Source organism: Streptomyces sp. NPDC050549 (assembly GCF_040655035.1).
Lineage (GTDB): Bacteria > Actinomycetota > Actinomycetes > Streptomycetales > Streptomycetaceae > Streptomyces.
Genome location: NZ_JBFAJD010000027.1, coordinates 1 through 57,257, shown reverse-complemented (window position 1 = coordinate 57,257; position 57,257 = coordinate 1). Strand labels below are relative to the sequence as shown.

Genomic DNA, 57,257 nt, shown 5'->3' with positions numbered 1-57,257 from the left:
GCCGTGCCGAAGGTGTCGAGCATCACGGCGACTGGTTACCCCGCGGCGAAGCCGTACGACGGTTCGACGCTGTACCAGTGCGCGGACAAGCCGGGGCGGCTGTCGATCAACGCCTCGGACCCGACGATGTACCGCATCGGCTGCAGCATGACCGGCGGTTCGTCCGGTGGCGGCTGGGTGGAGACGGGCTCCGACGGCAAGCCGTCGCTGGTGTCCAACACCTCGATCGGCCCGGTGACTTCGGGTTGGCTGGCGGGTCCGCGGCTGGGCGATGTGGCCAAGGGTGTGTACGACTCGGTCAGCAAGAAGTTCGCCGGGCAGTAGACACGGCCGAGGCTCGCCCCAGGTAGGTGATTCCGGGGCGAGCCTCAGGACGTGCTGTGCTACGGCCGTCAGGCCAGCGGTGCCGGTACGTACGGCGCGAGCTCCGCCGCCAGTTCCTCGTGCACCCGCAGCTTGAGCTGGGTGCCCTCCGGGGTGTGCTCCTCGGAGATCACCTCGCCCTCGGAGTGGGCGCGGGCGACCAGCTTGCCGTGGGTGTACGGCACGAGCGCCTCGATCTCGACCGAGGGGCGCGGCAGTTCGGCGTCGATGAGCGCGAGCAGTTCGTCCATGCCCTGGCCGGTGCGGGCCGAGACGGCGATGGACCGCTTCTCGTTCCGCATCAGCCGCTGCAGCGTCAACGGGTCCGCCGCGTCCGCCTTGTTGATCACGACGATCTCGGGCACCTTGGTGGCGCCGACATCCCGGATCACCTCGCGTACGGCGGCCAGCTGCTCCTCCGGGACCGGGTGCGAACCGTCCACCACGTGCAGGATCAGATCGGCGTCGCCGACCTCCTCCATCGTGGAGCGGAAGGCCTCGACCAGGTGGTGCGGCAGGTGCCGGACGAATCCGACCGTGTCGACCAGCGTGTAGAGCCGTCCGCCCGGGGTCTCGGCCCGGCGTACGGTCGGGTCGAGGGTCGCGAACAGCGCGTTCTCGACCAGGACGCCCGCGCCCGTGAGGCGGTTGAGCAGGGACGACTTGCCGGCGTTGGTGTAGCCGGCGATCGCGACCGAGGGCACCTTGTGGCGACGGCGCTCCTGGCGCTTGATGTCGCGGCCCGTCTTCATGTCCGCGATCTCCCGGCGCATCTTCGCCATCTTCTCGCGGATACGACGCCGGTCCGTCTCGATCTTGGTCTCACCGGGACCACGGGTGGCGAGGCCGCCGCCCGAGCCGCCGCCCATCTGACGGGACAGCGACTGACCCCAGCCGCGGAGCCTCGGCAGCATGTACTGCATCTGCGCGAGCGCGACCTGTGCCTTGCCCTCCCGGGACTTGGCGTGCTGGGCGAAGATGTCGAGGATCAGGGCCGTACGGTCGATGACCTTGACCTTGACGACGTCTTCGAGGTGGATCAGCTGGCCCGGGCTCAGCTCACCGTCGCAGATGACGGTGTCGGCACCGGTCTCCAGCACGATGTCCCGCAGTTCGTTGGCCTTGCCCGAACCGATGTACGTGGCCGCGTCCGGCTTGTCGCGACGCTGGACTACACCGTCGAGCACGAGCGCGCCCGCGGTCTCCGCGAGGGCGGCCAGCTCGGCGAGGGAGTTGTCCGCGTCCTGCGCCGTTCCCGTGGTCCAGACGCCGACGAGTACAACGCGCTCCAGGCGCAGCTGCCGATACTCGACCTCGGTGACGTCCTCAAGCTCTGTGGAGAGGCCCGCGACACGACGCAGGGCCGCGCGCTCGGAGCGGTCGAACTGGTCGCCGTCCCGGTCTCCGTCGATCTCGTGGCTCCAGGCGACGTCCTCTTCCATCAGGGCATCGGCCCGAAGACCTTCGGGGTAGGTGTGCGCGAAGCGCTCAGTGTCCTGGGAAGGGGAAGAAGAGGAGGTCATTGGGTCCTTACGTCGATGGGAGTCCTGCAACTGTCTCAACGTGCGAGTGCCCCCGGAGATTCCCGGTGAACCGCGCCGCCGACGCGATGATGGTCGCACGGCACGGATCGCCCCGTCACGGCCTTATTTCACGGGTGCCTGCGACACCCAGTCCGGGTGACCGGGCATCGGCGGGGTCTTCGCGCCGTAGAGCCAGGCCTTGAAGAAGTCGCTCAGGTCGCGGCCGGAGATCGCGGAGGCGAGGTCCTCGAAGTCGGCGGTGGTGGCCGTGCCGTCCCGGTGGACGCTCACCCAGGTGCGCTCCAGGCGCTCGAAGGCGGGACGGCCGATCTCCTGGCGCAGGGCGTAGAGGACCAGGGCGGCGCCGTCGTAGACGTTGGGGCGGAAGATGCTGATCTTGTGGCCGGGCGCGGGTGCCTTGGGGAGCGCGGGCGGTCCGCCGGCCGCTCGCCAGCCGTCGGAGGCGCCATAGGCGGCCTTCATCCGCGTCTCCATGGGCCTGTCGGCCTTCTCCTCCGCATACAGCTCCTCGTACCAGGTGGCGTGGCCCTCGTTGAGCCACAGGTCGGACCAGGCGCGGGGGCTGACGCTGTCGCCGAACCACTGGTGCGACAGCTCGTGCACCATGATCGACTCGACGTACCACTTGGGGTAGGCGGGTTCGGTGAAGAGATCTCTCTCGAAGAGAGAGATCGTCTGGGTCTCGAGTTCGAAGCCGGTGGACGCGTCCGCCATGAGCAGCCCGTACGTCTCGAAGGGGTAGCGGCCGACCTTGCTCTCCATCCAGGCGATCTGGTCGGGGGTCTTCTTGAGCCACGGTTCGAGCTGCTTGGCGTCCGCGGCGGGCACGACGTCGCGCATCGGCAGGTCGTGCGGCCCGGTGCGGTGCAGTACGGCGGAGCGGCCGACGGACACCTGGGCGAGTTCGGTGGCCATGGGGTGCTGGGTGCGGTACGTCCAGGTGGTGTTCGCGCCGTCCTTGTCGACGCCGGCCGGCAGTCCGTTGGCGACGGCCGTGTAGGCGTTGGGCGCGGTGACCCGGATGGTGAACATCGCCTTGTCCGAGGGATGGTCGTTGCACGGGAACACCAGGTGCGCGGCATCGGCCTGGTTGGCCATCGCGAGGCCGTCCTTGGTGCGCACCCATCCGCCGTCCTGGCCCTTGACGGAGACGGGGTCGCTGGTGTGCCGCACGGTGATCCGTGTCCAACTGCCCTGGGCCAGCGGCTCCTCGGGCGTCACCACGAGATCCTCGCCGGCACTGGCGAAGGCGGCCGGCCGCCCGTCGACCTCGACCGAGTCCACGGTGCCGTGCGCGAAGTCGAGGTTGATCCGGTCCAGGGACTCCGTGGTCCACGCGTCGATGGTGGTGACGGCCTGGAGCGGCTTGCTGTTGGTGCCGGGATAGGTGAAGGAGAGGTCGTACGACGCCACGTCGTAGCCCGGGTTGCCCAGGTCCGGGAAGAGGCGGTCCCCGACGCCCAGGGGCGTGGGCGGAGCGCTCGCGGCGACGAGGCAGACGGACACGGCGGAGGCGAACAGGGCCGCCTTCAGCCGTCGGGGAGCCCTGGTACCGGCCCCAGGGGTGGCGGTGCGGGGGGTGAGCAGCATGGACCACCGCTACCAGCGCGCGCGTACCGCACGTCGACGACTCGCGCCCGTCCCACTCGAACGAGGTCTTCCGGGGGCCCACGGAGCGCCGGGCACGCCGGAGCGCGCAAGCGGGCGCGTGCCCCGAGAGGCCGCGGGCGCGCGGTCCTGAACCGGGCTCAGAAGGCCGTCGTGTGGTGCTGCGCCCGGCTCACGTCGTAGACGCCCGGCACATTGCGCATCGCCCGCATGAGGGCCGGGAGGTGGGCGGCGTCCGGAAGTTGGAGGGTGTAGGTGTGGCGGACGCGCTGCTGGCTCGGGGGTTCGACCGTCGCCGAGACGATCTCGGCGCCCTCCAGGGCCATGGCCTCGGTGAGGTCGGCCAGCAGATGGGGGCGGCCGAACGATTCGGCTACCAGCGTGACCCGGCACTCGGTGGTGTCGCCCCAGCGCACACCGACCTCCGCGCGCCCCACGCTCTTCATGTGCGCCACCGCGCTGCACTCGACGCGGTGGACGGTCACGACCCCGCCGCGCACCGAGAATCCGGTGACCTCGTCGGGCGGTACGGGCGTGCAGCAGCCGGCGAGCCGTACGGTCGCGCCGGGCTGGTCGACGACAGGGGTGGCGGGGTTGCTGGTGGGGGCGTCTTCGGCGGCGGGGGGCGCCGATCGCACGGTCTGCGTGCCCCGGTCCGCCGCGTTCGCCTCGGCGCCCTCTCCGTCCCCGCTGCCCGGGTGCGCCGCGAGCCACCGCTGGATGGCGATCCGGGCGGCGGGCGTGTGCGCGTGCTCCAGCCACTCCCTGGAGGGCTCGGAGGCCGGGTCCTGGCCCATGAGGGGCTGGACGGTGTCGCCGTCCCGCAGAACGGTGCTGAGGGTCGCCAGGCGGCCGTTGACGCGGGCGCCGATGCAGGCGTGGGCGTCCTCGCCGTACTGCGCGTACGCGGCGTCCACACAGGTCGCGCCGTCGGGCAGGCCCAGCGTGCCGCCGTCGGGCCGGAACACGGTGATCTCGCGGTCCTGGGCGAGGTCCTCGCGGAGCGTCGACCAGAAGGTGTCGGGGTCGGGCGCGCCCTCCTGCCAGTCCAGGAGACGGGAGAGCCAGCCGGGCCGGGTGGGGTCGGCGCGCTCCCCGTCGGCTGCGGCCTGCTGCTCCTCCGAAGGAGGAGCGTAGGGATTGCCGAGCGCGATGACGCCGGCCTCGGCGACCTTGTGCATCTGGTGGGTGCGGATGAGGACTTCGACGACCTGGCCGTCCGTGTGGGCGACTGCGGTGTGCAGCGACTGGTACAGGTTGAACTTCGGTACGGCGATGAAGTCCTTGAACTCCGAGACGACGGGCTTCAGGCAGGTGTGCAGTTCGCCGAGGACGCCGTAACAGTCCGCGTCCTCGTTGACGAGCACCAGGAGGCGGCCGAAGTCGGCGCCGCGCAGCCTGCCGCGCTTGCGGGCGACGCGGTGCACGGAGACGAAGTGCCGTGGCCTGATGAGGACTTCGGCCTGGATGTCGGCGTCACGCAGGACGGTGCGCACCTCGTCGGTGACCTCGGCGAGCGGGTCGTCCGCGCGGGAGGCGTTGTCGACGATCAACTCGCGTGTGTGGTCGTACTCCTCGGGGTGGAGGATCGCGAAGACGAGGTCTTCCAGTTCGGTCTTGAGAGCCTGGACGCCGAGCCGTTCGGCGAGCGGGATGAGGACGTCCCGGGTGACCTTGGCGATACGGGCCTGCTTCTCGGGGCGCATCACACCCAGGGTGCGCATGTTGTGCAGGCGGTCGGCGAGTTTGATCGACATCACGCGGACGTCGCTGCCGGTGGCGACGAGCATCTTGCGGAAGGTCTCGGGCTCGGCCGCGGCGCCGTAGTCGACCTTCTCCAACTTCGTTACGCCGTCGACGAGATAGCGCACCTCGGCGCCGAACTCCTCGCCGACCTGATCAAGCGTCACCTCCGTGTCCTCGACGGTGTCGTGGAGCAGAGAGGCCGTCAACGTCGTGGTCTCGGCGCCGAGTTCGGCGAGGATCAGGGTCACGGCGAGGGGGTGCGTGATGTACGGCTCGCCGCTCTTGCGCATCTGGCCGCGGTGCGAGGACTCGGCCAGGACCCAGGCGCGGCGCAGCGGTTCGAGGTCGGCGTCGGGGTGGTGGGCGCGATGCGCCTCGGCGACATGGCCGATCGCGTCGGGCAGCCGGTCGCGGGCGGTGGGACCGAGCAGGGCGGCCCGGCCGAGCCGACGCAGGTCGATCCGGGGGCGGGCCTTCCTGCGGGGCGCTGTGTTGGTCACAGGGCCTGGGCTCGCAGGGTTCGTTGCCTCCGCACTCATGGGCACCTCCGGCTGCTTGACCGGCGGACGGGTGCCCCATGGCGTACTCGGCTCAGGGGATCTTCGATCCCCCGTCCGGGCCGGTGCTTGATGCTACCGAGCCCACCACGTGCGACTGACCGCCTCTCGCCGAGCGTGAAACGGATCACCCATTCGAGCGAAGGTCGGGAGGTTTACGGTTTTGCGCCACACGCTCCCGGGTCGGCCGTGCTTTCCGGCCGACCCGGCCGCCGGAGACTTCGGATCAGTGCCTCAGGGGCGGCCGGGGCTGCGAATCACCCGTTCAGCGGATGGCGTTTTCCAGCCACTCGGCATCGATCTCGCCCTCGGCGACGATCACCGCGGGACCGGTCATCTCGATCCTGCCGTCGGGCCACTCGGTGATCACCAGCGTTCCCCCGGGTACGTCGACGGTGTAGGTCGCCCGCGTTCCGGTGACCGCGGGGTCGGCGCCGTCGCGCCGGGCGGCGGCCACGGCGACCGCGCACGCGCCCGTGCCGCACGACCGGGTCTCGCCCGCGCCGCGCTCGTGCACCCGCATGGCCACATGGCCGGGGCCCCGGTCGACCACGAACTCGACGTTCACGCCCTCCGGGTAGGCGCCGGCCGGGCTGAAGGGGGGCGGGGAGTACAGGTCACCCGCGTGCGCGAGGTCGTCGACGAAGGCGACCGCGTGCGGGTTGCCCATGTTCACGTTCCGCGCGGGCCAGCTGCGCTCGCCGACGCTCACCGTGACGTCCCCTTCGGGGAGAAGCGCCTTGCCCATGCCGACCGTGACGTCACCGTCCTTGGCGAGGTGAACGGTTTTGACTCCCCCGCGCGTGGCGACCGTGATGTCCCCTGCGGCCACATGTCCGGCGCGCTGGAGATAGCGCGCGAACACACGCACTCCGTTGCCGCACATCTCGGAGACCGAGCCGTCGCCGTTGCGGTAGTCCATGAACCACTCCGCCTCGGCCGCCATGTCCCGTGCCTCGGGGTGCGCGGCGGACCGCACGACATGCAGCAGTCCGTCGCCGCCGATGCCCGCGCGGCGGTCGCACAGGGCGGCCACGGCGGCCGGGGACAGGTCGATGACGTTCTCGGGGTCCGGGACGATCACGAAGTCGTTCTCGGTGCCGTGCCCCTTGAGGAAGGCGATCCGCGTGCTCATTCCTCGATCGTACGGGGTGGCTACGACATCCCGGCGACCAGTTGTGACCGACCTCGACGGCCGACGCGACCGACCTCCCCGACTGCTGCGACCGACGTCGGCGGCTAGCGGAGCCTGGCCACGCGCCACACGGCGAGCACCACGACCACGGCCACCAGCAGGGCGTAGGCGATGACGACCCGCCAGTCCAGGCGGCGACCCGAGCCGCGCTGCGGGAAGCCGGGCCAGGTGTGGCCGACGCGGCGGGCCGCGGTCATGCCCCAGCCGGCCGCACAGGAGCAGATGAGCAGGCCCAGCATGGCGATCACGGCCCCGCTGTCGCCGAAGTCGAAGGCGAGCGGGAAGGCGAACATCAGGGAGCCGACGGCGGCCAGGGCCACGATGGGGGCGAGCTGCCAGATGCGCAGGCGACGCTGCGGGCGCAGCTCGACCTCGACCTCGGGTCCCGCGTACATCTCGTCGGGCCCGGGACCGTCGGCGGTCACGCCGCCCTGGATCTCGTCCGGGCCGTCCGGGCTCAGTCGGCCGTCGACCTCTTCCGGTTCACCACGGTCCGCGGTGACCTGCTCAGCGCCTTCTGCGGTGTCGCGAGGGCCGGCCTCCATCGCCACGCGCCCTCCCAACTCGGACTCCACTTGGTCGATCGAAGCTCGATGATGGCACGCCCCCGGAGGCCGCAACGGCGGCCGGAGCGTCCCGATGCCATGACGTGATCAGGCTGTGACCGGTCGTTCGACCAACGCCAGTGCCAGGTGCGGAAGTTCTGTGAGATCGGCCGCAGCCCCACTCAACCAGTGCACCCGGGGATCGCGTCTGAACCACGAATCCTGGCGGCGCGCGAAGCGCTTGGTGGCCCGCACGGTCTCCGCGCGCGCCTCCTGTTCCGTGCACTCCCCCGCGAGCGCCGCGAGCACCTGCTGATAGCCGAGCGCGCGGGACGCGGTGACCCCCTCGCGCAGGCCCCGCGCCTCCAGCTCCCGCACTTCGTCGACGAGCCCCGCGCCCCACATCCGGTCGACCCGACGCGCGATGCGCTCGTCGAGTTCGGGGCGGGCCACGTCGACGCCGATCTGGACGGTGTCGTAGACCGAGTCGTGGCCCGGGAGGTTGGCCGTGAAGGGTTTGCCGGTGATCTCGATGACCTCCAGGGCGCGGACGATACGGCGGCCGTTGCTGGGCAGGATCGCGTGCGCGGCCTCGGGGTCGGCGGCGGCCAGGCGGGCGTGCAGGGCTCCGGAGCCGCGCAGTGCGAGGTCCTCCTCCAGGCGGGCCCGGACCTCGGGGTCGGTGCCGGGGAACTCCAGGTTGTCGACGGCCCCGCGCACGTACAGCCCGGAGCCGCCGACCAGGATCGGCCAGCGGCCCGCGGCGAGCAGGGCGTCGATGTGCTCGCGGGCGAGGCGCTGGTACTCGGCGACGGACGCCGTGACGGTCACGTCCCAGATGTCCAGGAGGTGGTGCGGGATGCCGCCGCGCTCCTCGGGCGTCAGCTTGGCGGTGCCGATGTCCATCCCTCGGTAGAGCTGCATGGAGTCGGCGTTGACGACCTCGCCACCTAGACGCTGGGCCAGGAAGACGCCCAGATCGGACTTTCCGGCCGCAGTCGGTCCGACGACGGCGATGACTCGGGGGGCGGGGGGTGCGCTGCTCACGTTCACAGTCTCCCAAACACCGGACCCCGCCTCGAACGAGTTACGTGACGGCACTCGTGCGGAGTCGTTGCCCGTTGCGAGATGTCCCGCCGCCGGTTTCTGGAGGCGGCGCCCCGGGTGACGCAAACGGACGCACCGGGCTACGCGGGATTTCGCCCGCACGAGTAACGTATGGAGTTGATATGGGCGTTTTTGACCGACTTCTTCGGAGGTCGAAGGCCACGGAGGACGCGTCGACCGCCGACACGCAGGCCGGCGCGGAGACGGCCGAGGACCTCACGGCCGAAGTGGCGGACGAGGTGTCGGAGACCGAGGCGGGGGCAGACGCCCAGGAAGCGGTGGAGACGACGGCGACGGAGGCCGTCGGGGCCGCGGACGGAGTCGAGATCCCCAAGCAGCAGTCCGCCGAAGTGGCCGCCGACAACGGGGCCGGTGAAGGCGCCCGCACGTAACCACCCCGCGTGGAAGGTGAACCATGGGTCTGATGGACAGTTTCAAGGCCAAACTCGCCCCGGCGAAGGACAAGGTCTCGGGCCTCGCACAGCAGCACGGAGGCAAGATCGGGAGCGGCCTCGACAAGGCCGCGAAGATGGTCGACGAGAAGACCAAGGGCAAGTACAGCGACAAGATCCAGACGGGCACGGGCAAGGCCAAGGACGCCATGGACCGACTCGCGCACAAGGACGACACGGGGAGCGCGGGAAGCACGGGGACGGAGCGCGGCGGCACGACCACACCGCCGGACTCGCCCCCGCCAGCCACCTGACCGGCACCCGCACACCGATCGGCGGACGGCCGCGGAGCGCTGGCTCCCCGGCCGTCCGCCGTTTCGCGGCTGCACCACGTTCAGGGCCGCACCGCGCCTACGACCAGGTCGCGACCACGTATCCGACGCCGTACGGTGCGTCCTCGTACAGCAGCGCGCCGTCGAGGTCCGCGCCCTCCGCCGCGCCCGCGAGGACCTGCCAGGGGGCACGGCCGGAGGCCTTCAGCTCGTACGCCAGCTCGGCGTCCAGCGCCTTGAGGGCGGACACGTCCGCCGCTCCCAGCGCACGCGCGATCTCGGCGTCGAAGGGTGCCGCGCGCTCGTCGAGATAGCCCGGCGCCTTCAGCGTCCGGCACGCGCTCGCGTCGCCCATCACCAGCAGGGCCACCCGCTCGGCCCGCGCGACGATGTCCCTCCCGGCTTGGATACACCGCTCGGCCGCGAGAGGTTCCCCCACACCGAGCCCCTCGATCGGGGCGTCGGACCACCCGGTCCGCTCCAGCAGCCACGCGGCGACGGCGAGCGAGGGGGGAAGCGACCGCTCCGACACGGCGGCCCCGTCCCTCCCGAGCCGTACGTCGAGGTCCACTCCGAAACCGCGGAACGACCCCCGGGTGCCTTCGGGATGCGGCCCGCGCCCGCTCTGCCCGGCGGGCCCGACGACCACCAGACGGTCCGGCCGGGCGGCGGCGAGCACCCCGAGCGCATCGGTGCACGCGGCACGCGCGGCGTCCATCTCGGAGGCGGCACCGGCGGCGACATCGGGGACGAGAAGCGGGGGGCAGGGGCAGACGGCGGCGGCTACGAGCATGGCCGGAACACTAACAAGGAGCACCGGCGGTCCAGCCGGCCACGCCGTCCGGCACCGGGACGCGAGTCCCACCCGCACGCCTCAGCCTCGCCCCCGGCCTCTCACCATCGCTGGACAGCCGCCCCGTCAGTCGCAGCCGCAGCCGCTCCCCGTGGCGACCGGCAGCGGCGCGGGGGCGCCGATCTTCGGGAGGCCCAGCATCACGCCGGCCGGCTTGGCGGCCTCGGCCGCGTTCCGCTTCTCCCAGGCGTCGCCCGCGCGCGTGGAACGCACGTTCAGGGTGGGGCCCTCGGCGAGGAGGTGGTGCGGGGCGGCGTAGGTGATCTCGACCGTCACCACGTCACCGGGGCGGACCTCCTGGTCCGGCTCGGTGAAGTGGACGAGGCGGTTGTCGGGGGCACGTCCGGAGAGGCGGTGGGTGGCGCCGTCCTTGCGGCCCTCGCCCTCGGCGACCATCAGCTCCAGGGTGCGGCCGACCTGCTTCTTGTTCTCGTCCCAGGAGATCTCCTCCTGGAGGGCGACCAGACGCATGTAGCGCTCCTGGACGACCTCCTTGGGGATCTGGTTCTCCATGGTCGCGGCCGGAGTGCCGGGCCGCTTGGAGTACTGGAACGTAAACGCTTGCGCGAAGCGGGCCTCGCGGACCGCGTGCATCGTCTGCTCGAAGTCCTCCTCGGTCTCCCCGGGGAAGCCCACGATGATGTCCGTGGTGATGGCGGCGTGCGGGATGGCCGCGCGGACCTTGTCGATGATCCCCAGGTAGCGCTCCTGACGGTAGGAGCGCCGCATGGCCTTGAGGATCACGTCCGAGCCGGACTGCATGGGCATGTGCAGCTGCGGCATCACGTTCGGCGTCTCGGCCATCGCGGCGATGACGTCGTCGGTGAAGTCACGCGGGTGCGGGGACGTGAAGCGAACCCGCTCCAGGCCGTCGATGGTCCCGCAGGCACGCAGCAGCTTGCTGAAGGCCTCGCGGTCGCCGATGTCGGAGCCGTACGCGTTGACGTTCTGGCCGAGCAGGGTGATCTCGGAGACGCCCTCGGCGACCAGGGCGTCGATCTCGGCGAGGATGTCGCCGGTGCGGCGGTCCTTCTCCTTGCCGCGCAGCGCCGGGACGATGCAGAAGGTGCACGTGTTGTTGCAGCCGACGGAGATCGACACCCAGGCCGCGTAGGCACTCTCGCGCCGGGTCGGCAGCGTCGAGGGGAATGCCTCCAGGGACTCCGCGATCTCGACCTGCGCCTCTTCCTGGACGCGTGCGCGTTCCAGCAGGACGGGCAGCTTGCCGATGTTGTGCGTGCCGAAGACGACGTCCACCCAGGGCGCCTTCTTCACGATGGTGTCGCGGTCCTTCTGGGCGAGGCAGCCGCCGACGGCGATCTGCATCCCGGGGCGCTTGGTCTTCATCGGGGCGAGGCGGCCGAGGTTGCCGTAGAGCCGGTTGTCGGCGTTCTCGCGCACCGCGCAGGTGTTGAAGACGACGACGTCGGCGTCGCCGTCCGACCCTTCGGGTGCGCGGACGTAACCGGCGCCCTCCAGGAGCCCGGAGAGCCGCTCGGAATCATGGACGTTCATCTGGCACCCGTAGGTGCGCACTTCGTACGTTTTGACGTCCACTGCCTCGCTCCGGTCACCGCTGCTCATGCGACAAGGGTAGGCGGTGCCGGGAGTGACTCTTTCTGCGGCTGAGAACCGCCGTGGCTCAGGTCACTCGGAGCTACGGCCGGAATCCGGAGTTCCGGCGGGCCGACCGCCGCTCCACCCCTGTCTGCGCAGCACCCCCGGCACATCCGGCGTCTCGTAGTGCTCGCCCTTGAGGACCTTGCCGTCGGCCCGGCGGGCGATCTCGCCGTCCGGGCCGATCTTGGTCATGTTGGAGCGGTGGACCTCGGCGATCACCGCGTCGAGGTCTATGCCGTGGACGAGGGCCGTGCCGTACGCGACATAGACGACGTCGGCCAGTTCGTGCGCCAGTCGGTCGAGGGGGCCGTTCACCGAGACCTCGGCGACCTCCGCGGCCTCCTCGGCGAGCAGCTCGCCGCGGTGGGCGGCGAGGTCGGGGGCGACCTCGGTGGGTGTGCTGCGGGCGTCGAGCCCGAAGGCGAGGTGGAATTCGCGGACCAGGTCGGCGGGCGAAGAACTCATGCCACGACCCTAACGGCCGCCACTGACACCACCGGCCCGCGAGCCCGGCCCTGGTCAGTACCGCTCAAGGGCTGGCAGGATCGCGCGCATGCTCAAGGTGTTCTCCCGTATCAGCAGGCGCCGGGCCCTGACGGGCGCGGCGGCCGGCTTCGTCGTGTTCGGGCTGCTGCTGTGGTGGCTGCTGCCACTGGGGGACGAGCCGCCGACCGGGACGATCACCTTCAGCACCGGGACACCGCTCGGGGTCTACCAGGAGTACGGCAAGCTGCTGCGCGCCGAGCTCGACAAGGACATGCCGGGCCTCACGGTGAAGCTGGTGAACAGCGCCGGGTCGCAGGAGAACGTCGCGCGTGTGGCGACCGGTCACGCCGACTTCACCATCGCCGCGGCCGACGCGGTGGAGACGTACGAGGAGGACGGCAAGCCGGGTGCCGCCGGGCTGCGTGGGATCGCGCGGCTCTACGACGACTACGTCCAGCTCATCGTCCCGCGCGACTCGGACATCAACTCGGTCGCCGATCTGCGGAACAAGCGGGTGGCCATAGGGCCGGACCGCTCGGGTGTGCGCCTGATCGCGAACCGGGTGCTCACGGCGGCCGGCATCGACCCGGAGAAGGGCGTCAAGCCGGTGGCTGCCGGCATCGACACCGGACCGGACCTGCTCAAGCGGGGCAAGCTCGACGCCTTCTTCTGGTCCGGCGGGCTCCCGACGGACGGCCTGAAGGACCTGGCCGCCCACTACGCGTTCCGGTTCGTGCCGATAGAGGCCACCCTCGTGGCGAAGATGCACGAGCAGGGCGACGCCACCCGCTACTACCGCGCCACCAACATGCCGGAGTCGGCCTACCCCGACATCCAGCGGGGATCCACGGTGCCCACCATCGCCGTCTCCAACCTGCTGATGACCCGCAAGGACCTGAACCCCAGACTCACCGAGTGGATCACCAAGACCGTGATCAAGAGCCGGGACGGCATCGGCGCGCATGTGCATTCCGCTCAGCTGGTGGACCTGCGCACGGCGATCTACACCGACCCCCTGGTCCTGCACGAGGGCGCCCGGCGCTACTACCGCTCCGTCAAACCGTAGGCGCAGAGGGGCCGTTGGCGCCCGCTCAGGCCGTCGGCCCGCTCCTGGGCACCGACACGGTCACCTTGAGCCCGTGCGGCTCGTGGTGGTCGTACGTCAGGGAGCCACCGCCCGCGGCCAGCAGGACCTGGGAGATGGACAGGCCGAGGCCGGAGCCCTTGATGTTCTGGTGCCGGCCGCTGCGCCAGAAGCGGTCGCCGACGCGGGCGAGTTCTTCGTCGGTGAGGCCCGGGCCCTGGTCCGTGACGACGACGGTGGAGGTCTCGCCGTTCGACGCGACCGTCACCTCGACGCACTGGTCCTCGGGCGTGAACTTCACCGCGTTGTCGATCACCGCGTCCAGGGCGCTGGAGAGCGTGACCGGGTCGGCCCAGGCGGTGGTGGGCGGACAACTGCCCACCAGGCGCACGCCCTTGGCCTCGGCGGTCGGGGACCAGGAGGCGACGCGCTCGGCGGTCAGCGCCCCGATGTCGGTGATCCTGAGGTCCGCTTCCGCGTGTTCGGCCAGGGCCAGGTCGAGCAGGTCGTCCAGGACCTGGGTCAGGCGTTTGCCCTCGGTGCGGACCGAGGCGATCTCGTCGTTGTCCTCCGGCAGTTCGAGCGCGAGCAGTTCGATGCGCAGCAGCAGCGCCGAGAGCGGGTTGCGCAACTGGTGCGAGGCGTCGGCGACGAAGGCGCGCTGCTGCTCCAGCACGTCCTCGACGTTGTCCGCCATCTCGTTGAACGAACGGGCCAGGCGCTGGAGTTCCGGCGGCCCGCCGGCCGCGGCGACCCGGGACTTGAGGCGTCCGGTGGCGATGTCGTGGGTGGTGGCGTCGAGCACACGCACGGGCCGCAGGACCCAACCGGTCAGCCGTAGAGCCGCGCCGACGGCCAGCAGCATGGCGCCGATCTCCCCCGCGCCGATCGTCAGCCAGCCGCGCAGGGTCCGTGAACGCATCGGCCCGGTGGGCGAGTCGGTGACGACGACCGCGATGACGTCGCCGTCCCGGATGACCGGCGAGGCGACGACCAGGCGGTGGCGCTGCCAGGGCCAGACCTGTTCCGGGTCGTGGCTGCGGCGGCTGAGCAGGGCCTCGTCGAAGGCGTCACGGACCTCGCCGGTCTTGGGGAGCAGGAAGTCGTCCGGTGCGTTCGCCATGGAGGTGTCGGTGCGGTAGAAGACGCCCGCGCGGATGCCGTAGACCTCGTAGTAGCTGGCGAGTTCGCGGTCCAGGGTCTGCTGGCGTTCGTCCGGGACCATGTCTGCGGGGCGGCTGCCCGTGGGCGTGTCGGTGACGAACTGGGCGAGCGCGGCGAACCGCGCGGTGTCGTCGATACGGTCGACGATCACCTTCTGCTGCTGGGCCGCGGCGACGCTGATGGCAAGCGGAACGCCGAGGGCGAGCAGAACGGCCGCCATCAGGACGATGAGCAGCGGGAGGAGACGTGTGCGCACCCGGGCCCGCTACGCGGCCGGGGCGACGAGCCGGTAGCCGACGCCTCGTACGGTCTCGATCAGCGCGGGCATCCGCAGCTTGGCGCGCAGGGACGCGACATGTACCTCCAGGGTGCGTCCCGTGCCCTCCCAACTGGTGCGCCACACCTCGCTGATGATCTGCTCCCGCCGGAAGACCACCCCGGGACGCTGTGCCAGCAGTGCCAGCAGGTCGAACTCCTTGCGGGTCAGTTGGACGACCGAACCGTCCACGCTGACCTGGCGGGTGGGCAGTTCGATGCGCACCGGGCCGAGCCGCAGCGCGGTGTCGCCGCCCCCGGTCACGTCCTCGTGGACGCTGCGCCGGCTGACGGCGTGGATGCGGGCCAGCAGCTCCCCGGTGTCGTACGGCTTCACCACGTAGTCGTCGGCTCCGAGGTTGAGGCCGTGGATGCGGGAACGCACGTCGGACCGCGCGGTCACCATGATCACCGGAGTGCTGGTGCGCTTGCGGATCTTGCCGCAGACCTCGTAGCCGTCCTGATCGGGCAGACCGAGGTCGAGGAGAACGACGCCGAAGACATCGCCCTCGGGGACGAGCGCCTGGAGGGCCTCCTCGCCGCTGCGGGCATGGGTGACGTCGAAGCCGTGCCGCGCCAGGACCGCGGACAGAGCGGCGGCGACATGGTTGTCGTCCTCGACGAGGAGCAGTCTCATCCCGGCCCCCTCCGGTTCATCGTTCGTATGGTCTCGGCCTGTACGAAAGCACGTCTCACGCGCGCGTGCACCCAGGCAGTCACGCTGATGGACGAAGACGCCGTCAAGGGGGTTCCGGTTGCGCGCGGTTTTCCGTTACGCAGCCGGTACACCTCCTCGCGACAAGTGCTACGGCACGTGTCCCGATTGCTATCCGATCGTGATGCTCAGATCTCGCTCAGATGTGATGACGCTGTTCGTAAGGCCTCACTACTGTCCTCCGCAACCGACGAGGACGGAGCCAGCAAGCGATGACCAAGGTATCGGTGGCCAAGGAAGACGCGGTCCCGACGGGCGAACTGGTCGTCCTGAAGAGCGTCAACAAGCACTTCGGCGCGTTGCACGTACTCCAGGACATCGATCTGTCGATCGCCCGCGGTGAGGTCGTCGTGGTGATCGGCCCCTCCGGGTCCGGAAAGTCCACGCTGTGCCGCACCATCAACCGCCTGGAGACGATCGACTCGGGTGCCATCGCGATCGACGGCAAGCCGTTGCCCCAGGAGGGCAGGGAGCTGGCCCGGCTGCGTGCCGACGTCGGGATGGTCTTCCAGTCCTTCAACCTCTTCGCGCACAAGACGGTGCTCGAGAACGTGATGCTGGGCCAGGTCAAGGTCCGCAGGGCCGACAAGAAGCAGGCCGAGGAGAAGGCCCGGGCACTCCTCGACAGGGTCGGCGTGGCCACCCAGGCGGACAAGTACCCGGCGCAGCTGTCCGGCGGTCAGCAACAGCGGGTCGCCATCGCGCGGGCGCTGGCCATGGACCCCAAGGTGATGCTCTTCGACGAGCCCACCTCGGCACTCGACCCGGAGATGATCAACGAGGTCCTGGAGGTCATGCAGCAGCTGGCCCGGGACGGGATGACGATGATCGTCGTCACCCATGAGATGGGCTTCGCGCGTTCGGCGGCCAACCGCGTGGTGTTCATGGCCGACGGCCGCATCGTCGAAGAGGCCGTGCCCGACCAGTTCTTCAGCAACCCGCGCAGCGACCGGGCCAAGGACTTCCTGTCGAAGATCCTGCACCACTGACGACCACCCGAGAACGCCCAAGAGCACCGAAGAACAACGGCAGAACCCAAGAGCACCGAAGAAGGCCGACAGCCGGCCGCTGACGGCCCGTCGACGACGGGCGGCCGCCGACTGCCGCTGCGATCCCGCACGCCCTCAGAGCCACCGTCCCGCGCCCTGACGGGCCCTCATCTCCCCACCAGCCAAAGGATGTTCATCATGAAGCTTCGCAAGGTCACCGCCGTCGCAGCCACCGCGCTCGTCCTCTCGCTCGCCGCGACGGCCTGCGGGAGCAGCGACAAGGACGACTCCGGTTCGGGTTCCGGGGGCGGCGGCAAGATCAAGGTCGGCATCAAGTTCGATCAGCCGGGCCTCGGCCTGAAGCAGCCGGACGGGAGCTTCGCCGGTTTCGACGTGGACGTGGCGACCTATGTGGCCGGGCAGCTCGGCTACAAGCCCACCCAGATCGAGTGGGTCGAGACCAAGAGCGCCGACCGCGAGAACGCCCTGGCGCGCGGTGACGTCAAGTTCATCGCGGCCTCGTACTCCATCAACGACGAGCGCAAGCAGAAGGTCGACTTCGCCGGCCCCTACCTGCTGGCCCACCAGGACCTGCTGGTCAAGAAGGACTCGACGATCGCCAAGGGCACGGACCTCAACGGCAAGAAGCTGTGTTCCGTGACCGGTTCGACCTCGGCGCAGAACATCCACGACACGATCGCCCCTAAGGCCAACCTCCGTGAGTACAGCGGCTACTCGGAGTGCATCGCGGGCCTGCAGAGCGGCGCCGTGGACGCGGTGACCACCGACGACTCGATCCTCGCGGGCTTCGCCTCGCAGGACAAGTACAAGGGTCAGTTCAAGCTCGCCGGCCTCAAGCTCAGCAACGAGAACTACGGCATCGGCGTCAAGAAGGGCGACTCTGCGACCGTCACCAAGATCAACACCGCGCTGGAGAAGATGGTCAGCAGCGGCGCCTGGCAGACGGCGGTCACCAAGAACTTCGGCCCGGCCGGGTACAAGAACGAGCCCGCCCCGAAGATCGGCGACATCGTCAAGTAACCCTGGAAATCGCCCGTAAGGCAGGCCCCATACCCGGAAGCGCGGGAGATCGTGTTCGACTTTCTTCAAGGTTATGACGTCCTAGGGGCGTTCTGGATGACGGTGAAACTCACCGTCATCTCCGCCCTCGGCTCCCTGGTCTGGGGCACACTGCTGGCCGGAATGCGGGTCAGCCCGGTCCCCCTGATGCGTGGCTTCGCCACCTTCTACGTCAACACCGTCCGGAACATCCCCCTGACGGTCATCATCGTCTTCACCTCACTCGGCCTCGCCGACATCTTCGGCGTGACGATGGGCGCGTCCGACGACTTCAAGGTGCAGGGTTTCCGACTCGCACTGCTGGGTCTCATCGCCTACCACGCGGCCTTCGTCTGCGAGGCGGTGCGCTCCGGCATCAACACCGTGCCTGTCGGACAGGCCGAGGCGGCCCGCGCCATCGGACTGAGCTTCAGTCAGGTACTGCGGATCGTCATCCTTCCGCAGGCGTTCCGCGCGGTCATCACACCGCTGGCCAACGTACTGATCGCCCTCACCAAGAACACGACCGTGGCGGCGGCGATCGGTGTCGCCGAGGCGGCCGCCCTGATGAAGTCGATGATCGAGAACGAGGCCCAGACGGTCGCCATCGGTGCGGTCTTCGCGTTCGGCTTCGTGGTACTGACCCTGCCCACCGGCCTCTTCCTCGGCTGGCTGGGCAAGCGACTGGCGGTGAAGCGATGACCTCCGTCCTCTACGACGCGCCCGGCCCCCGCGCCAAGCGGCGCAACGTGCTCCTGACCGTCGTCTTCGTCGTCCTGCTCGCCGCGTTCCTGTGGTGGATCTGGCGGACGATGGACGACAAGGGCCAGCTGAAGTGGGCCCTGTGGCAGCCGTTCACCACGTCGGACGCCTGGACGACGTATCTGCTGCCCGGCCTGGGCACCACCCTGAAGGCCGCCGCGCTCTCCATGCTGATCGCCCTCCCCCTGGGCGCGGTGTTCGGCATCGCCCGGATGTCCGACCACCGATGGGTGCGCATACCGGCCGGCGTGGTGGTCGAGTTCTTCCGGTCGATCCCGGTCCTGCTGATGATGCTGTTCGCGAACGAGTTCTATGTCCGCTCCACGAACATCGGCAGCGAGGATCGGCCTCTGTACGCGGTCGTCACCGGCCTGGTGCTCTACAACGCCTCGGTGCTCGCCGAGATCGTCCGGGCGGGCATCCTGTCCCTCCCCAAGGGGCAGACGGAGGCCGCGTACGCGGTCGGGCTGCGCAAGGGCCAGACGATGACGAGCATCCTGCTCCCGCAGTCCGTCACGGTCATGCTGCCGGCGATCGTCAGCCAGCTCGTGGTGATCGTGAAGGACACCGCGCTGGGCGGCGTGATGCTGGGCCTCACCGAGCTGCTCAACTCGCGCAGCACCCTCGCGGCCAACTACGCCAACGTGGTGGCGAGTTTCATCGTCGTCGGGTTCATCTACATCCTGCTGAACCTCGTTCTCACGACCTTCGCGAGCTGGCTGGAGCGCAGGCTGCGGCGCAGCAAGAAGAGCACGGGCGCGACCGTCGCCCTCGAAGACGCCACCGGGCTCAACCCCTCGCAGGTGGGGGGCGGCTTCGGGACCGGCGCAGGCGGCACGATCTGATGATCGGTCATATGGCATGAACGACACGGAGGCAGTGGCATGATCGCCACTGCCTCCGTCACTTGACGCAAGCACCGGCAATGGGTTGCATACGTTCTGTGATCGTGCACCCTGCTCCAACTTCCTGTTCACATGCGTCCCCGAGGACACCGTCACGGGCAGGGGGCGCCGCACCGTGGACCCGGTGATCATCGTCGGAGCGGGGCCCGTGGGGCTCACGCTCGCCCTGGCGCTGGCGCGGCAGGAGGTGCCCTCCGTCGTCCTCGACGAGGGACCCGGCAAGGACGAACCGCGCCCCGCGCGGACCGTCGTCCTGCGCGAGGACACCGCGGCGCTGCTGGAGCGGCTGACCGGTGTCCCGCTCGCCAAGGCCGGTTTGCACTGGGCCGGATGGCGGTCGATGCGGCGCAAGCAGGTGATGCGCGAGATCACGTTCGACGACACCGAGCCCGCCCCCCTGCACATCGCCCAGCACGTACTGACCGGCGCCCTGCGCCAGGCACTCGCGGGCGAGCGGCTGGTGAAACTCGCCGTGGACAACCGCCTCGACGCGGTCGAACAGGAACCCTCGGGCGTCACCGCCCACACCCGCGGCCCCCAGGGCACCTGGTGGCGCGGCAGTTACCTGGTGGGCTGCGACGGCCCGCGCTCCACCGTGCGCAAGCTCCTGGACATCCGCTTCCCCGGCCGTACGGCGGTGGAGCGACACGCCGTGGCCGCGCTGCGCACGGAACTTCCGTGGCCCGACGAGGCGTTGTTGCACCGGGTGCCGCCGTGGCGGACATCCGGGCCCTCGGCCGGGGAGGTCACCGGGCGCCCCCTCCCGGACGGTGTGTGGCGCCTGGACTGGCTGCTGCCGCCGGGCAAGGACCTGGTCACGCCCGAGCTGCTGCTCACCCGTATCCGGGAGACCCTCGCGGGCTGGACCGAGGGCCCGACACCGCCGTACGAGCTGCTCGACACCGGCGTGCACACCGTGCACCACCGGCTGGCGCGCCGGTGGCGGGTGGGGCGGGTGTTTCTCGCCGGGGACGCGGCGCATCTGCTGGGAGCTCTCGGTACGCAGGGGCTGGACGAGGGGCTGCGGGATGCCGACAACCTCGCCTGGAAGCTGGCGCCGGCCTGGCACCACGGGCCGCACGAGGCGCTGCTCGACAGCTATCAGGCGGAGCGGCGGGCGGTGGTCGCGGCCCGGCTGCGCGCCGCGGACCAGGCGCTGCCGTTGGTGCGCGGCGGTGCCGGGCTGCGCGCGGTCGTGCCCGGCTCGGCCCGCGGCCACGACTCGCTGCTCACGGACGGTCACTTGGGGCGCGGCGCGCTCGGTGCGCCGGGGGCGTACGCCGACTCGCCGCTCGCGCCCCGGCACATCGAGGGCGAGGTTCCCGTCGACACCCCGCCCGGGGCGCCGGTCACCGATGTCCGGGTCACCGCGGAGGACGGCTCCTCCGTACGGCTGCGGGACCGCCTCGGGCGGGGTGCCCTGCTGGTCGTACTGGTCGCACCGGGCACGGGCGTGTGGGAGCGCAAACACTGGGTGACCGCCGGGGTCATGCCACGCCTGGCAGCGGCGGTCACGGCGCTGCCGCACCCGGCCGAGCTGCTGGTCGCCGAGAGCTACCCGGGCGCCGCCGCCCACACGGTCCTGCTCGTACGGCCCGACGGACACCTGGTCACCGCGCTGAGCGGGGTGCGGCCGGCCGATCTGTACGCGGCGGCCGAGGCGACCCTTGGCGGCCCGGCGAGGACGGAGGCCACGGCCGGCTCGCGCTGAGACCTCCGTGCGCCAACTGTCCACATAGTGACTCTGAGTTGACCCGCATGCACCGCCGTGCTGTACTCCGGATCATGACCGACACCTCTGTCCACCTCTGGCGGAAGGTCCATCTGGACCTCCTCCGCTACGTGGGCTGCGTCTGTCACGTCTCCTGCTGAATTCGCATCTCTCTCACTCGCGCGCGCCCTTTCTGTGGGCCCGCGCGCGCCTTCGCGAACACTCATCAGGACGGTGCACGTGTCTGTATCCCCCTCTGCCTCCGTGTCCCCCGCCGCGCCCGCCCATGCTCCGACGCAGGCGGACCTGCTCGACTTCGTACGGAGTACGGCCGCCGACGCCGAACTCATCGCCTCGCTCCCCCTCGATCCCGAGGGCCGCACGTGGGTGCGGCTCAAGGGGCCCGGCGGCAGCGAGGCCTGGCTGATCGGCTGGCCGCCCGGCAGCGGGACGGGCTGGCACGACCACGCCGACTCGGTGGGCGCGTTCCTCACCGCCGCCGGCAAACTCAAGGAGAACTCGCTCGCCGCCCGGCTCCCGAGCCACGGCTGGAAGACCCTCGAACTGGAGGAGGGCGTGGACCGCGAGCGGCGGCTGCCGGCCGGCAAGGGCCGCGCCTTCGGCCACCACCACGTCCACGAGGTGCTCAACGAGTCCACCGAAGAGCACGCGATCTCCGTCCACGCCTACTACCCGCCGCTGCCGCAAATCCGCCGCTACAGCCGCACCGGCCCGGTGCTGCGCCTGGAGCAGGTCGAGCGCCCGGAGGACTGGCAGTGAGTGCCCTGCGCGAACAGCCGCCCGGTACAGACGAGTTGCTGGAGCGGGTCCGCGCGGACTATCGGCGGATCGAGGCCAGGGAGGCATACGACGCCGCCCGCGACGGCACGGCTCTTCTGGTCGACATCCGTTACGCGGCACTGCGCGACGGGGACGGGCTCATCCCCGGCGCGCTGGTCGTCGAGCGCAACGAACTGGAGTGGCGCCTCGACCCCCGGGGCAGCCACCGCGTCCCCGAGGCCACCGGCCACGACCTGCGCGTCGTGGTGATCTGCAACGAGGGCTACGCCTCCAGCCTGGCCGCCGCGTCCCTGCACCGACTGGGCCTGCACCGCGCGACGGACCTCGTCGGCGGCTTCCAGGCCTGGAAGGCGGCGGGACTGCCTGTCACGTCGTAGACACGGTGTCCATGACGTGACAGTCCGGCTCCCGTCTCCGCTCACAGTCCGTCGGAGGGGCAGTAGAGCGGGGCGGTGTCCGCGTTGGCCTTCGTGACCAGGCGGGCCGGCGTCGTGGCGATCTTCTCCACCTTCTCCTCACGGAGAAGGCTGATGGCGTTGGTGACGGCCAGTTCGCCCGGGAAGGCGAGGAATCGGGTGAGTACGGTGCGGGCGCCGGCCGGTGTCTCGGCTTCGGGGCGCTTGTAGCGGTTGAGGAGGGCGATGTACTCCTCGAAGAACGCGCCGAGTTCGGGCAGCGTCAGCCGGATGATGCCGCGCGAGTACGGGAAGGCGTCCGCCCACGGCCCGGTCTCGGCGGCGACCCGCTGGAACTGCTCGAAGAGCTCCAGATCGGCGGCGTACGCATGGTGGTTGAACTCGTCCATGACGTGCCGCATCTCGGCGCTCTGGCGACTGCGCGGCGGGAAGCGACGGTCACCAGGAACGGCCCGCCACCAGCGCTCTCGACCGTGACCGTGGTCGGGGCCGTGGTCGGGTGCACGCCCCGCCTCAGTCTCCTCGACGAAGCCGTAGCGGGCGAGTTCACGCAGGTGGTAGCTGGTGGAGCCGGTGTTCAGGCCCAGTGCGCGGGCGAGTGTGGCCGAGGTCGCGGAGCCGTGCAGGGTGAGGTGCTGAAGCATGCGCTGTCGGCGGGGCTGTGCGAGCGCCTTCAGCGTGGCGAGGTCGGAGAGTTCGACCGGCGCGGGTGTCGCCGCGCTGTGCTGGGCGGGCGTCTCCGCACCAGGTGGGCAGGGTTCCTGTGCCATGCGTACACAGTCGTTTGTGCACAGGTGTCTGTGCACTGTGACAATCCGGCGTCTTCAACGGGGGGTTGGCCCTACCTGAAGGATCTGCCAGTGGTGGCCTGAACGCGGTCGGCGCCCCCGCGCGTCCACCGTGTTCAGGCCGTGTGCACCACCGACAAGCCGGAGCCGGACAGGAACCGGATGGGTACCCGGACAGGAACCCGGATCAGTACCCCTCGTCCCCGAGGAACTCCGTGTCCTCGCCCTCTTCTTCCAGTGCCTGCCGGACCACCCTGAGGGCCATGCCCTGGGAGTAGCCCTTGCGGGCCAGCATGCCCGCGAGGCGCCGTAGCCTCTTGTCGCGGTCGAGGCCCTGGGTGGACCGCAGCTTGCGGTCCACCAGTTCGCGTGCCGTCGCCTCTTCCTGCTCGGAGTCGAGCTGGGAGACGGCCTCGTCGATCAGCGTGGAGTCGACGCCCTTGGTGCGCAGTTCCTGGGCGAGCGCGCGTCGCGCCAGTCCCCGGCCGTGGTGCCGGGACTCCACCCAGGCGTCCGCGAACGCACCGTCGTTGATCAGTCCGACCTCCTCGAACCGCGACAGCACCTCGTCGGCGACCTCGTCCGGGATCTCCCGCTTGCGCAGGGCGTCCGCGAGTTGCTTGCGGGTGCGCGGGTTCCCGGTGAGCAGGCGCAGACAGATGCCCCGCGCCCGCTCGGCCGGGTCCGCCGGCGGCTCCTCCTTCTCGGCCCTCGACGAGGAGAAGTCACCCCCGTCCTCTCCGGACGACTCTCCGAAGCCACGACCACGGCGCCCACGCCTTCCGCGTGCGCCGTCACCACGCGCCGTACCCCCGCGTGAGCCGCCCTCCCGTGAACCGCCTTCCCATGAACCGCCCCCGCCGCGCGCTCCGCGGCTGCGGCGTGAACCGTGGCCGGGTGCGTCGTCGTCGGTCGATCTCCCTTCGGGCGAAGTGCCGTCGGGCGCCGAGCTTCTGAAGGGCCGACCGCTACCCGCCGACCCATCGCCGGGCTCCGGGCCGCCGAACGGCGGACCGGACTCACCGGCGAAGCCGAAGCCGCCGGCCGACCACTCGCCGCCCGGCTCGCCGCCGTACGGCCCGTCCGTGCCGTACGGCTCCTCGGGTACGCCGTCCGCACCGTAGGCCGGGCCGTCACCGCCTCCCCCAGGCCCCTGCGGGGCGCCGGGATACGCGTACTCGGCCCAGTCCGTTCGTCGTGTCACGGGTCAGCTCTTGGCTGTCGTGGCCTTGGCCTTGGTGGTCTTGGCCGCAGCCGCCGGAGCGGGCACCGCCTTGGCGGCGTCGTCCGTGGCGGTGGTGACCGCCGCGTCCGCGGCCGGCTCGGCGGTGGGCTTGTCCTTCTCCGGACGGACGCCCACGCCCAGCTTCTCCAGGATCTTCTTCTCGATCTCGTTGGCCAGGTCGGGGTTGTCCTTCAGGAAGTTGCGCGCGTTCTCCTTGCCCTGGCCGAGCTGGTCGCCCTCGTACGTGTACCAGGCGCCGGCCTTGCGGACGAAGCCGTTCTCCACACCCATGTCGATCAGGCCGCCCTCGCGGCTGATGCCGTGGCCGTAGAGGATGTCGAACTCGGCCTGCTTGAAGGGTGGGGCGACCTTGTTCTTGACGACCTTGACGCGGGTGCGGTTGCCGACCGCGTCCGTGCCGTCCTTCAAGGTCTCGATACGGCGGATGTCGAGTCGTACCGAGGCGTAGAACTTCAGCGCACGGCCACCCGTCGTGGTCTCCGGGGAGCCGAACATCACGCCGATCTTCTCGCGGAGCTGGTTGATGAAGATGGCGGTGGTCTTGGACTGGTTGAGCGCGCTGGTGATCTTCCGCAGGGCCTGGCTCATCAGACGGGCCTGCAGACCGACGTGGCTGTCCCCCATCTCGCCCTCGATCTCCGCGCGCGGGACGAGTGCCGCGACGGAGTCGATGACGATGAGGTCGAGGGCGCCGGAGCGGACCAGCATGTCCACGATCTCCAGGGCCTGCTCGCCGTTGTCCGGCTGGGACAGGATCAGGTTGTCGATGTCGACGCCGAGCTTCTTCGCGTACTCGGGGTCGAGTGCGTGCTCCGCGTCCACGAACGCGACCTGGCCGCCGGCCCGCTGGGCGTTCGCCACCGCGTGCAGGGTCAGGGTCGTCTTGCCGGAGGACTCCGGGCCGTAGACCTCCACCACTCGGCCGCGCGGCAGACCGCCGACACCGAGGGCGACGTCGAGTGCGGTCGACCCGGTGGGGATGACCTCGATGGGCTCGTTCGGCCGCTCACCGAGGCGCATCACCGCGCCCTTGCCGAACTGCCGTTCAATCTGCGCGAGAGCGGCGTCCAGTGCCTTCTCGCGGTCGGTTCCTGCCATGGGTTCCACCCGATTTGCTTGAGTCGATCGCTTCACGTCAAAGACGCTAACGCCTGCCACTGACAATGCGCCCCGACGCCCGTCCGGCCTGTGGATAACTCGGGCACTTCGCCATCAATAGCCTGCCGAAATGCCCGCCATGGCCTCGCCGGAGCTTCCATAAGAATGGATGTTCGATTTTCGTGTCAAGCGCACCACGCGGCACTCACGTCATCTACGCCGTCCGGCGACACTGCCGCGACCGACAGCCGGGGTTGGCCTTGTTCAGGGGCAGGCCCGGCCCTTCCGGCCATGAGCAGTGATGACGATGTCCTCCTCACGGAGCAGCCGGCCCACTACCACGCGGTGGCGGCCGAGTACCACCACCCCTATACGGAACGGGAAGAACTGCGGCGGCTGCCGACCGTGGTCGACGGCCTTCCGGTCGGCGAAGACGTGCCGGAGCCTGCCTGCGAAACGGGGCAATGGACCGTGGGACTCGCCGCCCGGGCCCGGTAGGTGACAGCCGTCGACGCGGCGGCCGAGGTACTGGCCATCGCCTGTGCGCGGGTTCCCTTCCTCAATGTCCGGTTCCTTCAGGCCGACCTGTTCACGTTGCGGCCGTCGCGGCGCTACGACACGGTGTTCTTCGCCTTCTGGCTCTCCCACGTTCCGCCGGCGCGGTTGCCCGAGTTCTGGAGCACCGTCGCCGCCTTGCTCGCATCGGGTGGTGAAACGATCTCCGTCGACGACGGACCGGCCGCTGTCGCAGGCGAGGACGGCGTAACGGACGGCCCTGTCCCCACGGTGCTGCGCCGACTCGACGACGGCCGTCAGTACCGCGTCGTGAAGGTGTTCCATGACGCCCGGACCCTCGCGGAAGACCTCACGGCCCTGGGCTGGGCGGTCAGGGTCCGGTCCCTGGAGGGAGGCATCGTCGGCATCGCGGAACCACCGGCCGACCCCATCTGCCCCTGCGTATTCCTCAAGGAACCGAGAACCCTACTTCCGTCGGCGTACGGCCGGTGTCTTCGGTCGTACGACGACTGCGCGGCGAGTTCCCGCGAGGCTCGGGCCATGACCCGGGCCATGAAGAACCACGTACGCCCCGCCGAGCGTCTCTGCCATGCGACCGGTGCCCTGCTCATCCTCTCGGGGTTGGTGCATCTGGTGGTGTTCGCGGTCGACGGCGGCCCCTGGTACGGGCCCGTCTCCTGGCGCAAGCCCGTCACGTTCGGGCTCTCCTTCGGGGCGACGCTGATCGCGGTCACCTGGGTGACGTCGTATCTGCGTGTCGGGGCCAGGCTGCGCACCGTCCTGCTCGTCGTGTTCGCCGCCGACTGTGTGGTGGAGGTCGGCGGCATCACCCTTCAGGCGTGGCGCCGGGTGCCGTCGCACCTCGACACGGAGACGCCCTTCGACACGGCGGTGTCCATGACGCTCGCGGTGGGCGGCGCTGTCCTCGTGGTGCTGCTCACCGTGTTCGCGGTGGCGTCCTTCCGGCACCGGCCGACGGGTCCCACGGGGATGGCGCTCGCGGTGCGTTCCGGGTTCGCGATCCTGCTCGTCGCGCTGGCCTCGGGCGCCGCGATGATCGCGCGCGGGGTGGTCCTCGCCCGAACCGGTCACCAGGAGGCGGCGTACCAATCGACGGCCCCGCTCAAGCCGTTGCACGGGGTGAGCCTGCACGCCGTCCTGGTCCTGCCGGCCCTGGCCTGGCTGCTGTCCCGCACGTCCTGGAGCGAGGTGGTACGGCTGCGGGCCGTGGCGGTGGCCGTCGGCTGCTACGCCGTCGCGGTGGCCGGGGCGGGAGTGTGGGCGGTGTTCACGTACTGACCGCGACACCCCGGTGTTCTCGCCGGATCGTCCCTCAGGAGGAGTCGTCTCCGGAGTCTCTCGGTTCGGAATCGGTAGCTCCGGAGTGCCTTCGGCCGGAGTCGGCCCCTGAATCAGCCGGTCCGGAGTCGGTCTGTCCGGAGTCGGTGGCCTCGGAATCGGCTGTCCCGGCAGAGCCGGTCGTCGTGTGCTCCGCAGCCCCCGACCGCCGCTCCCACAACCCCCGCGCGCGAGTCAGCAGACCGGACCCACCGGACCCTCGGGTGGTCCGGTGCCCGTGCACCCGGGGATCGTCCGTCACGGCGTACCGCTTCACGTACGCCCCGAGGAACGCCTGAAGCGTGGCCACGGCCGGAATGGAGATCAGCGCGCCCACGGCACCCAGGAGCGCGGTGCCCGCGATCACCGAACCGAAGGCGACCGCGGGGTGGATGTCGACGGTCTTCGCGGTCAGCTTGGGCTGCAGCATGTAGTTCTCGAACTGCTGGTAGACCACGACGAAGATCAGCACCCACAGGGCGTACCAGGGGTCCACGGTGAAGGCGATCAGCATGGGCAGAGCGCCCGCGAGATACGTGCCGATGGTCGGGATGAACTGGGAGACCAGGCCCACCCAGACGGCGAGCACGGGCGCGTACGGGATGCCCAGTGCCTGCAGCAGGACGTAGTGCGCCACTCCGGAGACCAGCGCCATCAGACCGCGGGAGTATATGTAGCCGCCGGTCTTGTCGACGGCGATCTCCCACGCGCGCAGCACCTCGACCTGCCGGGCGGGCGGCAGCACGGAGCACAGCGCGCGCCGCAGGCGCGGTCCGTCGGCGGCGAAGTAGAACGAGAACAGACCGATCGTCAGCAACTGGAAGAGTCCGCCGAGGACCTGGGTGGACACGTCCAGCACGCCGGTGGCGCTGTTCTGCACGTACTTGCGCAGCCAGTCGGAGTGGAGCAGCCCCTCCTGGATGTCGACCCGTTTCAGGTCGGTGTGGAAGTGCCCGTTGACCCAGTTGATGACGGAGTCGAGGTAGTTCGGGAAGTCCTCGATCATCTTGATGATCTGGCCGGCGAGCATCGAGCCGAGCAGGGTGACGAACCCGGCGCTCACGATCAGCAGGCCGAGGAAGACCAGGAAGGTGGCCAGCCCCCGGCGCATGCCGTAGGCGGACATCCGGCTCACCGCGGGCTCGATGGCGAGCGCCAGGAAGAACGCGATGAGGATGTTGATCAGCAGCCCGATGAGCTGGTGGAAGGCCCAATTGCCCAGCTGGAACACGGCGACGAGGGCGAGCGCCAGGACCATGGCGCGTGGCAGCCAGCGTGGCATGCCGGTGCCCGGCGCGGCGCCGTCGGCCGGGAGCCGGGTCGGCGGCGGCGTACCGAACGGGGATGCCTGCGGGGCGTCGTGCCCGGTCTCGTCAGTGGATGCCACGGGGCAAGTCTCGCCTACGCCACTGACAACCGGTCACCGGCGTCGATCTTCGTGACCGATCAGCGACTTTCCTGCGGAACGTTCATGACCGCGCAGACCACGCGCCACACGTCCTTGGCCTCCCAGCCCGCGTCCAGCGCCTCGTGCACCGTCCGCCCGCCGAGTTCTGTCATCACGTGATCGCGCGCGAAGCTCTCGGCGTATCCCGCGCCGAAGTGCTCCGTCATCCGCTGCCAGAAGACCGTCAACCGCATGACACCAGTATCCCGCCCCTGAGAGTGGGCCCGGGCCGGGACCGCCTGCCGAGACCGCTTTCCGTCCTACGGTCTTACGCATGGCCGAAACAGGAGCATCCCCACTCCCCCCGACGCCCCCGGCGCACTCCCTGCTCTTCCGCGCCGAGCACTTCGTCTGGCTCACCGCGCGCGTGCTGGAGCAGCGCCTCTTCGCATACCACTTCCTCAACGGCGAAGCCGATCCGGTGGAGACAGCGCTGGACGCGTTCCGCAACGAGGACGGCGGGTACGGGCACGCGCTGGAACCCGATCTGCGCGGCCCGGTGAGCCAGCCGCTGCACACCGGTCACGCGCTGCGTGTCCTGGACTCCATCGGGCGCTGCGGCGGACAGCGGGTGGAACGTGTGTGCCGCTATCTGACCTCGGTCTCCACGGCCGACGGCGCCCTGCCTACGATCCTTCCCGGCCAGCGCGGCTATCCGACGGCGCCGTTCGTGCCGATCGTGGACGACCCGCCGAGCGAACTCCTCGCCACCGGGCCGGTGGTGGGCCTGCTGCACCGCAACGAGGTGTGGCACGCCTGGCTGTTCCGGGCCACCGACTTCTGCTGGCAGGCCGTGGACTCCCTGGAGAAGTCGCACCCCTACGAGATCGAGGCCGCCGTCGCCTTCCTGGACTCGGCGCCCGCCCGCCCGCGCGCGGAGGCCGCCGCCGACCGGCTCGGCCGCCTGGTGCGCGAACACCGGCTCGCCGCCCTCGACCCGGAGCGCCTGGAGGCCTACCCGGTCGCCCCGGGGTACGCGCCGGGCGAGCACCACTTCCCGTACGACTACGCGAAGACGCCGAGTTCCCTCGCGCGCGCGTGGTTCACGGACGACGAGATGGCCCGCTCCCTGGACCGTCTGGCGGCCGGCCAGCAGGAGGACGGCGGCTGGCCCATCCGTTGGCGCCAGTGGGCGCCGGGCATCGCCCTGGAGGCACGCCCCATGGTAACGATCCAGGCGCTGCGCACGCTGAAGGCGTACGGCCGCTCCATCGGCTGACTCCGGGGCTGCCTCAGCCGCCCATGGCCCGCACACCCGCCGTCACCAGTACGGCCGCCGCGACGACGAGCAGGAAGGGTGCCCGCAGCACCAGCGCCACGATGGCGGCCGCGAGCCCCGCGGCCCGCGCGTCGAGCACGAGCGCGTGCCCGTCGGCGAAGGTCTGCTGGGCCGTGAGCGCGGCGAGGAGGGCGACCGGCAGCAGGGCGGCCAGCCGCCTGACCAGCGGTCGTTCGAGCGCGCCCGCGGGCACGAGCAGACCGGCGAGCTTGACGACGTAGCAGCCGAGCGCGGTCGCCGCGATCGCGATCCAGACGGTCAACGGTCTTCCTCCTGTGCGTCGTTACGTGTGCCGGTCTGCCGACGGCCCGCTGCGTAGAGGGCGATGGGCGCCGCGAGAGCGGCCGCCAGGACAGGCACACCGGCCGGCAGTACGGGCAGCAGCCCCAGTCCCAGCAGGACCGCGAGCGCGGCGACGGCCCGCTCGATGGTGGTCCTGAGCATGGGCGCGAGCAGTGCGAGGAAGACGGCGGGCCCGGCCGCGTCGAGACCCCAGGCGTCCGTGTCCCCGATGGCCTTGGCACCGAGCGCGCCCAGCAGCGTGGTGAGGTTCCACAGCAGGTACAGGGTGAGCCCGGTGACGGTGAACCCGATCCGCGCGGCTCGCCGCGTGGGCTGCGCGAGGGTGACGGCCGTCGTCTCGTCGATGACCCACTGGGCGGCGAAAGGCCGCACCGCGCGCGGGAGGGCCAGCAACTGCGAGAGGCGCAGCCCGTAGAAGGTGTTGCGCACCCCCAGGAAGAAGGCGCCCGCCGCCGCGGTGAGCGGATTGCCGCCGGCAGCGAGCGCTCCTACGAGCGCGAACTGGGAGGCACCGGTGAACACCAGGAGGCTGAGTGCGCAGGTCTGCAGCAGGGAGAGCCCGCCACCGGCCGAGGTCACCCCGAAGGCGAACCCGGACAGCCCTACGGCGACCCCGACTCCGAGGGCGTCCCGTACGACGGCGGAGTCCGGCTTTCCCCCGGCGTCGGAGTGCGGTTCTCCTCCCGTTCCGGCGCGTATGTCTTCTGAAGCGATCTGTTCTGCCACGTGTCCGACGGTAGGAGCAGTCGCGACCCCGCGTCTTGTACGTTCTTGCGCTCCCGCTGGTACGCGCCCGGGGGCACGCCCACGATCCGGGCGAAGTGCCGGTTGAGGTGCGGCTGATCCGTGAACCCGACGGCGACGGCGGCCTCCGCGGGTGCCGTACCCGAGTCCAGGAGTTGCCGTGCCCGGCGCACCCGGGCGTCGGTCAGCCAGGTGTGGGGCGGCATCCCGTAGACGCCGCGGAACGCGCGCAGCAGCGCGAACGGACTGGTTTCCAGATCCCCGGCGAGCTGCTCCAGGGTGGGCGGATCCGCCATCCGGTCCTCCAGCACGGCACGCGCGCGTGCGGCGACCCGGCCGCCCGCCGTGCGTACGGCGCGCTGCGGCAGCGATCCCCCGTTCAGCCGGAGCAGCCTGGTGACGGCGATCCGCAGCAGGGTGTCGGCGGCGAGCGCGTTGCTCTCCTCGGCCGCGCGCAGGATCTGATGGACGAGTCCGGCGGCGTAGGGGTCGTCGAGCACGGGGCTGATGAAACCGGGTGTGCCGCTGATCGAGGTGGTCTCGGCGGCTATCGCTGCCACCACCTCGGGCGACGGGTAGACCGCCCCGTACCGCCAGCCCTCCGGCACGCCCGCCCGGCCGGTGTGCGGAGTGTCCGGATTGACCAGCGCCAGAGCCCCCGGCCCGGCGGACACGTCACCCCCGCCGTGATGGAACACCTCGACGCCGTCTGCGATGGCGGCGATCACGAAATTCTCGTGCGTGTGCCGTACGAACGTCTTGCGGATGTACCGGGCCCGCAGCAGGTCGACGCCGGGCAGCTCCGTGTACCGCCAGTGCCTCGCCCGCTCGCCCGAACCTGCCATACGGCCATTCTCCGCCACGCGGGCAGCAGCCACAGAAACCGTCCTGCAAACCGTCGCCGGAGAATTCCCGCAGGTCAGATGCATTGTCAGTGGTCGGGTGCAGGATGGACGCATGGTCAGCTCCGCACACCGAGCCCTCGACGGCTTCTCCCCCGCGACCCGCGGCTGGTTCACGGGGGCGTTCTCCGCGCCCACCGCGGCCCAGGCGGGCGCGTGGCGGGCCATCGGCGAGGGCTCGGACGTGCTGGTGGTCGCCCCGACCGGTTCCGGCAAGACGCTGGCCGCGTTCCTCGCCGCGTTGGACCAGCTCGCCGCGACACCGCCGCCCGCCGACCCGAAGAAGCGCTGCCGCGTCCTGTACGTGTCTCCGCTGAAGGCCCTCGCGGTCGACGTGGAGCGCAATCTCCGCAGCCCGCTCACCGGTATCCGCCAGGAATCCGTCCGCCTGGGCCTGCCCGAACCCGAGATCAAGGTCGGCATCCGCTCCGGCGACACCCCGCCCGCCGAGCGCCGCGCCCTGTCCACCCGCCCGCCGGACATCCTGATCACCACCCCGGAGTCCCTGTTCCTGATGCTGACGTCGGCCACGCGTGACGCGCTGACCGGCATCGAGACGGTGATCCTGGACGAGGTGCACGCGGTCGCGGGCACCAAGCGGGGCGCGCATCTCGCGCTGTCCCTGGAGCGGCTGGACGAGCTGCTGCCGAGGCCGGCCCGCCGTATCGGCCTGTCGGCGACGGTGCGTCCGGTCGACGAGGTCGCCCGCTATCTCTCCCCGCGCCGCAAGGTGGAGATCGTCCAGCCGAAGTCGGGCAAGGAGTTCGACCTCTCCGTGGTCGTTCCGGTCGAGGATCTGGGCGAGTTGGGCGGCTCCCCGGTGGCCGACGGCAGCGAGGGTGCGGAGAAGCCGTCGATCTGGCCGCATGTCGAGGAGCGCATCACCGACCTCGTCCAGGCCCATCGTTCAACGATCGTGTTCGCCAACTCCCGCCGTCTGGCGGAGCGTCTGTGCAACCGGCTCAACGAGATCGCCTACGAGCGGGCGACCGGCGAGCCCCTGGACGAACACCATGCACCGGCCGAGCTGATGGGCGGCTCCGGCGCGGCCCAGGGTGCGCCCCCGGTCATCGCGCGCGCCCACCACGGCTCGGTCTCCAAGGAGCAGCGCGCCCAGGTCGAGGAGGACCTCAAGGCGGGCCGACTGCCCGCCGTGGTCGCCACGTCCAGTCTGGAGCTGGGCATCGACATGGGAGCCGTCGATCTCGTCATCCAGGTGGAGTCCCCGCCCTCGGTGGCCTCCGGCCTCCAGCGCGTGGGCCGCGCGGGACACCAGCTCGGCGCGGTCTCCACAGGTGTGGTCTTCCCCAAGTACCGGGGTGACCTCGTCCAGGCCGCCGTGGTCACCGAGCGGATGCGCACGGGCTCCATCGAGTCCCTGAAGGTCCCCGCCAACCCTCTGGACGTCCTCGCCCAGCAGCTCGTCGCGATGACGGCGCTGGACACCTGGCAGGTCGACGACCTGCTCGCCACGGTCCGCCGCGCCGCGCCCTTCGCCTCGCTCCCGGAGTCCGCGTTCACAGCCGTGCTGGACATGCTCGCGGGCCGCTACCCGTCCGACGCCTTCGCCGAGTTGCGCCCGCGCGTGGTGTGGGACCGCATCGCCGGCACGATCACCGGCCGCCCCGGCGCGCAGCGTCTCGCCGTCACCTCCGGGGGCACGATCCCCGATCGCGGTCTCTTCGGGGTCTCCCTCGCCGGCGCCGACCCCAAGAAGGGCGGCGGCCGGGTCGGCGAGCTGGACGAGGAGATGGTCTACGAGTCCCGGGTGGGCGACGTCTTCACCCTCGGCACCAGCTCCTGGCGGATCGAGGACATCACCCGCGACCGTGTCCTGGTCTCCCCCGCGCCGGGCGTCCCGGGCCGGCTCCCCTTCTGGAAGGGCGACCAGCTGGGCCGCCCGCTAGAACTGGGCCGCGCGGTGGGCGCGTTCCTCCGCGAGGTCGGCTCGCAGCCCAAGGAGGACGCCCGCCTGCGCCTCCTCGCCGCGGGCCTCGACGCCTGGGCCGCGGAGAACGTGCTGTCGTACCTGGCGGAACAGCGCGAGGCCTGCGGCCACATCCCGGACGACCGCACGATCGTCGTGGAGCGCTTCCGCGACGAGCTCGGCGACTGGCGCGTGGTCATCCACTCCCCCTTCGGCGCCCAGGTCCACGCCCCCTGGGCCCTCGCCCTGGGCGCCCGCCTCTCCGAGCGCTACGGCATGGACGCACAGGTGATGCACGCCGACGACGGCATCGTCCTGCGCCTGCCCGACGCCGACCTGATGGGCCTGGACCTGCTCGACCAGGAACCCACGAAGGCAGGCACGGAGTACGACGCCGACCAGGCGCCCGTGGGCGCGGCGGATGTCGCCTTCGACAAGGGCGAGGTCGATCAGATCGTCACCGACCAGGTCGGCGGCTCGGCCCTGTTCGCGGCCCGCTTCCGCGAGTGCGCCGCCCGCGCGCTGCTGCTGCCACGCCGCAACCCCGGCAAGCGCACCCCGTTGTGGCAGCAGCGCCAGCGCGCGGCCCAACTGCTCCAGGTGGCAAGCGAGTTCGGCTCGTTCCCGATCGTTCTGGAGGCGGTCCGCGAATGCCTCCAGGACGTCTTCGACGTCCCGGGCCTCACCGAGCTGATGGGCGACCTGGAGTCCCGCAAGGTGCGACTCGTCGAGGTCACCACCCCCGAGCCGTCCCCCTTCGCCCGCTCCCTCCTCTTCGGGTACGTCGCCCAGTTCCTGTACGAGGGAGACTCACCGCTCGCCGAGCGCCGCGCCGCCGCCCTGTCCCTGGACTCCCGGCTGCTGGCCGAGTTGCTCGGCCAGGCGGAACTGCGCGAACTCCTCGACGCCGAAGTACTCACCGAGCTGGAGCGCGAACTCCAGTGGCTCACCGAGGACCGCCGCATCAAGGACGTCGAGGGCGTCGCTGACCTGCTGCGGCTGCTCGGCCCGCTCACCGACGCCGAGTTGGCCGAGCGGGGCGCCGCACCGCAGTGGGCCCACGACCTCGCTTCCGCGCGGCGCGCGATCGGGGTCCGTATCGGCGGTGCCGACCACTGGGCGGCGATCGAGGACGCCGGCCGACTGCGCGACGCGCTCGGCACGGCGCTGCCCGTCGGTGTCCCCGAGGCCTTCACCGAACCGGTCAAGGACCCGCTCGGCGACCTCCTCGCACGCCATGCCCGCACCCACGGCCCGTTCACATCGGCCACGGCAGCCGCTCGCTTCGGGCTCGGCGTGGCGGTCACGGACGGCGCGTTGCAGCGGCTAGCGGCGAACGGCCGCGTCGTACAAGGGGAGTTCCACCCGGCCGGTATCGGTCAGGAGTGGTGCGACGCGACAGTGCTGCGGCGCCTGCGCCGCCGCTCTCTGGCCGCGCTGCGGCACGAGTTGGAGCCGGTGCCGCCGGCCGCGCTGGCGCAGTTCCTCCCCCAGTGGCAGCACATCGGCAAGGGTCATGGGCTGCGCGGCATCGACGGACTGGTGCGCGCCGTCGAACAGTTGCAGGGCGCCTCCGTGCCCGCGTCGGCCCTGGAGAAGCTCGTCCTGCCGTCCCGCGTGGCGAACTACGCGCCCACCATGCTCGACGAACTCACCGCAGCCGGCGAACTGGTGTGGGCGGGCGCAGGCTCCCTCCCCGGCAAGGACGGCTGGATCTCCCTCTACCTGGCGGACGCGGCCCCCCTGCTCCTCCCGCCACCGCACCCGCTCGAACTCACGGCACTGCACCAGTCCGTCCTGGACACCCTCTCCGGCGGCTACGGCCTCTTCTTCCGCCAGATCGCCGACCAGGTCCGCGCGACCACCCACCCCGACGCCACCGATCCCCAACTGGCCGACGCCGTCTGGGACCTGGCCTGGTCCGGCCGCCTCACGAACGACACGCTCACCCCCATGCGCTCCCTGCTGGGCTCCGGCCGCACGGCGGGTTCCACGGCCCACCGCGCGAAACGCACGGTCCCGCGCGGGCGCTACGGCTCCCTCACCGCCGCCGCGCGGCCCGCCTCACGCACCGGTCCGCCGACTGTCGCCGGCCGCTGGTCCCTGCTCCCCGCCCACGAGCCGGACCCGACCGTGCGCGCCCACGCCCTGGCGCGCACCCTGCTCGACCGGCACGGCGTGGTGACCCGGGGTGCGGTCGCCGCGGAGGGCGTGGAGGGCGGGTTCTCGGCGACGTACCGCATCCTGTCCGTCTTCGAGGAGAGCGGTCAGGCGCGGCGCGGGTATGTCGTGGAGGGCCTCGGCGCCGCCCAGTTCGCGATGGACGGCGCGGTGGACCGCCTCCGCGCGGTCGCCAACGCCCGCGACCGGGGCGACGACCTGCCCACACCGGACACCACGGACAACGATCCCTACGGCTTCGGGACCCTCGGCGGCTCCTCAACAGCGGCCTCCGGTTCCACCGGCCGCTTCACGGCGGCCCCGACCACCTACGACTCCCGCGACAACCGCGGTCGGCACGCCCCGTCCGATCCTCACGCGCCCACCCCCTCCGGAGTTCACGACTTCGCCGACGCCTTCGGCCCGTTCACCGACTTCGACGACCTCGACGACACGGACACACCGGCCGGACCCACGTCACGGCACCAAGGCTCCCCTGCCTCCCACCCCCCGTCCCCGGGCGACTACGTCTCGCCCCGCGACTTCCCCACCCCGGCACCCCTGACCAACAGCAGGTCCTCCTACCACCGTCCCTCCCTCGTCACCCGAGCCGTGGTCCTGGCCGCCGCCGACCCTGCGAACGCGTACGGCGCCGCCCTCCCCTGGCCCGAGCCGCCCACCGGGGCCGGACACAAGCCGGGGCGGAAGGCCGGCTCGCTCGTCGTACTCGTCGACGGTGAGCTGACGCTGTACATGGAGCGCGGCGGCAAGACCCTGCTCGCCTGGCCCTCCGCACCGGACACCACGGCCACCGAAGACCCACGCCTGCAAGGGGCCGCCGAAGCCCTCGCGGCAGCGGCCCGAGCCGGTTCGCTCGGCACGGTCACGGTGGAGCGCGTCAACGGCGCCTCGGCCCTGACCTCCTCCATCGGCACCCTCCTGGAAGGAGCGGGCTTCATCGCGACACCGCGCGGCCTGCGCCTGCGCGCATGAGCCGAACCGACCCTCACCACCGCATGCCACCCTTGCCCCATGCCTGAAGGCGACACCGTCTGGCAGACCGCGAAGCGCCTCCACACGGCCCTCGCGGGCAAGGTGCTGACCCGCAGCGATCTCAGGGTTCCCAAGTACGCCACGGCGGACCTCACCGGCCGCACCGTCCTGGATGTCACACCCCGCGGCAAGCACCTGCTGACCCATGTCGAGGGCAATCTCACCCTCCACTCGCACCTGCGCATGGACGGCACCTGGCGGGTGTACGCCAATGGTCAACGCTGGAGCGGCGGCGGCCCGGCCCACCAGATCCGTGCGATCCTCGGCACCGCCGACCGCACGGCCGTCGGCTACCGCCTCCCCGTCCTGGAACTCCTCCGTACCAGCGAAGAACACCGCGCCGTCGGCCACCTCGGCCCCGACCTCCTGGGCCCCGACTGGAACCCCGTGCAGGCGCTGGCCAACCTCCTCGCCGACCCCACCCGCCCCCTGGGCGAGGCCATGCTCGACCAGTGCAACCTGGCGGGTATCGGCAACATCTACAAGAGCGAACTCTGTTTCCTCCTCGGCGCCACCCCCTGGCTCCCCATCGGCGCCCTGCCCGCCGACCGCGCCGCGAAACTCCCCGCCATCGCCAAGCGCCTCCTGGAAGCCAACCGCGACCGCCCGGTCCGCAACACCACAAGCAACATCACGAACGGTTCCGCGAACCGCGCCACAGGCGGCCCCCACACTCCCGACCTGTTCGTCTACGGCCGCGCGCCCCGCCCCTGTCTGCGCTGCGACACCCCGATCCGCACGGCCGACCAGGGCGACGGCTCACGCGAGCGCCCCACCTACTGGTGCCCGACCTGCCAGGTGGGACCGGCGCCGGGCACCTCCCCACCTCGCGGAACTCAGCACCGTACGACTAATTGACGACCCGTCAGAAACCCTCGTACCGTCGCTGCATGCCCGTCAAGGCGTACGACCTCACCGGACGCACCGCTTTCGTCACCGGCGCCGCCAGCGGTATCGGCCGCGCGTCGGCCGTGCTGCTCGCCGAGGCGGGTGCCACCGTGCACTGCGCCGACCGTGACCCGCAGGGACTGCACGAGACGGCGACCCTGATCAAGGACAAGGGCGGCACCGCCCGCACCCACCACCTCGACGTCACCGATCGCGCACAGCTCCGGCAGGCCGTCGAGTCCTGCGAGGAACTGCATGTGATGGCCGCGGTCGCCGGGATCATGCACAGCAGCACAGTGCTGGAGACCCGGGACGAGGATCTAGACCGGGTGCTGAACGTCAACTTCAAGGGAGTGCTGTACGCCTGCCAGGAGGCGGCTCGGCTGATGCTCGACAGCGGCACCCGGGGCAGCATCGTCACCATGGCCTCCGGCGCGATCGACACCGGAGGGTCCGGGCTGCTCTGCTACAGCGCCGCGAAGGCGGCCGTCGTCCAGCTGACCAAGACGCTGGCGACGGAGGTCGGCCGGCACGGCATCCGCGTCAATGCCGTCGCACCGGGCTGGATACGCACACCGATGACCGATCACCACGAGGGCGAGGCGCAGGCCCGTACCGAGGCGCTGATGGCCCGGCTGTCGCCACTGGGCCGGGTAGGTGAGCCGGAGGACATCGCCCAGGCCGTGCTGTATCTGGCGTCCGACGCGTCGTCGTTCACGACGGGTCAGATCCTCCGTCCGAACGGGGGCGTGGCGATGCCGTGGTGAGGGACACCGTCCCAGCGGCCGACGTCCGCCAGGCCTCCCTCCACCGCCCCGTGGCCACGGCTCCCGCCGCTCGTGCCTTGGGCATGCAGTGCACCGGAAGCAGACTCAGCCCCCACCCCCCGGCCGCGACCGCCCCCTCCAGCGCACCCGCGTGCGGCGTCAGGACAAGCCGCAGCACGGCCCACCACCACAGCGCCCCGAGTCCCAGGGCAGCTCCCCAGCGCGCTGTCCGCCACGCCATGGCCACCACCTCCAGCCGGACGCCAGACCGCCGCGGTCACCCGCGAGGGGGTGCATCGACGGCACACGGACGCGCCACCCGCCTCAACCATGACCGCACCGAGCCACACCGGCAAACGGAGCCGCACAAGGCACCCGGAAACACGAAAGACCCCGACCGCACCTCTCCAGCTCTCACTGGAGAAGCCCCGGCCGGGGCCCTCAGCACATCCTCAGTGCGGGTCAGCGCCGCATCGGCTCAGACCAGCGTCATCGTCACGCGGCGACCACGTCCACCGCCTCGGCGGGGGCCTTGATGGTCACCCGTTCCGGTGGCACACCGGTCACCGACACGGAACCCAGCATCGGGCGTACCGACGTGGGCACGGAATCGGTGGCCGCAGCAGACTGGGCCAGCTCGGCGAGAGCGAGCTCGTCGCTCACTTCCCGCATGAGCTCGGACATCCGTACGTCCAACGCGTCGCAGATGGCGGAGAGCAGTTCAGAGGAAGCCTCCTTCTGCCCCCGCTCCACCTCGGAGAGATAGCCGAGTGAGACTCGGGCGGACGAGGAGACTTCGCGCAGAGTACGGCCCTGGCGCTGGCGCTGCCGACGCAGCACGTCACCCAGCAGGCGACGGAGCAGAATCATCGGTGGCTCCCTCCTCGGACCGCGTAGCCGCATCCTTCTCGCCCCACCGTACCGCCTTGCGCCGCGGCCGTGCGGGGAGCGATGTCGTGTTCACTCAGGGCTGCAAACATCAAAACCCCCCGTTCTGTTCCGTATCCTGTGCCCGCTCATTTCCGGTCTGTTCGCTCACGAGCCGCTCCAGAAGCAGCGCGAGTACGCTCCGTACACTCTCCATACGAATTTCCGCCCGGCCGCCGTTCAACCGCAGCGCGGCCACTTTCCCGCCACCGGCGGCACCCGAATCCGGACCAAAGGGCCCGTCCACGGCCACGAAAACTGTGCCCACGGGCTGCCCGTCCTGGGGCTCCGGGCCCGCCACACCGGTCGTCGCGATACCCCAGTCGGCGCCCAGCGCCTTCCGCACGCCGGCCGCCATCTGGGCCGCGACCTGCGCATCCACCGCGCCCCGCTCGGCCAGCAGAGCGGCGTCGACACCGAGCAGCTGGTGCTTCAGCTCGGTGGCGTAGGCGGTGACCGAACCGCGGAAGGCCTTCGAAGCTCCGGGCACCGATGTGATCTCCGCCGCAACCAGACCACCGGTGAGCGACTCGGCGACAGCGAGCGTCGCACCGCTCACGGTCAGTAGTCGCACCACTTCAGTGGCCGTGGAATTCACGCTTCCGTCTCCTCCGACGCCGCCATGCGCTCGGCGATTCCCTGCCTGCGCAGCACAATGGCCTGTCTCACATAGTCGAGCCCGGTCAACACGGTCAGAACGACCGCCACGGCCATCACCCAGAACCTCAGGGTGGCCAGCCACCCCGTGAGCGCCAGCACATACATCCCTACGGCCACGCCCTGCGTGAGCGTCTTCAGCTTGCCGCCGCGCGACGCGGGAATGACGCCGTACCGGATGACAAGAAAACGCAGCAGCGTGATCCCGAGTTCCCGGCCGAGGATGACAATGGTCACCCACCACGGGAGGTCACCCAGCGAGGACAGACAGATCAGCGCCGCGCCCATGATCGCCTTGTCGGCGATGGGGTCGGCGATCTTCCCGAAGTCGGTGACGAGGTCGTAGGTACGCGCCAGGTGACCGTCGAACAGGTCGGTGATCATGGCGATGGCGAACGCCGCCCAGGCGAACGAGCGCATCGCCGGGTCGTACCCGCCGTCGGCCAGCATCAGGGCGACGAAGCCGGGGACGAGCAGCAGCCGGAGCATGGTCAGGAAGTTGGCGATGTTCCAGACGCTCGCCTGGTTGACGGCGGCGGCGACGACCTTCGCGCCGCGCGCCGGCCTCGGGCCACCGGGTACACCCGAGGCGCCGCCCTGGACAGCATCGGACGGGGTACCACCGGAGACACTGCCCGACATCGCACCGGAAGAGGCGCCACCGGAGGCCGCACCGGAACCCGCGCTCGCGGGCGCGCCGTTCGCGCTGGAGGTGCCACCCGCCGCCGATGCCGGGACTCCGGTCATCTGCCCGCCTCCTCACTACACGCGAGCGAGCCCAGGAGCGGCTCGGCCACCAGGTCGACACCTTCCGTACCGACCACCTTCGCCTCGACCATACGGCCGACGCTCAGGCCTTCGCCGCTCGTGAGAAGCACCTGCCCGTCCGTCTCCGGCGCCTGGTGCTCGCCGCGGCCGTGGACGCCGTCCTCGGAGTCCACCGACTCCACCAGCACGTGCACGGTCTCGCCGACGCGCTCCTCGGCACGCTGCGAGACGAGTTCCTCGGCGAGGCGCGAGATGTGCGCGAGCCGCTCGTCCACGACGTCCTGGTCGAGCTTCTTGTCGTACGTCGCCGCCTCCGTGCCCTCCTCGTCGGAGTAGCCGAAGACGCCGATGGCGTCCAGTCGCGCGCCATTCAGGAAGCGCTCCAGTTCGGCGAGGTCGGACTCGGTCTCGCCGGGGAAGCCGACGATGAAGTTCGAGCGCACGCCGGCCTGCGGGGCCTTGGAGCGGATGGTGTCGAGCAGTTCGAGGAAGCGGTCGGTGTCGCCGAAACGGCGCATGGCGCGCAGCACGTCGGGGGCGGAGTGCTGGAAGGACAGGTCGAAGTAGGGCGCGATCTTCGGTGTCGAGGTGAGCACGTCGATGAGCCCGGGGCGCATCTCGGCCGGCTGGAGGTAGCTGACGCGCACGCGCTCGAGGCCGTCGATGTCCGCCAGTTCGGGCAGCAGCGACTCCAGGAGGCGGATGTCGCCCAGGTCCTTGCCGTAGGACGTGTTGTTCTCGGAGACCAGCATGATCTCCTTGACGCCCTGTTCGGCCAGCCAGCGCGTCTCGTTGAGCACGTCGCTGGGGCGGCGGGAGATGAAGGAGCCGCGGAAGGACGGGATGGCGCAGAAGGAGCAGCGCCGGTCGCAGCCGGAGGCGAGCTTCACCGAGGCGACCGGCGCGCCGTCCAGGCGGCGGCGCAGGGGCGCGCGCGGGCCCGAGGCGGGCGCGAGGCCGTCCGGGAGGTCGGCCGGGCCGTGGCCGGGCAGCGCCACGTCGGCGGCGGACTCCTGCCGCTCGGCGGGGCTGATCGGCAGCAGCTTGCGGCGGTCGCGCGGGGTGTGCGAGGCGTGGATGCCGCCGTTCAGGATGGTCTGAAGGCGGTCGGAGATGTCGGCGTAGTCGTCGAAGCCGAGCACTCCGTCGGCCTCGGGGAGCGCCTCGGCAAGTTCCTTGCCGTACCGCTCGGCCATGCAGCCCACCGCCACGACGGCCTGCGTTCTGCCATGACCCTTGAGGTCGTTGGCTTCCAGGAGGGCGTCTACGGAGTCCTTCTTGGCGGCCTCGACGAAGCCACAGGTGTTGACGACGGCGACGTCCGCGTCCTCGGCGTCCTCCACGAGTTGCCAGCCGTCCGCCTCCAAGCGGCCTGCGAGCTCCTCCGAGTCCACCTCGTTACGGGCGCAGCCAAGAGTGACGAGTGCGACGGTACGGCGTTCAGGCATGGGCTCAAGACTACTTCGTCCCACTGACACCCCACGTCGAAGGGGTTGGCCGATCTTGGCCAACCCCTTGAACATCATCCCGTGGGACCGCTTGCCGGTCCGCTCATCCGACCTCGGGGTCGCCCTTCGTGTACGTGAGGCGCTCCACCGCTCCGGGCTGGAAGTCGTCCTCGATCTTCTTGCCGTTGACGTAGAGCTGGATCGCACCGGCGTCGCCGAGGATCAGATTGACCTTCGAGCTGTCCTGGAAGGTCTTGGACTCGCCCTTCTTGAGCAGTCCGTCGAAGAGCATCCGGCCGTTGTGGTCCTTGGCGGAGATCCAGCTGCGGCCGTCGACCGCAGTCACCTGGACCGTCACCTTGTCCTGCGGAGCGGCGGCGATGGCGCTGTCGGAGGGGTCGGACTTGGGGGTGGCGGAGTCGGTGTTCGAGGGGGTCGGCTTGGCGGGTTTGCTGGCGCTGGGCGTGGCTCCCTGGGCGACCTGCGACTTGGCGTCGCTGCCGCTGTCGCCGCCCTTGAAGGCGGTGAATCCGACGAAGCCGACCACCGCGACGATCGCGGCGACCATGGCAGCGGTCCAGTTGGGCCCGCGTCGCTCCGGACGGATGCGTTCCGCCTCGAAGAGAGGCGCCGCCGGCGTCGGAGCCGGGCGTCCGCCGTGATCGTCGTCGTAGCGCGCGAGGAGCGGGGCGGGATCGATGTGGACGGCCCTGGCGAGGGTCCGGATGTGCCCGCGCGCGTAGACATCACCGCCGCAGGGCGTGAAGTCGTCGGCTTCGATGGCGTGCACGATGGCGATGCGGACCCGGGTGACACTGCTGACGTCGTCGACGGTCAGCCCGGCGGCGATACGAGCCTGTTGCAGGGTTCGGCCGACGGAAGGGCGGGCTGCTTCCTCATGACCGTCTTCGGAGCGACCGTCTTCGAACGGAGACTCGTCTTGAGGGGAGTTGCCGATGGACACGGGGGCGCCTTTCGAGCGTGTAGCCGCCTGTGCTGGAGGTTCAGTCTAGGGGGGGTATGAAAGGGTGGGGCAACCGGGCGGTCGGACTTTGTACGCCATCGGTATGGCCGGACAGGCCGATGGCGGGCCAGACACGGACCCCGTGCTGGGAGCCCCATCTGTCCTCTCGCTCAACTTGACGTACGGCAAAGGGAAACGGTTGCCCGACGATCTCTAACGGGTGAGTCACGGCCGGTCGCACCCCTAGGGGAACCGCCTACCCACTCCTAGCCCTCGGACTCACCGCGGATGACCGCGAGCACGCCGTCCAGCTCGTCACCCTTCACCAGAACGTCACGCGCCTTGGACCCCTCACTGGGCCCGACGATGCCCCGGGACTCCATGAGGTCCATGAGCCGCCCCGCCTTGGCGAAGCCGACGCGCAGCTTGCGCTGGAGCATCGAGGTGGACCCGAACTGCGTGGACACGACCAGCTCGGCCGCCTGGCACAGCAGATCGAGGTCGTCGCCGATGTCCTCGTCGATCTCCTTCTTCTGCTTGGTGCCAACGGTGACGTCCTCCCGGAAGACCGGGGTCATCTGGTCCTTGCAGTGCTGCACGACGGCGTGGATCTCGTCCTCGGTGACGAAGGCGCCCTGCATACGGGTGGGCTTGTTCTGACCCATCGGCAGGTACAGCCCGTCGCCCTTGCCGATCAGTTTCTCGGCGCCGGGCTGGTCGAGGATGACCCGGGAGTCGGCGAGCGAGGAGGTGGCGAACGCGAGCCTGGAGGGCACGTTCGCCTTGATCAGACCGGTGACGACGTCCACGGAGGGGCGCTGTGTCGCGAGCACCAGGTGGATGCCGGCCGCGCGCGCGAGCTGCGTGATGCGCACGATCGAGTCCTCGACGTCGCGAGGCGCGACCATCATCAGGTCGGCCAGCTCGTCGACGATCACAAGGAGGTACGGATACGTCTTGAGCTCCCGCTCGCTGCCCTCCGGCGTCTTCAGCTTGCCGTCGCGGATCGCCTGGTTGAAGTCGTCGATGTGCCGGTACCCGAAGGCCGCGAGGTCGTCATACCTGAGGTCCATCTCGCGTACGACCCACTGGAGCGCCTCGGCGGCCCGCTTCGGGTTGGTGATGATGGGCGTGATCAGGTGCGGGATGCCTTCGTAGGCGGTCAGTTCGACGCGCTTGGGGTCGACGAGGACCATGCGGACGTCCTCGGGAGTCGCGCGGCACATGATCGACGTGATCAGGCAGTTGATGCAGGACGACTTGCCGGATCCGGTGGCACCGGCCACCAGGATGTGCGGCATCTTCGCCATGTTGGCCATGACGTAGCCGCCCTCGACGTCCTTGCCGAGCGCCACGAGCATCGGGTGATCGTCCTCGGCCGCGTCCGCGAGACGCAGGACGTCTCCTACGTTGACCATCTCCCGGTCCGTGTTCGGGATCTCGATGCCGACCGCGGACTTGCCGGGGATCGGGCTGATGATCCGCACATCGGGGCTGGCGACGGCGTAGGCGATGTTCTTGGTGAGGGCGGTGATCCGCTCGACCTTGACTGCGGGGCCGAGCTCCACCTCGTAGCGGGTGACCGTGGGGCCGCGCGTGAAGCCGGTGACGGCTGCGTCGACCTTGAACTCGGAGAAGACGTTCGTCAGGGAGGCGACCACGGCGTCGTTCGCGGCGCTGCGCGCCTTGCCGGGGCCCCCGCGCGTGAGGAGGTCGAGCGAGGGCAGCGAGTACGTGATGTCGCCGGAGAGCTGGAGCTGCTCGGCGCGCGGCGGAAGGTCGCGGGGCTCCTCCGGGGGCGCCTTGGTGAGGTCCATGACCTCGGCCTTGAGCTTCTCCTGCTTGGGGCGCGCGGCGGGGGCCGGGACGGGTGTCGGGGTGGTGTCCTCGCGGTCGCCTCCCACCCGTACGCCCTGGGTGAGGTCTGCGACGATCGGCGAGGGCGGCATGCCGTGCAGGACGGCCCCGTCGAGCGCGGCTGCGGCGGCCGCTGCGACGTCCACGGCGTCCATGGGGCGGTGCATGTCGGGCTGGGGCACCGCGGAGCGCCTGGGGCGGCTCCGGCGCCTGCTGAGTGCCTCCTGCTCTGCGCTCTCGGGGTCGTACGCCTCGGGGTCGCTCCCGCGCTTGCGGGGGCGCGCGGGCAGCGCCTCACGCCACTGCTCGTCGTAGCGCTCGTCGTCCTCGCCGAACTCGTCCTCGTCGTCGGGGTCGTGGACGATGCCCAGCTTCACCCCGAGCAGCCGCAGGCGCTGCGGGATGGCGTTGACGGGTGTGGCCGTGACGACCAGCAGCCCGAAGATCGTGAGCAGCACGAGCAGGGGTACGGCGAGCACTTCGCCCATCGTGTACGTCAGCGGGGTCGCCACACCCCAGCCGATGAGGCCGCCGGCGTCCCTTATCGCCTGCATGCCGTCGCTGCGGGCGGGCGCGCCGCAGGCGATGTGGACCTGGCCGAGCACGCCGATGACAAGCGCGGACAGGCCGATCACGATGCGGCCGTTGGCCTCGGGCTTCTCCGGGTGCCGGATGAAGCGCACGGCGATCACCGCGAGCAGTATCGGCACGAGCAGGTCGAGGCGGCCGAAGGCACCCGTCACCAGGATCTCGACGAGGTCGCCGACCGGGCCGCGCAGATCGGCCCAGGTGCCGGCCGCGACGATCAGGGCGAGGCCGAACAGCAGCAGCGCGACGCCGTCCTTGCGGTGGGCCGGGTCGAGGTTCTTCGCGCCCTGCCCTATGCCGCGGAACACGGCGCCGACGGTGTGTGCGGTGCCGAGCCAGATGGCGCGCACGAGCTTGACGATGCCACCGGTGGGGCTGGGCGCGGGCTTGGGCGCCGGGCGGGCGGTCTTCTTGGCGACCGCCTTCTTCGCCGGCGCCCTTTTCGCGGCGGCCTTCTTCGCCGGAGCCTTCGCCGGAGCAGCCCTCTTGGCGGGCTGCTTCTTGGCTGCGGAGGGACGTGAGGCCATAGGTGTGAGGTTACCTGTGGAGAGCGCAGGGGACACGTGTGCCCACTGCTTCACCCGTTCGTGTCGCCCGTACGGGACGAGAGAACTGACGTGCGCTCACGCACAACTGCGCCCGCGGCGGACGTCAGTTCTGTGACGGGAGCGAAGGTGCTCCGGTGCCGGTGCCCGGCTCCAGGGCGTCGAGTGCCCTGCGCAGCCCGGTGAGTTTGCGTTCGAGATGGGCCGCGGTGGCCACGGCCGCCGCGTCCGCCGACTCGTCGTCGAGCTGCTTGGACAGCGCCTCGGCCTGCTCCTCGACGGCCGCGAGCCGCGCCGACAGCTCGGCGAGCAGTCCGGCCGGTTCCTTGGCCGCACCGACCGCGGGCTTGCCGCCGCCCTCCAGCTGGAGCCGCAACAGCGCTGCCTGCTCCCGCAGTTGGCAGTTCTTCATGTACAGCTCGACGAAGACCGAGACCTTCGCGCGCAGCACCCACGGGTCGAACGGCTTGGAGATGTAGTCGACCGCGCCCGCCGCGTAACCCCGGAAGGTGTGGTGCGGGCCGTGGTTGATCGCGGTGAGGAAGATGATCGGGATGTCCCGGGTCCGCTCCCGTCGCTTGATGTGCGCGGCGGTTTCGAAACCGTCCATGCCCGGCATCTGAACGTCCAGCAGAATGACCGCGAAGTCGTCCGTGAGCAGTGCTTTGAGCGCTTCCTCCCCGGACGATGCCCGAACCAGTGTCTGATCGAGCGCAGAGAGGATGGCCTCCAGCGCCAGCAGATTCTCCGGCCGGTCATCGACCAGAAGGATCTTGGCCTTCTGCACCATGGCCCGCCCTCCTCGCCCCGGATGTGCACCGGGCGCCGCCCCAGAGGACGGCTCTCTTGCGCCGCCCGTCCTTGTGCCGGTCATGGTAGCCGCACCCCGCCTGTCGCCACACCCTGTCACCACGATGTCACTGTGCACGAAGCAGAAACGTAGCGGGAGACCAGAAGGTTCCCCGAATCCCGTGCTTCTACACGGCTTCGGACACACTGAGTCAGCAACTCCGTGTGCACACCGGACGTTCCCCGCACCGTTCCCACCGCTTTCCCGTCAGGCCCGGTCGTTTCCCTCACTCCGGACGCATCCACTGCTCCATCACCGACAGCAGGTGATCGGGATCGACCGGCTTGGTGACGTAGTCCGAGGCGCCGGACTCGATCGCCTTCTCGCGGTCGCCCTTCATCGCCTTCGCGGTCAGCGCGATGATCGGGAGCCCGGCGAACTGCGGCATCCTGCGGATCGCCGTCGTCGTCGCGTATCCGTCCATCTCGGGCATCATGATGTCCATCAGAACGACCGTCACGTCGTCGTGCTGTTCCAGGACTTCGATGCCCTCACGGCCGTTCTCCGCGTACAGCACGGACAGCCCGTGCTGCTCCAGGACGCTCGTCAGCGCGAAGACGTTGCGGATGTCGTCGTCGACGATGAGCACCTTCTCCCCGTTGAACCGGATGCCCCGGCGCGACGCGGGCGCCGCCTCCTCGGCGGCCCACTGGTCCCGCACAGTCTGCCCCAGCTGCGGCGCGGACCGCTCGATAGCGGACACGGCCCTGCGACGCCTCCTGAAGAGCGCGGCGGCACCGTTCTGCGTCTCGTGGTACGACTTCACCTCGGCCGGCGTCTCGATGTCCACCTCGCTCCGGTCCGACAGCTCGGCGAGCTCCGCGGCGGACGACGCCACGAGGTCGCCCGCCTCCAGCGCGGGCAGCTGCTGGTAGCCCTGCGGGGGCAGTTCGCTCGGGTGCAGCGGCAAATACAACGTGAACGTGGAGCCGCGTCCCGGTTCGCTCTGCGCGAAGATCTCACCGCCGAGCAGCTGCGCGATCTCCCGGGAGATCGACAGCCCGAGGCCCGTACCGCCGTACTTGCGGCTGGTCGTACCGTCAGCCTGCTTGAACGCCTCGAAGATGACCCGCATCTTGCTGCCCGCGATCCCGATCCCGGTGTCGGTCACCGAGAAGGCGATCAGGTCGGCGTCCGCGTCCCGCAGCGAACCGGCCTCCAGGAGTTGCTCCCGGATCGCCACCGGTACGTCCGCGCCGGCCGGTCGGATGACCAGTTCGACCGCTCCGGAGTCGGTGAACTTCACCGCGTTGGACAGCAGGTTGCGCAGCACCTGGAGCAGCCGCTGCTCGTCGGTGTGGAGCGTGGCGGGCAGTTCCGGCGACACCCGGACCGACAGGTCGAGGCCCTTCTCGGCGGTCAGCGGGCGGAAAGTGGCCTCTACGTAGTCGACGAGTTGGACGAGCGCGATGCGTGTCGGGGAGACGTCCATCTTGCCCGCCTCGACCTTCGACAGGTCCAGGATGTCGTTGATCAGCTGGAGCAGGTCGGACCCCGCGCCGTGGATCGTCTCGGCGAACTCGACCTGCTTCGGGGAGAGGTTCCCCTCCGCGTTGTCGGCGAGCAGCTTGGCCAGGATCAGCAGCGAGTTGAGCGGTGTGCGCAGCTCGTGCGACATGTTGGCGAGGAACTCGCTCTTGTAGCGCATCGACACGGCAAGCTGCTCGGCGCGTTCCTCCAGGACCTGCCGGGCCTCCTCGATCTCGGTGTTCTTCACCTCGATGTCCCGGTTCTGCTGGGCCAGCAGCTCGGCCTTCTCCTCCAGTTCGGCGTTGGACGACTGGAGTGCCTTCTGCCTGTTCTCCAACTCGGCCGACCGCTCCTGGAGTTGCTCGGTCAGCTCCTGGGACTGCTTCAGCAGCAGCTCCGTCTTGGTGTTGACGGAGATGGTGTTGACGCTGGTCGCGATCATCTCGGCGATCTGGTTGAGGAAGTCCTTCTGGATCTGTGTGAAGGGCGTGAAGGAGGCCAGCTCGATGACGCCGAGCACCTTCCCCTCGAACAGCACCGGCAGCACGATCACCTGCGCGGGCGGCGCCTCCCCGAGCCCCGAGGAGATCTTCAGATAGCCGCTGGGCGCGTTCTCCACGAGGATCGTGCGCCGCTCCTGGGCGGCTGTCCCGATCAGCGCCTCACCGGGCCTGAACGACGTCGGCATGGAGCCCATCGAGTAGCCGTAGGACCCGAGCATGCGCAGTTCGTACGCCTCCTCGCCCTCCGCGTCCGCCAGGGGCAGCGCGAGGAAGAACGCGCCGTGCTGCGCGGAGACCACCGGTGTCAGCTCGCTCATGATCAGCGAGGCGACGTCGTCCAGGTCGCGGCGGCCCTGCATCAGCGCGGAGATGCGGGCCAGGTTGCCCTTGAGCCAGTCCTGCTCCTTGTTGGCGATCGTGGTGTCGCGCAGGTTGGCGATCATCTTGTTGATGTAGTCCTGGAGTTCCTGGATCTCCCCGGACGCGTCCACGTCGATCTTCAGGTTCAGGTCGCCCCGGGTCACAGCGGTCGCCACGCGCGCGATGGCACGCACCTGGCGGGTCAGGTTCCCGGCCATCTCGTTCACAGACTCGGTGAGGTCGCGCCAGGTGCCGTCGACGTCACGCACACGTGCCTGGCCGCCGAGCTGGCCCTCGGTGCCCACCTCGCGGGCCACTCGGGTGACCTCCTCGGCGAAACTGGACAGCTGATCAACCATGGTGTTGATCGTCGTCTTGAGTTCCAGGATCTCGCCGCGGGCGTCAATGTCGATCTTCTTGGTCAGGTCGCCCTTGGCGATGGCCGTGGTGACCATCGCGATGTTGCGCACCTGGCCGGTCAGGTTGGACGCCATGCCGTTCACCGAGTCGGTGAGGTCCTTCCAGGTGCCCGCCACACCCGGCACATGCGCCTGGCCGCCCAGGATGCCGTCCGTGCCCACCTCGCGGGCCACCTTGGTGACCTGGTCGGCGAACGAACTCAGCGTCTTCACCATGGTGTTGAAGGTGTCGGCGAGCTGCTGGACCTCGCCGCGCGCCTCGATCGTCACCGTCCGGGTCAGGTCGCCGTTGGCGACCGCCGCCGCGACCTGGGAGATGTTCCGCACCTGCATGGTCAGGTTGTTGGCCATCAGGTTGACGTTGCCGCTGAGATCCTTCCAGATGCCCGTGATGCCCGGCACATGGGCCTGGCCGCCCAGGATGCCCTCGGTGCCCACCTCACGGGCCACGCGGGTCACCTGCTCGGCGAACGAGGAGAGTTGATCAACCATGGTGTTGACCGTCGTGACGAGCTCAAGGATCTCGCCCTTCGCGTCAACAGTGATCTTCTTGGACAGGTCGCCCTTGGCGACGGCGGTCGTGACCTCGGCGATCTGGCGCACCTGGATGGTCAGGTTGTTCGCCATGAAGTTCACCGACTGCGTGAGGTCCTTCCAGGTGCCGGAGACACCCTGCACCTCGGCCTGACCGCCCAACTGCCCCTCGGTGCCCACCTCTCGGGCCACTCGCGTGACCTCCTCGGCGAACGAGGACAGCTGGTCGACCATCGTGTTCAGGGTGTTCTTCAGCTCCAGGATCTCCCCGCGCGCGTCCACGGTGATCTTCTGGGACAGGTCACCCCGGGCAACCGCGGTAGCGACCTGCGCGATGTTGCGCACCTGGGCGGTGAGGTTGCCGGCCATGCCGTTCACCGAGTCGGTCAGGTCACGCCACACACCGGCGACACCGGGTACCTGCGCCTGGCCGCCGAGCCGGCCCTCCGTGCCCACCTCGCGGGCCACCCGGGTCACCTGGTCGGCGAACGCGGACAGTTGGTCGACCATCGTGTTGATGGTGTTCTTCAGCTCCAGGATCTCGCCGCGCGCGTCCACGTCGATCTTCTGGGACAGGTCGCCCTGGGCCACCGCCGTCGTCACCTGGGCGATGTTGCGCACCTGGGAAGTCAGGTTCCCGGCCATCGAGTTGACGGAGTCGGTGAGTTCCTTCCAGGTGCCCGAGACGCCGTCCACGCGCGCCTGGCCGCCGAGCCTGCCCTCAGTGCCCACGTCCCGGGCCATCCGGGTCACCTGGTCGGCGAACGACGACAGTTGATCGACCATCGTGTTGACGGTGTTCTTCAACTGAAGCATCTCGCCGGACACGTCGACGGTGACCTTCTGCGACAGGTCGCCGTTGGCCACGGCCGTCGTCACCTGCGCGATGTTGCGCACCTGACCGGTGAGGTTGCGGAATGCGGTGTTGACCGAGTCGGTCAAGTCCTTCCATGTACCGGCCGCGCCCGGCACCTGCGCCTGACCGCCCAGCTCGCCCTCGACACCGATCTCGCGCGCCACGCGCGTGACCTCGGCACCGAACGAGGACAGTTGATCAACCATCCCGTTGACGGTGTTCTTCAGCTCCAGCATCTCGCCGGCCACGTTCACGGTGACCTTCTGGGACAGGTCACCGCTCGCCACGGCGGTCGTCACGGCGGCAATGTCCCGCACCTGGATCGTCAGGTTCCGGAAGACCGTGTTCACCGAGTCGGTGAGGTCCTTCCACGTCCCCGCCGCACCCGGCACGTTCGCCTGCCCGCCGAGCTGCCCCTCGGCACCGACCTCGTTGGCCACGCGCGTGACCTCGTCCGCGAACGTACGTAGCGTCTCGGTCATCTGGTTGATCGTCTCGGCGAGCTGGGCGACCTCGCCCCGCGCCGACACGGTCACCTTCTGCGACAGGTCACCGTTGGCGACCGCCGTCGTCACCTGGGCGATCCCGCGCACCTGGGCCGTCAGGTTGCCGGCCATGATGTTCACCGAGTCGGTGAGGTCCTTCCACACCCCGGCCACACCTGGCACCTGCGCCTGACCGCCGAGTTCGCCCTCGGTACCCACCTCGCGGGCGACTCGCGTCACCTCGGAGGAGAACGAGGACAGCTGGTCCACCATCGTGTTGACGGTGTTCTTCAGCTCCAGCATCTCGCCGGCGACATGAACGGTGACCTTGCGTGACAGGTCGCCCTTGGCGACCGCCGTGGTCACCAGAGCGATGTCCCGCACCTGGGCCGTCAGCCGGTACGCCATCGTGTTGACGGACTCCGTGAGGTCCTTCCAGGAGCCGGACATGCCACGCACGCGTGCCTGCCCGCCGAGCTTGCCCTCGGTGCCCACCTCGCTGGCCACGCGCGTGACCTCGTCGGTGAACGTCGACAGCTGGTCGACCAGATTGTTGACGGTCCGCCCGACCTTCAGGAACTCCCCGCGCAGCGGATGCCCGTTCCCGTCGTCCTGCGCCTGCGTCCGCAGCTCCATGCGCGGCGACAGGTCACCCTCCGCCACCGCGGAGAGCACCCGCCCGACCTCTGAGACGGGCCGTACAAGGTCGTCCACGAGCGCGTTGGAGGCATCGATGGCCGAGGCCCAGGAACCCTCGCAGGCGGCCGTCTCCAGCCGCTCCGTGAGCTTTCCCTCACGGCCCACCACGCGCCGCACCCGCGACAGCTCACCCGTGAGGTGCAGATTGCGGTCGGCCACCTCGTTGAACACGGCGGCGATCTCCGACATCACGCCGTCGCCGGACACCGTGAGCCGCTTGCGGAAGTTCCCGTCCCGCATGGAGACGAGAGCCGTCAGCAGCCGGTCCAAGGACGCCGCGTCCACTTCCGTGGTCCCGTTGCGCGGTTTGCGCTGGTTCTTCAGGGACTGTCCGCCTTTCGCGCGCGTCTTGGTGGCCCGCGTCGCTGCGCCAGACTCCACTGTGTCCCTCCCGCAGGGGTCGACCGTTACTGCTGTGCTTGGGTGCTACTGCTCGGCGTATCAGTTACTGCCGCGTATCTCTGCCCGGTTTACCGGGCTTCAACAGGACCTGTCGCCCTCCGTACACAGAAGACGCCCAGCCTGCCCGGACCTTCACCAGAATCCTGCCCAGTGTTTCACCCTGCCTGAACCAGGCCATAACAGTTCGGCAGCTTCGCACATCGTCCGCACACCCTCCGGACGGAAACACCGCGACCGGCATCCGCGTGGACGGTGAAGGTAAGTAACCTTGCATGCGGCTGTCCAGCCTCGCCGGTTCCGTCCGGCCTGGGCGGTGGCACGAGCACGAGCGGGCAGGCATCGGAGGGGCACCGCACCATGACCACCGGACTGCATCCTGGAGGAACGCCCCAGGATCCCCCGCCGACCGGGAACCAGCCGTTGCCCCGGCAGGCACCGATCGGCCATGGGCCCCTGCCCGCCGACAACAGGCCGAGGAGTTCTGTGATCACCGCGCGCGCGGCAGCCAGCTTCGAGCCCGTCGGACGATCGGTCGCCACCGCGCGGTCCTTCGTCCGCGACACCCTGCAGGGCTGGGGCTTCGCCGACATCGTCGACGACGCCGTGGTCCTCACCAGCGAGCTGGTGACCAACGCCGTGGTCCACGCGGGCACGGCTGCGGATGTTCTGTGCCTACGGAGTGACGACGGCGTGCGGATCGAGGTCGCCGACCACTACCCCGAACGCGAAATCCCCCTCCAGGGGGCCGCGATCACCATGAGCAGCCCCGACCGCGAGGGCGGCCGCGGCCTCCAGCTGTGCGCGGCCCTGGCCAGCCGCTGGGGTGTCGACTACACCCCCACACAGAAGCTGGTCTGGTTCCAACTCGACCTCCCCGCCCGCCCGGTGGGCACCCGCGCGGCCGGCCCGTCCCTGCCCGCCGCCCTGCTCCCGCTCGCCGACGGCAGGGTCCGCGTCGCGGTCGTCCAGATCGACCGTACGGGCTCCATCGCGTCCTGGAACGAGGACGCCGAGGAACTCTTCGGATACGCCGCCGAGCAGGTCACCGGCAAGCCCCTCACCGACCTCGCCGCCTGGCCGCACACTCCGGGGACCAGCACCGGCATCGCCGAGGCGCTGCGTCTCTCCCGCTGGGAGGGCAGTTACGGCGTCCGCGGCGCCGACGGCCGCGTGATCCCGGTGTACGCCTCCCACCTCCGCGTCCGTGACACCGGCGGCGAGCCGTCAACCGTGTGCCTCCTGGTGAGGGATCACGAACGCGCGGTTCTGCAGACCCCGTTGCGCGGCCCCGCCCCCGACGCGGCGTCCACCCCGGACGGCCAGAACGCCGATCCCTTCGAGGTGTTCATCGGCTCCCCCGCGCCGGACGACCTCGACGGCCTCCTCCAGCGCACGGTCGAACGCGCCCGCGACATGCTCGACGGAGACTCCGCCTTCCTTCTCCTCGCGACCGACGACGAAACGGAGTTGGAGGTCCGCGCCTCCACCGGCCTGCCCTCCGCCCGTCAGCGCTTCGCGCGCGTGCCCGTCGAAGCGGGCCCCGGTCGCTACGGCTCCGCCCGCATGCCGGCCGTCCACGAAGACCTCCAGGCCGTCCCGGGCGCCGTACCGCTCCTCAGCGGCACCGGAATGCGCTCGGTCGTCACCGTCCCCCTCAAGGTCGAGGGCCGCCTCACCGGCTCCCTCGGAGTGGCAGCCGAAGGCCCCAACAAATACTCGAACGAAGAAGCCCTTCGCCTCCAATTCGCCGCCGACCGCATCGCGTTGGCGGTCGAATCGGCCCGCCTGGGCGAACTGGAACGCCTGCGCCGCGGATCCCTCAGCTTCCTGGTGGAGGCCTCCGACCTCCTGGCAGGCACCCTGGACCGCGACCAAACCCTGGCCCTGATGGCCCAGATGACGGTCCCGACCCTCGCCACTTGGTGCGCGGTCTACACGATCGCCGACCAGGCCTCGGACCCGTACCTCTCGTACGTCCTGCACGAGGACGAGGAACTCATCGACGGCATCAAGTCGTTGCTCTCGAAGATCGCCCCTCCGGACCCGGTCCCCACCCCCGGCGCCCGCGTCTGGGCCGCCCCCGCCGAGGCCGCCCACCAGGCGGCCCTGCGCACCTCCATGCGCAGCCTCGGCCTCGGCGAACCGACCCGCCGCGTCAGCTCGGGCATCGGCCCAACTCTCGCCACCGCCTCGGCAGTCGGCGGCGAGACCGTGGTCCTCCCCCTGGTCGCCCGCAACCGCGTCATCGGCATGCTGACCCTCGGCAAGCCCACCGACGAACACTTCCGCCAGGAAATCCTGGAACTGGCCGAGGACTTGAGCCGCCGAGCCGCCCTCGCCCTCGACAACGCCCGCCTGTACTCGGAGCGCACGGCCATCAGCCAGTCCCTCCAGCGCAGCCTCCTGCCCCCCGACCTCCCGCACATCGAGGGCGTCGAGGTCGAGGTCATCTACCGCGCGGCCGGCGAGGGCAACGAAGTGGGCGGCGACTTCTACGACCTCTTCCCCATCCGCGACGGCGTCTACGGCTTCGCCATCGGCGACGTCTGCGGCACCGGCCCCGAGGCAGCCGCGGTCACCGGCCTGGCCCGCCACGCCCTCCGCCTGCTCGCCAGGGAGGGTTTCGGCGGCCCCGCGGTCCTGGAGCGCCTCAACTCCGCAATCCTCGACGAGGGCGCCCGCAGCCGCTTCCTGACCCTCCTCTACGGCGAGTTGTGGCCCCAGGAGGACGGCAGCGCCAAGCTGAAGGTGGTCTGCGCCGGCCACCCGCTCCCGCTCCGCCTGCGCCAGGACGGCACCGTCGAACCGGCCGCCGAACCCCAGCCCCTCCTCGGCGTCATGGACGATCTGGAGCTCTACGAGCAGACGGTCACCCTCGACCCGGGTGACGTCCTCCTGTGCGTCACGGACGGCGTCACCGAACGCCGCGAAGGCACCCGCATGCTGGGCGACGACGGCCTCACGGACGTCCTCACCACCTGCACGGGCCTGACGGCCGGCGCGGTCGCGGCCCGCATCATGCGCGCTGTCGAACGCTTCGCGTCGGACGCCCCCTCCGACGACATGGCCATCCTCGCCATGCGGGTCCCGGGCCTCCAGAAGGACTGACACCCGAACACGCAAAAGGCCCCGCCCAATTGGGCGGGGCCTTCAGTTAATGGAGCCCTCTAACGGAATCGAACCGTTGACCTTCTCCTTACCATGGAGACGCTCTACCGACTGAGCTAAGAGGGCCTGTCGCTTTCCCGAGGCTTCCCTCGCGGCGACGAAAAGAATCATACCCCGAACAGGCCCGTGCGCCCAACCACCGCCACCCGACCCCGACTCGGTCAGAAAGCGGGCTGCAGCAGTCCCCCGAGCGCGTTGCACGCAGAAACGATCCGCTGCATCTCCCGCTTCGTCAACGAAGCGTCGACCGGCAGCGCGAGCGTCTCGTCAGCGGCCCGCTCGGTCTCCGGCAGCGCCACACACCGCCGGAACTCAGGCAGCCGATGCACAGGCGTCTTCACCGGCACCCGGCACTCAACTCCCCTGCCCCGCACGGCCCGAGCGAAGGCGTCACGATCCGGCCGCCCGTTCCCCGGCACCCGCACGACGTACTGCTGGTAGGTATGCCCGTCCCCACCATCGGGCGTCCGCACCCCACGCAACTTCGCGTCAAGATAGGAGGCCCGCTCCCGCCGCTGAGCCACCTCGTCGTACGGCGCCTCGGACTCCCCCTGCTGCAACACCAGCAGCCCATGCCGCTGCCCGACCCCGAGCAGTCGCGCCATGTCAGCCGACCGACCGAATCGATGTACGACAACTATCGCCGCCGTACGCGGAGTTACGGCCGCTTCGACAGCGGACGCGTCGAGGCAGTACGTCACCGGATCTATGTCGGCGAACACCGGCAACCCACCCGCGAGAGTGACAGCCTCGGCGACTTCCACGTTCCCGAACGCCGGCACGACGACCTCGTCACCGAGTCCGACGCCTGCGGCCCTGAGCATTGCAGCAGTACCCATGCTCGGATGGTGATTGTGCGATGTGAACTTCAAGTGACGCCAAACAAAAAAGGGTTGGACCCCGAACCGAAGTTCAGGATCCAACCCTCTCAAATTTTGTTCGGCGGCGTCCTACTCTCCCACAGGGTCCCCCCTGCAGTACCATCGGCGCTGTAAGGCTTAGCTTCCGGGTTCGGAATGTAACCGGGCGTTT

The 57,257-nt window shown here is 70.2% G+C and carries 47 protein-coding genes, 1 tRNA gene, 1 rRNA gene and 1 pseudogene (1 of these 50 running past the window's edge); 19 read left to right on the top strand and 31 right to left on the bottom strand.

The features are described from left to right. On the top strand, positions 1-324 hold the 3' portion of the coding sequence (locus AB0I51_RS32150) for a hypothetical protein (RefSeq protein ID WP_362981218.1). It extends 906 nt beyond the left edge of the window; 324 of the gene's 1,230 nt are visible here — the last part of the coding sequence; its start codon lies beyond the left edge, outside the window; its stop codon occupies positions 322-324. 68 nt (positions 325-392) lie between these two features. Here AB0I51_RS32150 and hflX read toward each other — a convergent pair whose 3' ends face one another. From hflX to miaA, 6 genes are all read right to left on the bottom strand, one after another. After that, a complete protein-coding gene (gene hflX / locus AB0I51_RS32145) occupies positions 393-1,886 on the bottom strand; it encodes a GTPase HflX (protein WP_362981215.1) in 1,494 nt (497 codons plus the stop codon). Positions 1,887-2,009: 123 nt separating this feature from the next. Then, a complete protein-coding gene (locus AB0I51_RS32140; protein WP_362981213.1) occupies positions 2,010-3,497 on the bottom strand; it encodes a M1 family metallopeptidase in 1,488 nt (495 codons plus the stop codon). A 158-nt stretch (positions 3,498-3,655) separates the two neighbouring features. Next, entirely contained in the window at positions 3,656-5,800 is a 2,145-nt protein-coding gene (locus AB0I51_RS32135) for an HD domain-containing protein (protein WP_362981211.1), read from the bottom strand. A gap of 283 nt (positions 5,801-6,083) precedes the next feature. Continuing rightward, a complete protein-coding gene (gene dapF / locus AB0I51_RS32130; RefSeq protein WP_362981209.1) occupies positions 6,084-6,953 on the bottom strand; it encodes a diaminopimelate epimerase in 870 nt (289 codons plus the stop codon). A gap of 104 nt (positions 6,954-7,057) precedes the next feature. Continuing rightward, the gene (locus AB0I51_RS32125) at positions 7,058-7,558 is read right to left on the bottom strand and encodes a hypothetical protein (protein WP_362981342.1); all 501 of its coding nucleotides are present in this window, start codon (positions 7,556-7,558) and stop codon (positions 7,058-7,060) included. 108 nt (positions 7,559-7,666) lie between these two features. Further along, positions 7,667-8,605 (bottom strand): tRNA (adenosine(37)-N6)-dimethylallyltransferase MiaA, encoded by a 939-nt coding sequence (miaA, locus tag AB0I51_RS32120; protein WP_362981207.1) that lies wholly within the window; start codon positions 8,603-8,605, stop codon positions 7,667-7,669. Positions 8,606-8,787: 182 nt separating this feature from the next. Between miaA and AB0I51_RS32115 the strand changes: the two genes are divergently transcribed. Then, positions 8,788-9,057, top strand: coding sequence for a hypothetical protein (locus AB0I51_RS32115; RefSeq protein WP_362981205.1), 270 nt, complete (start codon positions 8,788-8,790; stop codon positions 9,055-9,057). A 23-nt stretch (positions 9,058-9,080) separates the two neighbouring features. After that, positions 9,081-9,371, top strand: coding sequence for an antitoxin (locus AB0I51_RS32110; protein ID WP_362981203.1), 291 nt, complete (start codon positions 9,081-9,083; stop codon positions 9,369-9,371). A gap of 97 nt (positions 9,372-9,468) precedes the next feature. Here AB0I51_RS32110 and AB0I51_RS32105 read toward each other — a convergent pair whose 3' ends face one another. The 3 genes from AB0I51_RS32105 to AB0I51_RS32095 form a co-directional block, all read right to left on the bottom strand. Further along, entirely contained in the window at positions 9,469-10,182 is a 714-nt protein-coding gene (locus AB0I51_RS32105; protein ID WP_362981201.1) for a class III extradiol dioxygenase subunit B-like domain-containing protein, read from the bottom strand. Positions 10,183-10,308: 126 nt separating this feature from the next. Beyond that, entirely contained in the window at positions 10,309-11,826 is a 1,518-nt protein-coding gene (miaB, locus tag AB0I51_RS32100; protein WP_362981199.1) for a tRNA (N6-isopentenyl adenosine(37)-C2)-methylthiotransferase MiaB, read from the bottom strand. A 63-nt stretch (positions 11,827-11,889) separates the two neighbouring features. Then, a complete protein-coding gene (locus tag AB0I51_RS32095; RefSeq protein ID WP_362981197.1) occupies positions 11,890-12,327 on the bottom strand; it encodes a MazG nucleotide pyrophosphohydrolase domain-containing protein in 438 nt (145 codons plus the stop codon). An 88-nt stretch (positions 12,328-12,415) separates the two neighbouring features. Between AB0I51_RS32095 and AB0I51_RS32090 the strand changes: the two genes are divergently transcribed. Then, a complete protein-coding gene (locus AB0I51_RS32090) occupies positions 12,416-13,414 on the top strand; it encodes a TAXI family TRAP transporter solute-binding subunit (protein ID WP_362981195.1) in 999 nt (332 codons plus the stop codon). A gap of 25 nt (positions 13,415-13,439) precedes the next feature. On the opposite strand, the gene AB0I51_RS32085 is transcribed toward AB0I51_RS32090, so the two are convergent. Beyond that, entirely contained in the window at positions 13,440-14,852 is a 1,413-nt protein-coding gene (locus AB0I51_RS32085) for a HAMP domain-containing sensor histidine kinase (RefSeq protein ID WP_362981193.1), read from the bottom strand. Positions 14,853-14,861: 9 nt separating this feature from the next. Then, complete coding sequence (locus tag AB0I51_RS32080; protein WP_362981192.1) at positions 14,862-15,548, bottom strand: response regulator transcription factor; 687 nt, start codon at positions 15,546-15,548, stop codon at positions 14,862-14,864. Positions 15,549-15,838: 290 nt separating this feature from the next. Here AB0I51_RS32080 and AB0I51_RS32075 point away from each other — a divergent pair, with 290 nt between their 5' ends. The 7 genes from AB0I51_RS32075 (at position 15,839) to AB0I51_RS32045 (ending at position 22,230) form a co-directional block, all read left to right on the top strand. After that, the gene (locus tag AB0I51_RS32075) at positions 15,839-16,615 is read left to right on the top strand and encodes an amino acid ABC transporter ATP-binding protein (protein WP_362981190.1); all 777 of its coding nucleotides are present in this window, start codon (positions 15,839-15,841) and stop codon (positions 16,613-16,615) included. A gap of 198 nt (positions 16,616-16,813) precedes the next feature. Continuing rightward, entirely contained in the window at positions 16,814-17,656 is an 843-nt protein-coding gene (locus AB0I51_RS32070) for a glutamate ABC transporter substrate-binding protein (protein WP_362981188.1), read from the top strand. A 51-nt stretch (positions 17,657-17,707) separates the two neighbouring features. After that, complete coding sequence (locus tag AB0I51_RS32065; RefSeq protein ID WP_362981186.1) at positions 17,708-18,376, top strand: amino acid ABC transporter permease; 669 nt, start codon at positions 17,708-17,710, stop codon at positions 18,374-18,376. After that, entirely contained in the window at positions 18,373-19,281 is a 909-nt protein-coding gene (locus AB0I51_RS32060) for an amino acid ABC transporter permease (protein WP_362981184.1), read from the top strand. Before AB0I51_RS32065 ends, AB0I51_RS32060 begins: the two co-directional genes overlap by 4 nt. A gap of 175 nt (positions 19,282-19,456) precedes the next feature. Beyond that, positions 19,457-21,052, top strand: a complete 1,596-nt coding sequence (locus tag AB0I51_RS32055) for an FAD-dependent monooxygenase (RefSeq protein WP_362981182.1) — start codon at positions 19,457-19,459, stop codon at positions 21,050-21,052. A 240-nt stretch (positions 21,053-21,292) separates the two neighbouring features. Next, positions 21,293-21,832, top strand: a complete 540-nt coding sequence (locus AB0I51_RS32050; protein ID WP_362981180.1) for a cysteine dioxygenase — start codon at positions 21,293-21,295, stop codon at positions 21,830-21,832. Then, the gene (locus AB0I51_RS32045; protein ID WP_362981178.1) at positions 21,829-22,230 is read left to right on the top strand and encodes a rhodanese-like domain-containing protein; all 402 of its coding nucleotides are present in this window, start codon (positions 21,829-21,831) and stop codon (positions 22,228-22,230) included. Before AB0I51_RS32050 ends, AB0I51_RS32045 begins: the two co-directional genes overlap by 4 nt. Before the next feature lie 41 nt (positions 22,231-22,271). Here AB0I51_RS32045 and AB0I51_RS32040 read toward each other — a convergent pair whose 3' ends face one another. From AB0I51_RS32040 to recA, 3 genes are all read right to left on the bottom strand, one after another. Beyond that, entirely contained in the window at positions 22,272-23,039 is a 768-nt protein-coding gene (locus AB0I51_RS32040) for a helix-turn-helix domain-containing protein (RefSeq protein WP_362981176.1), read from the bottom strand. A gap of 205 nt (positions 23,040-23,244) precedes the next feature. Continuing rightward, positions 23,245-24,261 carry a recombination regulator RecX gene (gene recX, locus AB0I51_RS32035; RefSeq protein WP_362981174.1) on the bottom strand — a complete coding sequence of 339 codons (1,017 nt, stop codon included), beginning with the start codon at positions 24,259-24,261 and terminating at the stop codon, positions 23,245-23,247. A 3-nt stretch (positions 24,262-24,264) separates the two neighbouring features. Beyond that, positions 24,265-25,401: a recombinase RecA gene (gene recA / locus AB0I51_RS32030; protein WP_362981172.1), complete on the bottom strand. Its 1,137-nt coding sequence runs from the start codon at positions 25,399-25,401 to the stop codon at positions 24,265-24,267. Positions 25,402-25,692: 291 nt separating this feature from the next. Between recA and AB0I51_RS32025 the strand changes: the two genes are divergently transcribed. The 3 genes and pseudogenes from AB0I51_RS32025 to AB0I51_RS32015 all read left to right on the top strand — a co-directional run bounded on the left by AB0I51_RS32025 (position 25,693) and on the right by AB0I51_RS32015 (position 27,216). After that, positions 25,693-25,899: a hypothetical protein gene (locus AB0I51_RS32025; protein ID WP_362981170.1), complete on the top strand. Its 207-nt coding sequence runs from the start codon at positions 25,693-25,695 to the stop codon at positions 25,897-25,899. Then, a pseudogene (locus AB0I51_RS32020) lies at positions 25,900-26,100 on the top strand (class I SAM-dependent methyltransferase); the annotation flags it as partial. 357 nt (positions 26,101-26,457) lie between these two features. Next, positions 26,458-27,216, top strand: a complete 759-nt coding sequence (locus tag AB0I51_RS32015; RefSeq protein WP_362981340.1) for a hypothetical protein — start codon at positions 26,458-26,460, stop codon at positions 27,214-27,216. A gap of 34 nt (positions 27,217-27,250) precedes the next feature. Here AB0I51_RS32015 and AB0I51_RS32010 read toward each other — a convergent pair whose 3' ends face one another. Both AB0I51_RS32010 and AB0I51_RS32005 read right to left on the bottom strand, forming a co-directional pair. Further along, positions 27,251-28,642: an AI-2E family transporter gene (locus AB0I51_RS32010; RefSeq protein WP_362981168.1), complete on the bottom strand. Its 1,392-nt coding sequence runs from the start codon at positions 28,640-28,642 to the stop codon at positions 27,251-27,253. A gap of 59 nt (positions 28,643-28,701) precedes the next feature. Next, positions 28,702-28,896 (bottom strand): DUF3046 domain-containing protein, encoded by a 195-nt coding sequence (locus tag AB0I51_RS32005; RefSeq protein WP_019075591.1) that lies wholly within the window; start codon positions 28,894-28,896, stop codon positions 28,702-28,704. Between the two features lie 80 nt (positions 28,897-28,976). Here AB0I51_RS32005 and AB0I51_RS32000 point away from each other — a divergent pair, with 80 nt between their 5' ends. Beyond that, the gene (locus AB0I51_RS32000) at positions 28,977-29,921 is read left to right on the top strand and encodes a hypothetical protein (protein ID WP_362981166.1); all 945 of its coding nucleotides are present in this window, start codon (positions 28,977-28,979) and stop codon (positions 29,919-29,921) included. A gap of 13 nt (positions 29,922-29,934) precedes the next feature. On the opposite strand, the gene AB0I51_RS31995 is transcribed toward AB0I51_RS32000, so the two are convergent. Genes AB0I51_RS31995 through AB0I51_RS31985 form a run of 3 tightly spaced genes read right to left on the bottom strand, consistent with a single transcriptional unit; the run spans position 29,935 to position 31,873 of the window. After that, entirely contained in the window at positions 29,935-30,243 is a 309-nt protein-coding gene (locus AB0I51_RS31995; protein WP_362981164.1) for an AzlD domain-containing protein, read from the bottom strand. After that, on the bottom strand, positions 30,240-30,983 hold the full coding sequence (locus tag AB0I51_RS31990) for an AzlC family ABC transporter permease (RefSeq protein ID WP_362981338.1): 744 nt from the start codon (positions 30,981-30,983) through the stop codon (positions 30,240-30,242). The genes AB0I51_RS31995 and AB0I51_RS31990 overlap by 4 nt, the downstream gene beginning before the upstream one ends. Further along, a complete protein-coding gene (locus AB0I51_RS31985; protein WP_362981162.1) occupies positions 30,887-31,873 on the bottom strand; it encodes an AraC family transcriptional regulator in 987 nt (328 codons plus the stop codon). Before AB0I51_RS31985 ends, AB0I51_RS31990 begins: the two co-directional genes overlap by 97 nt. Positions 31,874-31,985: 112 nt before the next feature. Between AB0I51_RS31985 and AB0I51_RS31980 the strand changes: the two genes are divergently transcribed. The 3 genes from AB0I51_RS31980 to AB0I51_RS31970 are packed head-to-tail and all read left to right on the top strand — an operon-like array spanning position 31,986 to position 38,725. After that, complete coding sequence (locus AB0I51_RS31980) at positions 31,986-37,010, top strand: ATP-dependent helicase (protein WP_362981160.1); 5,025 nt, start codon at positions 31,986-31,988, stop codon at positions 37,008-37,010. A 39-nt stretch (positions 37,011-37,049) separates the two neighbouring features. Next, positions 37,050-37,928: a DNA-formamidopyrimidine glycosylase family protein gene (locus AB0I51_RS31975; RefSeq protein ID WP_362981158.1), complete on the top strand. Its 879-nt coding sequence runs from the start codon at positions 37,050-37,052 to the stop codon at positions 37,926-37,928. A 32-nt stretch (positions 37,929-37,960) separates the two neighbouring features. Then, positions 37,961-38,725 carry an SDR family NAD(P)-dependent oxidoreductase gene (locus AB0I51_RS31970; protein WP_362981156.1) on the top strand — a complete coding sequence of 255 codons (765 nt, stop codon included), beginning with the start codon at positions 37,961-37,963 and terminating at the stop codon, positions 38,723-38,725. On the opposite strand, the gene AB0I51_RS31965 is transcribed toward AB0I51_RS31970, so the two are convergent. The 9 genes from AB0I51_RS31965 to AB0I51_RS31925 form a co-directional block, all read right to left on the bottom strand. Next, on the bottom strand, positions 38,673-38,966 hold the full coding sequence (locus tag AB0I51_RS31965) for a hypothetical protein (protein WP_362981154.1): 294 nt from the start codon (positions 38,964-38,966) through the stop codon (positions 38,673-38,675). The genes AB0I51_RS31970 and AB0I51_RS31965 overlap by 53 nt on opposite strands. Positions 38,967-39,220: 254 nt before the next feature. Continuing rightward, the gene (locus tag AB0I51_RS31960) at positions 39,221-39,595 is read right to left on the bottom strand and encodes a helix-turn-helix transcriptional regulator (RefSeq protein ID WP_019075583.1); all 375 of its coding nucleotides are present in this window, start codon (positions 39,593-39,595) and stop codon (positions 39,221-39,223) included. 109 nt (positions 39,596-39,704) lie between these two features. Continuing rightward, positions 39,705-40,250, bottom strand: coding sequence for a CinA family protein (locus AB0I51_RS31955; protein ID WP_362981152.1), 546 nt, complete (start codon positions 40,248-40,250; stop codon positions 39,705-39,707). Next, positions 40,247-41,056 carry a CDP-diacylglycerol--glycerol-3-phosphate 3-phosphatidyltransferase gene (gene pgsA, locus AB0I51_RS31950; RefSeq protein WP_362981150.1) on the bottom strand — a complete coding sequence of 270 codons (810 nt, stop codon included), beginning with the start codon at positions 41,054-41,056 and terminating at the stop codon, positions 40,247-40,249. Before pgsA ends, AB0I51_RS31955 begins: the two co-directional genes overlap by 4 nt. After that, positions 41,053-42,525 (bottom strand): 30S ribosomal protein S12 methylthiotransferase RimO, encoded by a 1,473-nt coding sequence (gene rimO / locus AB0I51_RS31945; RefSeq protein ID WP_362981148.1) that lies wholly within the window; start codon positions 42,523-42,525, stop codon positions 41,053-41,055. The genes pgsA and rimO overlap by 4 nt, the downstream gene beginning before the upstream one ends. Positions 42,526-42,628: 103 nt before the next feature. Then, positions 42,629-43,489, bottom strand: coding sequence for a RodZ domain-containing protein (locus AB0I51_RS31940; RefSeq protein WP_362981146.1), 861 nt, complete (start codon positions 43,487-43,489; stop codon positions 42,629-42,631). Positions 43,490-43,755: 266 nt separating this feature from the next. Continuing rightward, positions 43,756-46,461, bottom strand: a complete 2,706-nt coding sequence (locus tag AB0I51_RS31935) for a DNA translocase FtsK (RefSeq protein ID WP_362981144.1) — start codon at positions 46,459-46,461, stop codon at positions 43,756-43,758. A 124-nt stretch (positions 46,462-46,585) separates the two neighbouring features. Beyond that, positions 46,586-47,269, bottom strand: a complete 684-nt coding sequence (locus AB0I51_RS31930) for a response regulator (RefSeq protein ID WP_200714639.1) — start codon at positions 47,267-47,269, stop codon at positions 46,586-46,588. Between the two features lie 286 nt (positions 47,270-47,555). After that, entirely contained in the window at positions 47,556-53,036 is a 5,481-nt protein-coding gene (locus tag AB0I51_RS31925; protein WP_362981142.1) for a HAMP domain-containing protein, read from the bottom strand. 378 nt (positions 53,037-53,414) lie between these two features. On the opposite strand from AB0I51_RS31925, the gene AB0I51_RS31920 reads away from it, so the two are divergent. Next, the gene (locus tag AB0I51_RS31920; protein ID WP_362981140.1) at positions 53,415-56,165 is read left to right on the top strand and encodes a SpoIIE family protein phosphatase; all 2,751 of its coding nucleotides are present in this window, start codon (positions 53,415-53,417) and stop codon (positions 56,163-56,165) included. A gap of 50 nt (positions 56,166-56,215) precedes the next feature. Here AB0I51_RS31920 and AB0I51_RS31915 read toward each other — a convergent pair. The 3 genes from AB0I51_RS31915 to rrf all read right to left on the bottom strand — a co-directional run. Next, a tRNA-Thr gene (locus AB0I51_RS31915) sits at positions 56,216-56,291 on the bottom strand. Positions 56,292-56,386: 95 nt separating this feature from the next. Beyond that, positions 56,387-57,049: a DegT/DnrJ/EryC1/StrS family aminotransferase gene (locus tag AB0I51_RS31910; RefSeq protein WP_362981335.1), complete on the bottom strand. Its 663-nt coding sequence runs from the start codon at positions 57,047-57,049 to the stop codon at positions 56,387-56,389. A gap of 113 nt (positions 57,050-57,162) precedes the next feature. Beyond that, positions 57,163-57,257 (bottom strand): 5S ribosomal RNA (gene rrf, locus AB0I51_RS31905); the annotation flags it as partial.

Bases quoted from the DNA above. Each gene is read 5' to 3' on its own strand.
- hflX (WP_362981215.1), bottom strand. From the start codon at position 1,886: ATGACCTCCTCTTCTTCCCCTTCCCAGGACACTGAGCGCTTCGCGCAC.
- AB0I51_RS32140 (WP_362981213.1), bottom strand. From the start codon at position 3,497: ATGCTGCTCACCCCCCGCACCGCCACCCCTGGGGCCGGTACCAGGGCT.
- AB0I51_RS32135 (WP_362981211.1), bottom strand. From the start codon at position 5,800: ATGAGTGCGGAGGCAACGAACCCTGCGAGCCCAGGCCCTGTGACCAAC.
- dapF (WP_362981209.1), bottom strand. From the start codon at position 6,953: ATGAGCACGCGGATCGCCTTCCTCAAGGGGCACGGCACCGAGAACGAC.
- AB0I51_RS32125 (WP_362981342.1), bottom strand. From the start codon at position 7,558: ATGGAGGCCGGCCCTCGCGACACCGCAGAAGGCGCTGAGCAGGTCACC.
- AB0I51_RS32115 (WP_362981205.1), top strand. From the start codon at position 8,788: ATGGGCGTTTTTGACCGACTTCTTCGGAGGTCGAAGGCCACGGAGGAC.
- AB0I51_RS32110 (WP_362981203.1), top strand. From the start codon at position 9,081: ATGGGTCTGATGGACAGTTTCAAGGCCAAACTCGCCCCGGCGAAGGAC.
- AB0I51_RS32105 (WP_362981201.1), bottom strand. From the start codon at position 10,182: ATGCTCGTAGCCGCCGCCGTCTGCCCCTGCCCCCCGCTTCTCGTCCCC.
- miaB (WP_362981199.1), bottom strand. From the start codon at position 11,826: ATGAGCAGCGGTGACCGGAGCGAGGCAGTGGACGTCAAAACGTACGAA.
- AB0I51_RS32095 (WP_362981197.1), bottom strand. From the start codon at position 12,327: ATGAGTTCTTCGCCCGCCGACCTGGTCCGCGAATTCCACCTCGCCTTC.
- AB0I51_RS32090 (WP_362981195.1), top strand. From the start codon at position 12,416: ATGCTCAAGGTGTTCTCCCGTATCAGCAGGCGCCGGGCCCTGACGGGC.
- AB0I51_RS32080 (WP_362981192.1), bottom strand. From the start codon at position 15,548: ATGAGACTGCTCCTCGTCGAGGACGACAACCATGTCGCCGCCGCTCTG.
- AB0I51_RS32075 (WP_362981190.1), top strand. From the start codon at position 15,839: ATGACCAAGGTATCGGTGGCCAAGGAAGACGCGGTCCCGACGGGCGAA.
- AB0I51_RS32070 (WP_362981188.1), top strand. From the start codon at position 16,814: ATGAAGCTTCGCAAGGTCACCGCCGTCGCAGCCACCGCGCTCGTCCTC.
- AB0I51_RS32060 (WP_362981184.1), top strand. From the start codon at position 18,373: ATGACCTCCGTCCTCTACGACGCGCCCGGCCCCCGCGCCAAGCGGCGC.
- AB0I51_RS32040 (WP_362981176.1), bottom strand. From the start codon at position 23,039: ATGGCACAGGAACCCTGCCCACCTGGTGCGGAGACGCCCGCCCAGCAC.
- recA (WP_362981172.1), bottom strand. From the start codon at position 25,401: ATGGCAGGAACCGACCGCGAGAAGGCACTGGACGCCGCTCTCGCGCAG.
- AB0I51_RS32025 (WP_362981170.1), top strand. From the start codon at position 25,693: ATGAGCAGTGATGACGATGTCCTCCTCACGGAGCAGCCGGCCCACTAC.
- AB0I51_RS32015 (WP_362981340.1), top strand. From the start codon at position 26,458: ATGACCCGGGCCATGAAGAACCACGTACGCCCCGCCGAGCGTCTCTGC.
- AB0I51_RS32005 (WP_019075591.1), bottom strand. From the start codon at position 28,896: ATGCGGTTGACGGTCTTCTGGCAGCGGATGACGGAGCACTTCGGCGCG.
- AB0I51_RS32000 (WP_362981166.1), top strand. From the start codon at position 28,977: ATGGCCGAAACAGGAGCATCCCCACTCCCCCCGACGCCCCCGGCGCAC.
- AB0I51_RS31985 (WP_362981162.1), bottom strand. From the start codon at position 31,873: ATGGCAGGTTCGGGCGAGCGGGCGAGGCACTGGCGGTACACGGAGCTG.
- AB0I51_RS31980 (WP_362981160.1), top strand. From the start codon at position 31,986: ATGGTCAGCTCCGCACACCGAGCCCTCGACGGCTTCTCCCCCGCGACC.
- AB0I51_RS31975 (WP_362981158.1), top strand. From the start codon at position 37,050: ATGCCTGAAGGCGACACCGTCTGGCAGACCGCGAAGCGCCTCCACACG.
- AB0I51_RS31970 (WP_362981156.1), top strand. From the start codon at position 37,961: ATGCCCGTCAAGGCGTACGACCTCACCGGACGCACCGCTTTCGTCACC.
- AB0I51_RS31965 (WP_362981154.1), bottom strand. From the start codon at position 38,966: ATGGCGTGGCGGACAGCGCGCTGGGGAGCTGCCCTGGGACTCGGGGCG.
- AB0I51_RS31960 (WP_019075583.1), bottom strand. From the start codon at position 39,595: ATGATTCTGCTCCGTCGCCTGCTGGGTGACGTGCTGCGTCGGCAGCGC.
- pgsA (WP_362981150.1), bottom strand. From the start codon at position 41,056: ATGACCGGAGTCCCGGCATCGGCGGCGGGTGGCACCTCCAGCGCGAAC.
- rimO (WP_362981148.1), bottom strand. From the start codon at position 42,525: ATGCCTGAACGCCGTACCGTCGCACTCGTCACTCTTGGCTGCGCCCGT.
- AB0I51_RS31935 (WP_362981144.1), bottom strand. From the start codon at position 46,461: ATGGCCTCACGTCCCTCCGCAGCCAAGAAGCAGCCCGCCAAGAGGGCT.
- AB0I51_RS31930 (WP_200714639.1), bottom strand. From the start codon at position 47,269: ATGGTGCAGAAGGCCAAGATCCTTCTGGTCGATGACCGGCCGGAGAAT.
- AB0I51_RS31920 (WP_362981140.1), top strand. From the start codon at position 53,415: ATGACCACCGGACTGCATCCTGGAGGAACGCCCCAGGATCCCCCGCCG.
- AB0I51_RS31910 (WP_362981335.1), bottom strand. From the start codon at position 57,049: ATGCTCAGGGCCGCAGGCGTCGGACTCGGTGACGAGGTCGTCGTGCCG.